This window comes from Pseudomonas sp. BGA-UO-ETr-WB11 (assembly GCF_059567785.1).
The window spans coordinates 1-56,326 of record NZ_JCAQOS010000001.1 but is presented as its reverse complement, the minus strand read 5'-3'; the positions used below and the strand labels follow the sequence as shown (position 1 = coordinate 56,326).

The 56,326-nt window shown below is 61.0% G+C and carries 54 protein-coding genes; 20 read left to right on the top strand and 34 right to left on the bottom strand.

Annotation, left to right across the window (positions count from 1 at the left end):
- Positions 1-230: 230 nt before the first annotated feature.
- From AC56DI_RS00270 to AC56DI_RS00225, 10 genes are all read left to right on the top strand, one after another.
- Positions 231-893, top strand: a complete 663-nt coding sequence (locus tag AC56DI_RS00270) for a transglutaminase-like cysteine peptidase (protein ID WP_496344409.1) — start codon at positions 231-233, stop codon at positions 891-893.
- A gap of 105 nt (positions 894-998) precedes the next feature.
- A complete protein-coding gene (locus AC56DI_RS00265) occupies positions 999-1,910 on the top strand; it encodes a LysR family transcriptional regulator (protein ID WP_324518072.1) in 912 nt (303 codons plus the stop codon).
- 134 nt (positions 1,911-2,044) lie between these two features.
- Positions 2,045-3,508, top strand: coding sequence for a gamma-aminobutyraldehyde dehydrogenase (locus AC56DI_RS00260; protein ID WP_496344408.1), 1,464 nt, complete (start codon positions 2,045-2,047; stop codon positions 3,506-3,508).
- Positions 3,509-3,590: 82 nt separating this feature from the next.
- Positions 3,591-4,742 (top strand): putative ABC transporter substrate-binding protein YdcS, encoded by a 1,152-nt coding sequence (gene ydcS, locus AC56DI_RS00255; RefSeq protein WP_496344407.1) that lies wholly within the window; start codon positions 3,591-3,593, stop codon positions 4,740-4,742.
- A gap of 230 nt (positions 4,743-4,972) precedes the next feature.
- Positions 4,973-6,004, top strand: coding sequence for an ABC transporter ATP-binding protein (locus AC56DI_RS00250; protein WP_324518076.1), 1,032 nt, complete (start codon positions 4,973-4,975; stop codon positions 6,002-6,004).
- A 1-nt stretch (position 6,005) separates the two neighbouring features.
- Entirely contained in the window at positions 6,006-6,950 is a 945-nt protein-coding gene (locus tag AC56DI_RS00245; RefSeq protein WP_324518078.1) for an ABC transporter permease, read from the top strand.
- Positions 6,940-7,767: an ABC transporter permease gene (locus AC56DI_RS00240; protein WP_496344406.1), complete on the top strand. Its 828-nt coding sequence runs from the start codon at positions 6,940-6,942 to the stop codon at positions 7,765-7,767. Before AC56DI_RS00245 ends, AC56DI_RS00240 begins: the two co-directional genes overlap by 11 nt.
- 98 nt (positions 7,768-7,865) lie before the next feature.
- The gene (locus AC56DI_RS00235) at positions 7,866-9,290 is read left to right on the top strand and encodes a gamma-aminobutyraldehyde dehydrogenase (RefSeq protein ID WP_496344405.1); all 1,425 of its coding nucleotides are present in this window, start codon (positions 7,866-7,868) and stop codon (positions 9,288-9,290) included.
- Between the two features lie 185 nt (positions 9,291-9,475).
- Entirely contained in the window at positions 9,476-9,952 is a 477-nt protein-coding gene (locus AC56DI_RS00230) for an ester cyclase (protein ID WP_496344404.1), read from the top strand.
- A 155-nt stretch (positions 9,953-10,107) separates the two neighbouring features.
- Positions 10,108-11,739 (top strand): ABC transporter substrate-binding protein, encoded by a 1,632-nt coding sequence (locus tag AC56DI_RS00225; RefSeq protein WP_496344403.1) that lies wholly within the window; start codon positions 10,108-10,110, stop codon positions 11,737-11,739.
- Positions 11,740-11,889: 150 nt separating this feature from the next.
- Here the strand turns inward: AC56DI_RS00225 and recJ are convergent, their stop codons facing one another.
- Both recJ and AC56DI_RS00215 read right to left on the bottom strand, forming a co-directional pair.
- Positions 11,890-13,605, bottom strand: a complete 1,716-nt coding sequence (gene recJ, locus AC56DI_RS00220; RefSeq protein ID WP_496344402.1) for a single-stranded-DNA-specific exonuclease RecJ — start codon at positions 13,603-13,605, stop codon at positions 11,890-11,892.
- 111 nt (positions 13,606-13,716) lie between these two features.
- Positions 13,717-14,256, bottom strand: a complete 540-nt coding sequence (locus tag AC56DI_RS00215) for a YaeQ family protein (protein WP_496344401.1) — start codon at positions 14,254-14,256, stop codon at positions 13,717-13,719.
- 111 nt (positions 14,257-14,367) lie between these two features.
- Between AC56DI_RS00215 and AC56DI_RS00210 the strand changes: the two genes are divergently transcribed.
- Entirely contained in the window at positions 14,368-15,567 is a 1,200-nt protein-coding gene (locus tag AC56DI_RS00210; protein WP_496344400.1) for a CaiB/BaiF CoA transferase family protein, read from the top strand.
- 72 nt (positions 15,568-15,639) lie between these two features.
- Here the strand turns inward: AC56DI_RS00210 and thrC are convergent, their stop codons facing one another.
- The 4 genes from thrC to xerD all read right to left on the bottom strand — a co-directional run bounded on the left by thrC (position 15,640) and on the right by xerD (position 20,264).
- Positions 15,640-17,049, bottom strand: a complete 1,410-nt coding sequence (gene thrC, locus AC56DI_RS00205; protein ID WP_496344399.1) for a threonine synthase — start codon at positions 17,047-17,049, stop codon at positions 15,640-15,642.
- 45 nt (positions 17,050-17,094) lie between these two features.
- Positions 17,095-18,399, bottom strand: coding sequence for a homoserine dehydrogenase (locus tag AC56DI_RS00200; RefSeq protein WP_324518092.1), 1,305 nt, complete (start codon positions 18,397-18,399; stop codon positions 17,095-17,097).
- 133 nt (positions 18,400-18,532) lie between these two features.
- Entirely contained in the window at positions 18,533-19,258 is a 726-nt protein-coding gene (locus AC56DI_RS00195) for a DsbC family protein (RefSeq protein ID WP_496344398.1), read from the bottom strand.
- 109 nt (positions 19,259-19,367) lie between these two features.
- Positions 19,368-20,264, bottom strand: coding sequence for a site-specific tyrosine recombinase XerD (gene xerD, locus AC56DI_RS00190; RefSeq protein WP_496344397.1), 897 nt, complete (start codon positions 20,262-20,264; stop codon positions 19,368-19,370).
- A 216-nt stretch (positions 20,265-20,480) separates the two neighbouring features.
- Here xerD and AC56DI_RS00185 point away from each other — a divergent pair, with 216 nt between their 5' ends.
- Positions 20,481-21,158, top strand: a complete 678-nt coding sequence (locus tag AC56DI_RS00185) for a cyclic di-GMP-binding domain-containing protein, MshE-related (protein WP_496344396.1) — start codon at positions 20,481-20,483, stop codon at positions 21,156-21,158.
- Between the two features lie 139 nt (positions 21,159-21,297).
- Here the strand turns inward: AC56DI_RS00185 and rplS are convergent, their stop codons facing one another.
- From rplS to ffh, 5 genes are all read right to left on the bottom strand, one after another.
- Positions 21,298-21,648, bottom strand: a complete 351-nt coding sequence (rplS, locus tag AC56DI_RS00180; protein ID WP_496344395.1) for a 50S ribosomal protein L19 — start codon at positions 21,646-21,648, stop codon at positions 21,298-21,300.
- 41 nt (positions 21,649-21,689) lie between these two features.
- Complete coding sequence (trmD, locus tag AC56DI_RS00175; protein WP_496344394.1) at positions 21,690-22,442, bottom strand: tRNA (guanosine(37)-N1)-methyltransferase TrmD; 753 nt, start codon at positions 22,440-22,442, stop codon at positions 21,690-21,692.
- Between the two features lie 21 nt (positions 22,443-22,463).
- Complete coding sequence (rimM, locus tag AC56DI_RS00170; RefSeq protein WP_496344393.1) at positions 22,464-23,000, bottom strand: ribosome maturation factor RimM; 537 nt, start codon at positions 22,998-23,000, stop codon at positions 22,464-22,466.
- A 5-nt stretch (positions 23,001-23,005) separates the two neighbouring features.
- Positions 23,006-23,257: a 30S ribosomal protein S16 gene (gene rpsP, locus AC56DI_RS00165; protein ID WP_496344392.1), complete on the bottom strand. Its 252-nt coding sequence runs from the start codon at positions 23,255-23,257 to the stop codon at positions 23,006-23,008.
- Between the two features lie 185 nt (positions 23,258-23,442).
- Complete coding sequence (gene ffh / locus AC56DI_RS00160) at positions 23,443-24,819, bottom strand: signal recognition particle protein (protein ID WP_496344391.1); 1,377 nt, start codon at positions 24,817-24,819, stop codon at positions 23,443-23,445.
- Between the two features lie 158 nt (positions 24,820-24,977).
- Here ffh and AC56DI_RS00155 point away from each other — a divergent pair, with 158 nt between their 5' ends.
- Together AC56DI_RS00155 and AC56DI_RS00150 are read left to right on the top strand one after the other, a co-directional pair.
- Positions 24,978-25,778, top strand: coding sequence for a cytochrome C assembly family protein (locus tag AC56DI_RS00155; protein ID WP_496344390.1), 801 nt, complete (start codon positions 24,978-24,980; stop codon positions 25,776-25,778).
- A 10-nt stretch (positions 25,779-25,788) separates the two neighbouring features.
- Positions 25,789-27,072: an HlyC/CorC family transporter gene (locus tag AC56DI_RS00150; RefSeq protein ID WP_496344389.1), complete on the top strand. Its 1,284-nt coding sequence runs from the start codon at positions 25,789-25,791 to the stop codon at positions 27,070-27,072.
- On the opposite strand, the gene AC56DI_RS00145 is transcribed toward AC56DI_RS00150, so the two are convergent.
- Genes AC56DI_RS00145 through AC56DI_RS00125 form a run of 5 tightly spaced genes read right to left on the bottom strand, consistent with a single transcriptional unit; the run spans position 27,044 to position 30,353 of the window.
- On the bottom strand, positions 27,044-27,781 hold the full coding sequence (locus tag AC56DI_RS00145; RefSeq protein ID WP_496344388.1) for an SGNH/GDSL hydrolase family protein: 738 nt from the start codon (positions 27,779-27,781) through the stop codon (positions 27,044-27,046). The two genes, AC56DI_RS00150 and AC56DI_RS00145, sit on opposite strands and share 29 nt — an antisense overlap.
- Entirely contained in the window at positions 27,781-28,962 is a 1,182-nt protein-coding gene (purT, locus tag AC56DI_RS00140; protein WP_496344387.1) for a formate-dependent phosphoribosylglycinamide formyltransferase, read from the bottom strand. The genes AC56DI_RS00145 and purT overlap by 1 nt, the downstream gene beginning before the upstream one ends.
- 24 nt (positions 28,963-28,986) lie before the next feature.
- Positions 28,987-29,187 carry a DUF1289 domain-containing protein gene (locus AC56DI_RS00135; RefSeq protein ID WP_496344386.1) on the bottom strand — a complete coding sequence of 67 codons (201 nt, stop codon included), beginning with the start codon at positions 29,185-29,187 and terminating at the stop codon, positions 28,987-28,989.
- Positions 29,187-29,711, bottom strand: coding sequence for a gamma carbonic anhydrase family protein (locus tag AC56DI_RS00130; protein ID WP_496344385.1), 525 nt, complete (start codon positions 29,709-29,711; stop codon positions 29,187-29,189). The genes AC56DI_RS00135 and AC56DI_RS00130 overlap by 1 nt, the downstream gene beginning before the upstream one ends.
- Positions 29,712-29,750: 39 nt before the next feature.
- Entirely contained in the window at positions 29,751-30,353 is a 603-nt protein-coding gene (locus AC56DI_RS00125; RefSeq protein ID WP_496344384.1) for a CoA pyrophosphatase, read from the bottom strand.
- Positions 30,354-30,495: 142 nt separating this feature from the next.
- On the opposite strand from AC56DI_RS00125, the gene AC56DI_RS00120 reads away from it, so the two are divergent.
- A complete protein-coding gene (locus AC56DI_RS00120) occupies positions 30,496-31,050 on the top strand; it encodes an NUDIX hydrolase (RefSeq protein ID WP_496344383.1) in 555 nt (184 codons plus the stop codon).
- Between the two features lie 36 nt (positions 31,051-31,086).
- A complete protein-coding gene (locus tag AC56DI_RS00115) occupies positions 31,087-31,590 on the top strand; it encodes a L,D-transpeptidase family protein (RefSeq protein ID WP_324518120.1) in 504 nt (167 codons plus the stop codon).
- Positions 31,591-31,791: 201 nt separating this feature from the next.
- Here the strand turns inward: AC56DI_RS00115 and AC56DI_RS00110 are convergent, their stop codons facing one another.
- Complete coding sequence (locus tag AC56DI_RS00110) at positions 31,792-32,109, bottom strand: NGG1p interacting factor NIF3 (protein WP_496344382.1); 318 nt, start codon at positions 32,107-32,109, stop codon at positions 31,792-31,794.
- A 311-nt stretch (positions 32,110-32,420) separates the two neighbouring features.
- Here AC56DI_RS00110 and AC56DI_RS00105 point away from each other — a divergent pair, with 311 nt between their 5' ends.
- A complete protein-coding gene (locus AC56DI_RS00105; protein WP_496344381.1) occupies positions 32,421-32,906 on the top strand; it encodes a hypothetical protein in 486 nt (161 codons plus the stop codon).
- A 29-nt stretch (positions 32,907-32,935) separates the two neighbouring features.
- Here the strand turns inward: AC56DI_RS00105 and AC56DI_RS00100 are convergent, their stop codons facing one another.
- The 14 genes from AC56DI_RS00100 to AC56DI_RS00035 form a co-directional block, all read right to left on the bottom strand.
- The gene (locus tag AC56DI_RS00100; RefSeq protein WP_496344380.1) at positions 32,936-33,163 is read right to left on the bottom strand and encodes a hypothetical protein; all 228 of its coding nucleotides are present in this window, start codon (positions 33,161-33,163) and stop codon (positions 32,936-32,938) included.
- A gap of 39 nt (positions 33,164-33,202) precedes the next feature.
- Positions 33,203-34,201, bottom strand: coding sequence for an isocitrate/isopropylmalate dehydrogenase family protein (locus AC56DI_RS00095; protein ID WP_496344379.1), 999 nt, complete (start codon positions 34,199-34,201; stop codon positions 33,203-33,205).
- Complete coding sequence (locus AC56DI_RS00090) at positions 34,198-35,103, bottom strand: DMT family transporter (RefSeq protein WP_496344378.1); 906 nt, start codon at positions 35,101-35,103, stop codon at positions 34,198-34,200. The genes AC56DI_RS00095 and AC56DI_RS00090 overlap by 4 nt, the downstream gene beginning before the upstream one ends.
- Positions 35,103-35,747, bottom strand: coding sequence for a carbonate dehydratase (gene can / locus AC56DI_RS00085; protein WP_422589540.1), 645 nt, complete (start codon positions 35,745-35,747; stop codon positions 35,103-35,105). Before can ends, AC56DI_RS00090 begins: the two co-directional genes overlap by 1 nt.
- A 93-nt stretch (positions 35,748-35,840) precedes the next feature.
- Complete coding sequence (locus AC56DI_RS00080; RefSeq protein ID WP_496344377.1) at positions 35,841-36,674, bottom strand: alpha/beta fold hydrolase; 834 nt, start codon at positions 36,672-36,674, stop codon at positions 35,841-35,843.
- Between the two features lie 26 nt (positions 36,675-36,700).
- Positions 36,701-37,153: a ribosomal protein S18-alanine N-acetyltransferase gene (gene rimI / locus AC56DI_RS00075; RefSeq protein WP_324521657.1), complete on the bottom strand. Its 453-nt coding sequence runs from the start codon at positions 37,151-37,153 to the stop codon at positions 36,701-36,703.
- Entirely contained in the window at positions 37,150-37,959 is an 810-nt protein-coding gene (locus tag AC56DI_RS00070; protein ID WP_496344376.1) for an energy transducer TonB, read from the bottom strand. The genes rimI and AC56DI_RS00070 overlap by 4 nt, the downstream gene beginning before the upstream one ends.
- The gene (locus AC56DI_RS00065) at positions 37,956-39,506 is read right to left on the bottom strand and encodes a 2-isopropylmalate synthase (protein WP_496344375.1); all 1,551 of its coding nucleotides are present in this window, start codon (positions 39,504-39,506) and stop codon (positions 37,956-37,958) included. The genes AC56DI_RS00070 and AC56DI_RS00065 overlap by 4 nt, the downstream gene beginning before the upstream one ends.
- Positions 39,507-39,704: 198 nt before the next feature.
- Entirely contained in the window at positions 39,705-40,949 is a 1,245-nt protein-coding gene (locus AC56DI_RS00060) for a saccharopine dehydrogenase family protein (protein ID WP_496344374.1), read from the bottom strand.
- A gap of 135 nt (positions 40,950-41,084) precedes the next feature.
- A complete protein-coding gene (locus AC56DI_RS00055; RefSeq protein ID WP_496344448.1) occupies positions 41,085-42,182 on the bottom strand; it encodes a carboxynorspermidine decarboxylase in 1,098 nt (365 codons plus the stop codon).
- A 236-nt stretch (positions 42,183-42,418) separates the two neighbouring features.
- The gene (locus tag AC56DI_RS00050; protein WP_496344373.1) at positions 42,419-44,761 is read right to left on the bottom strand and encodes a DUF6160 family protein; all 2,343 of its coding nucleotides are present in this window, start codon (positions 44,759-44,761) and stop codon (positions 42,419-42,421) included.
- A gap of 11 nt (positions 44,762-44,772) precedes the next feature.
- The gene (locus tag AC56DI_RS00045; protein ID WP_496344372.1) at positions 44,773-45,378 is read right to left on the bottom strand and encodes a DUF6160 family protein; all 606 of its coding nucleotides are present in this window, start codon (positions 45,376-45,378) and stop codon (positions 44,773-44,775) included.
- The gene (locus tag AC56DI_RS00040) at positions 45,368-46,408 is read right to left on the bottom strand and encodes a hypothetical protein (protein WP_496344371.1); all 1,041 of its coding nucleotides are present in this window, start codon (positions 46,406-46,408) and stop codon (positions 45,368-45,370) included. The genes AC56DI_RS00045 and AC56DI_RS00040 overlap by 11 nt, the downstream gene beginning before the upstream one ends.
- A 2-nt stretch (positions 46,409-46,410) precedes the next feature.
- A complete protein-coding gene (locus AC56DI_RS00035; RefSeq protein ID WP_496344370.1) occupies positions 46,411-47,460 on the bottom strand; it encodes a hypothetical protein in 1,050 nt (349 codons plus the stop codon).
- A gap of 295 nt (positions 47,461-47,755) precedes the next feature.
- On the opposite strand from AC56DI_RS00035, the gene mksB reads away from it, so the two are divergent.
- From mksB to mksF, 3 genes are read left to right on the top strand one after another with little or no spacing between them, the layout of a single operon-like run.
- Positions 47,756-49,003, top strand: a complete 1,248-nt coding sequence (gene mksB / locus AC56DI_RS00030) for an Mks condensin complex protein MksB (protein WP_422589546.1) — start codon at positions 47,756-47,758, stop codon at positions 49,001-49,003.
- Complete coding sequence (gene mksE / locus AC56DI_RS00025; RefSeq protein ID WP_496344369.1) at positions 49,000-49,683, top strand: Mks condensin complex protein MksE; 684 nt, start codon at positions 49,000-49,002, stop codon at positions 49,681-49,683. The genes mksB and mksE overlap by 4 nt, the downstream gene beginning before the upstream one ends.
- Positions 49,680-52,502 (top strand): Mks condensin complex protein MksF, encoded by a 2,823-nt coding sequence (gene mksF / locus AC56DI_RS00020; RefSeq protein ID WP_496344368.1) that lies wholly within the window; start codon positions 49,680-49,682, stop codon positions 52,500-52,502. The genes mksE and mksF overlap by 4 nt, the downstream gene beginning before the upstream one ends.
- Before the next feature lie 57 nt (positions 52,503-52,559).
- Here mksF and AC56DI_RS00015 read toward each other — a convergent pair whose 3' ends face one another.
- Genes AC56DI_RS00015 through AC56DI_RS00005 form a run of 3 tightly spaced genes read right to left on the bottom strand, consistent with a single transcriptional unit; the run spans position 52,560 to position 56,131 of the window.
- Positions 52,560-54,863, bottom strand: coding sequence for a PqiB family protein (locus AC56DI_RS00015; RefSeq protein ID WP_496344367.1), 2,304 nt, complete (start codon positions 54,861-54,863; stop codon positions 52,560-52,562).
- Positions 54,856-55,479, bottom strand: coding sequence for a paraquat-inducible protein A (locus AC56DI_RS00010; RefSeq protein ID WP_496344366.1), 624 nt, complete (start codon positions 55,477-55,479; stop codon positions 54,856-54,858). The genes AC56DI_RS00015 and AC56DI_RS00010 overlap by 8 nt, the downstream gene beginning before the upstream one ends.
- Positions 55,466-56,131 (bottom strand): paraquat-inducible protein A, encoded by a 666-nt coding sequence (locus AC56DI_RS00005; RefSeq protein ID WP_496344365.1) that lies wholly within the window; start codon positions 56,129-56,131, stop codon positions 55,466-55,468. Before AC56DI_RS00005 ends, AC56DI_RS00010 begins: the two co-directional genes overlap by 14 nt.
- Positions 56,132-56,326 lie beyond the last annotated feature (195 nt).

The window sequence follows — 56,326 nt, the reverse complement described above, 5'->3', positions numbered from 1 at the left end:
GAGCGACGAATGGCCGACAAATACCACGACCAGTTCTCCACCCTGGCGCGCTGCCGCCGTTAGTGTGGCGCCATAAAAACAACAACTAAGCGCCTAGAAATGCACTAACGCCCCCAACACATCTTAAAAACTCTATATTTTTCAAATATCTAATAAATAGGGTGCACTAATTGCTAGTGCAAACCCGCCGTTATGACAACGCCAAAAAATTGAAACGGTCGGAGCAGTTAATGGACCATTCATCGACACCCAAAACCACCTGGGTGCACCGCCTACTCCAGAGCGCATTGCTCTGCCTGTTTGCCACCGCCAACCCGGCACTGGCCGAACCTGCGGGCCTGGCCGCCAGCGCCGGTCAGATACGCCTGAGCAACTGGCAACAACTGCTGAAAAACAGCACTCATTTAGATGAGCCCGGCAAACTGGAAGCCGTCAATCGCCTGGTCAATCTGTCCGTGGCCTACGTCAGCGACCAGCAAGCTTGGGGCCAGAACGACTACTGGGCCACTCCGGAAGAGACCCTGACGCTGGGCCAAGGTGATTGCGAGGACTTCGCCATCGCCAAATACTTCGGCCTGCTCAAGCTCGGTGTCGCCGTCGAACGTCTGCGCCTCACCTACGTCAAGGCCCTGGGCCGCAACAGCGCACACATGGTGCTGGCCTATTACCCCAGCCCGAATGTCCAGCCGCTGATTCTCGACAACCTCAACAGCCAGGTGCTGCCCGCCGCCGCCCGCAGCGACCTGCTGCCAGTGTACTCATTCAACGGTCAGGGCATTTACCTGGCCAAAGCCCCGAACCAGAAACTGCGCCACCCCACCACCTTGCTGGCACGCTGGGATGAGCTGAGCGCCCGCCTAAACAGCGCCAGCAACCCGCAACCCCTGCTGTAACGCCCGCAAACAGGCCATCCTGCTTTCGAAAAATACGATATACACTTCGGCCTATCGATAAAAGTCGCACACCACGCGACCCGCTCACCCGCCGAGTGCTCCCCCATGATGACCCTGCGCCAGATCCGCCACTTTATTGCGGTCGCCGAAACCGGCTCGATTTCTGCCGCGGCCCAGGCCGTGTTCATCTCCCAGTCGACCCTGACCTTGGCCATCCAGCAACTGGAAGAAGAGATCGGCGTCAGCCTGTTCAACCGCCACGCCAAAGGCATGAGCCTGACCCATCAGGGCCACCAGTTCCTGCGCCAGGCCCACCTGATCCTGGCCTCGGTCGACAATGCCAAACGCAGCCTGCAACAGAGCACCGACCAGGTGGCCGGCCAACTGACCATCGGTGTAACCAGCCTGGTGGCGGGCTACTACCTGGCCGACCTGATCACCCGTTTCCAGCGCGCTTACCCGAACGTGCAGACCCGAGTAATCGAGGACGAACGGCCGTATATCGAGCACCTGTTGATCAGCGGCGAAATTGATGTCGGCGTACTGATCCTCTCCAACCTGGAAGACCGCCACGCTCTGCAGACCGAAGTCCTCACCCACTCGCCGCACCGTCTCTGGCTGCCGGCCCAACACCCGCTACTGGAACTGGACAGCATCAGCCTGGCAGACGTGGCCAGCCAGCCGCTAATCCAGCTCAACGTCGATGAAATGGGCCTTAACGCCCAGCGCTTCTGGGCCCAGGCCGGTCTGCAACCGCACATCACCCTGCGCACCGGCTCCACCGAGGCAGTACGTAGCCTGGTGGCGGCCGGCCTGGGCCTGTCGATCCAGGCCGACATGACTTATCGACCCTGGTCCCTGGAGGGCGACATCATCGAGGCTCGCGCCCTGGTCGACCTGACCCAAACCCTTGATGTCGGCCTGGCCTGGCGCCGCGGCGCTGCCCGCCCGGCACTGGTGGCACCGTTCCTGACCGTGGCCCGCGAGCAACAAGGCGGCCGCCGGCTATCTATTTAATCGAACGCTGCTTTCAGTATTTAGCATTTGTAGGGGGCAAGCCTGCACTCTAGTCTCAGACCACCCCAAGCGCGGGGAAGGTCGCGACCGCGGTCAACCCCGGGCCGCCCAATGCTGACGCAAGAGTGCTACAGATGGTTGAAGCCAGCGCGACACCCTTTTACAGCGAACTGCTGATTGATGGCCAACTGCTGGCAGGCGAAGGCGCCGCCGAAGCGATCATCAATCCGGCCACTGGCGAAACCCTCACCCAGATCCGCGAAGCCTCGGCCGAGCAGGTCGAAGCTGCGATCCTGGCTGCCCACCGCGCCTTCACTGACTGGTCACGCACCACCCCAGCCCAACGCGCCGCAGTATTGCTGGCAATTGCCGACGCCATCGAGCAGCGCGCCGAACCCCTGGCGCGCATGGAAGCCCTTAACTGTGGCAAGCCCCTGCACCTGGCCCGCCAGGATGACCTGGTGGCGTGCGTCGACGTATTCCGTTTCTTTGCCGGCGCCGTGCGCTGTCAGCAAGGCCAACTGGCCGGTGAATACCTGCCCGGCTACACCAGCATGGTGCGCCGCGACCCACTGGGGGTGATTGCCTCCATCGCGCCGTGGAACTATCCACTGATGATGGCGGCCTGGAAGATCGCTCCAGCCCTGGCCGCCGGTAACACCCTGGTATTCAAACCCTCGGAGCACACGCCACTGTCGATCCTGGCCCTGGCTCCGGCGCTGAATGAAATCCTCCCGCGCGGCGTGATCAACATTCTCTGTGGCGGCGGCGAAGGCGTCGGCAGCCATCTGGTCAGTCACCCCAAGGTACGCATGGTGTCGCTAACCGGCGATATCGTCACCGGGCAGAAAATCCTCCAGGCCGCGGCCAAGACCCTCAAGCGCACCCACCTGGAACTGGGCGGAAAGGCGCCGGTAATCGTCTGCAATGACGCCGACCTCGACGCCGTGGTTCAGGGCGTGCGCAGCTACGGCTATTACAACGCCGGGCAAGACTGCACCGCCGCCTGCCGCATCTACGCCCAGGCCGGCATCCATGATCGACTGGTCAGCGAGCTGGGCGACGCGGTGGCCAGCCTGCGCTTTGCACGCAAAAAGGACGCCGACAACGAACTAGGCCCGCTGATCAGCGCCCGCCAGCGCGACCGGGTGGCCAGCTTTGTCGAGCGCGCCCTCGGCCAACCGCATATCGAACGGGTCACCGGTGCCGCCGCCCATCCAGGCCCTGGCTTCTTCTATCAACCGACCCTGCTGGCCGGCTGCAAACAAAGCGACGAGATCGTCCAGCGTGAAGTGTTCGGCCCGGTGGTCACCGTGACCCGCTTCGACGAACTGGCTCAGGCCGTCGATTGGGCCAACGACTCCGAGTACGGCCTGGCCTCCTCGGTATGGACACAAAATCTGGACAAAGCCATGCAGGTAGCGGCACGCCTGCAATACGGCTGCACCTGGATCAACAGCCATTTCATGCTGGTCAGCGAAATGCCCCATGGCGGCCTGAAGCGCTCGGGCTACGGCAAGGACCTGTCCAGCGACTCGTTGCAGGATTACAGCGTGGTGCGCCACATCATGGCGCGCCACGGCGCTGCGCAATTCTAAGAAAAAAGCCCGCTAACGGGCCAAACACCCCGTAACACGCCGTTCAACTGCCCCGACCACAAATAAAGAAGAGGGAATACCGATGATCGTGCATAAAACCGCGCTGCTGAGCGCACTCACCACCGCCCTGCTGGCCAGTGCCGGCGTCCAGGCGGGCGAACCGCTCAAAGCGCTTGGCGCCGGCGAAGGTCAACTCGACATCATTGCCTGGCCGGGCTACATCGAACGCGGCGAAAGCGACAAGGCCTATGACTGGGTCACCGGTTTCGAGAAGCAAACCGGCTGTAAGGTCAACGTCAAAAGCGCTGCCACCTCCGACGAAATGGTCAGCCTGATGGCCAAGGGCGGTTACGACCTGGTGACCGCCTCCGGCGACGCCTCGCTGCGCCTGATTGCTGGCAAGCGCGTGCAGCCGATCAACCTCGACCTGATCCCGAACTGGAAGAACGTCGACGAGCGCCTCAAAAATGGCGCCTGGCACGTGGTCAACAACCAGCACTTCGGTACGCCCTACCAGTGGGGCCCCAACGTGCTGATGTACAACACCAACCTGTTCAAGACGGCGCCGACCAGTTGGTCGGTGGTGTTCGAGGAGCAAACCCTGGCAGACGGCAAGTCCAACAAGGGCCGTGTGCAGGCCTATGACGGCCCGATCTACATCGCCGATGCTGCCCTGTACCTGAAGGCTACCCAGCCGGCCCTGGACATCCAGGACCCCTACCAGCTGACGGAAACCCAGTACGCCGCCACCCTCGACCTGCTGCGCAAGCAGCACACCCTGACCCACCGCTACTGGCATGACGCCACGGTGCAGATGAGCGACTTCAAGAACGAAGGCGTGGTCGCTTCCGGCTCGTGGAAATACCAGGTCAACACCCTGCAGGGCGAGAAACAGCCCATCGCCTCTACCGTACCAACCGAAGGCGCCACCGGCTGGGCCGACACCACCATGCTGCACGCCGACGCCAAGCACCCCACCTGTGCCTATCAGTGGATGGACTGGTCGCTGCAGCCCAAGGTCCAGGGTGACGTAGCGGCCTGGTTCGGCTCCGTCCCAGCCGTACCGGCAGCCTGCAAAGGCGGCGCCCTGCTGGGCGACGAAGGCTGCAGCACCAACGGCTTCGACAACTTCGACAAGATCGCCTTCTGGAAAACCCCACAGGCCGAGGGTGGCAAGTACGTGCCCTACAGCCGCTGGACCCAGGACTACATCGCGATCATGGGCGGCCGCTAAAACCGCAAGTTTCGTAGACATCGCGTCTTGTAGGAGCGGCTTTAGCCGCGATCAATCGCGAAATGCCAATTTCGCGGCTGAAGCCGCTCCTACCAATGCTACGCACCAAGCCGGCACGCCCCGGCGACAGATTTAACCGTTGCACATCCACCTGCAACTCGCCCGTTTTGTGTCGGCACACCCAACTTGGGCGAGTCGCGGGTGGATGACTTATATCCTGGAGTTTGAAGATGACCCTTGCAGTGCAATTTACCGATGTATCCCGCGTATTTGGCGAGGTCAAAGCCGTCGACCGGGTGTCCATCGATATCCAGGATGGCGAATTTTTCTCCATGCTCGGCCCGTCCGGTTCCGGCAAGACCACCTGTCTGCGCCTGATCGCTGGCTTTGAGCAACCGAGCGCAGGCTCGATCCGCATTCATGGCGAAGAGGCTGTAGGCCTCGCGCCCTATCAGCGTGACGTCAATACGGTGTTTCAGGACTACGCCCTGTTCCCCCATATGGACGTGCGCAACAACGTCGCTTACGGCCTCAAGGTCAAGGGTGTGGGCAAGGCCGAGCGCATGGCGCGAGCTGACGAAGCCCTGGCCATGGTCGCCCTGGCTGACTACGGCGATCGCAAGCCCGCTGCTATGTCCGGCGGTCAGCGCCAGCGCGTGGCCCTGGCCCGCGCCTTGGTCAATCGCCCACGAGTATTGCTGCTTGATGAACCCCTCGGCGCGCTGGATTTAAAGCTGCGCGAACAGATGCAGAGCGAGCTGAAAAAACTTCAGCGCCAGCTCGGCATCACCTTCATCTTCGTCACCCACGACCAGACCGAAGCGCTGTCGATGTCCGATCGTGTGGCGGTGTTCAACAAGGGCCGCATCGAGCAGGTCGACACCCCGCGCAACCTTTACATGCGCCCGGCCACCGCGTTTGTCGCCGAATTTGTCGGCACCTCCAACGTCCTGCGCGGCGAGTTGGCGGCCAAGCTGAGCAACAGCAGCCAGCCCTTCTCGATTCGCCCGGAACACATCCACTTGGTCGCGGCCGACAGCGCCATCGCCAGCCATGAAGTAGAGACCAGCGGTCTGCTGTATGACGTGCAGTACCAAGGCAGCACCACCCGCTTCGAGTTGCAACTGGATAACGGCCAGACCCTGAGCATCAGCCAGGCCAACAGCCAATGGCTGGACAGCACCCCGGCGTATCAGCCTGGCCAGCGCCTGACCGCACGTTGGCCGCGCGACGCCATGGTGCAGTTGCGCGAGGAGGTTTGAGATGAACCAGCCTGCCTATGCGTCGATGGCACCCAACGGTGCCCTGCGGCGTTTCTCCAGCCTGCTGTACCGGCGCCCCAACCTGTACCTGGCCTTGCTGTTGCTGCCACCCTTGCTGTGGTTCGGCGCCATCTACCTGGGCTCCCTGCTCAGCCTGATGTGGCAGGGGTTCTACACCTTCGACGACTTCACCATGGCGGTGACGCCGGACCTGACCCTGGGCAACTTTGCCGCTCTGTTTCAGCCGGCCAACTACGACATCATCCTGCGCACCCTGTACATGGCCATCGCCGTGACCCTCGGCAGCGCGCTGCTGGCCTTCCCGATTGCCTATTACATGGCGCGCTACACCAGCGGTAAAACCAAGGCGTTCTTCTATATCGCCGTGATGATGCCGATGTGGGCCAGCTATATCGTCAAGGCCTACGCCTGGACCTTGTTGCTGGCCAAAGGCGGCGTCGCCCAGTGGTTTGTCGAGCAGTTGGGGCTGACCCCACTGCTGCAGTTCATCCTCGGCATGCCCGGCGTCGGCGGCAGCACCCTGTCGACCTCGCACCTGGGCCGCTGGATGGTGTTCGTCTATATCTGGCTGCCATTCATGATCCTGCCGATCCAGGCCTCCATCGAACGCCTGCCGCCTTCCTTGCTGCAGGCCTCCGCCGACCTTGGCGCCAAGCCACGGCAGACCTTTATGCAGGTGATTCTGCCGCTGTGCGTACCGGGGATTGCCGCCGGTTCGATCTTCACCTTCAGCCTGACCCTCGGCGACTTTATCGTGCCGCAGCTGATCGGCCCGCCCGGCTACTTCATCGGCAGCATGGTCTACGCCCAGCAAGGCGCGATCGGCAACATGCCGATGGCTGCGGCCTTCACCTTGGTACCCATTGTGTTGATCACTATTTACCTCGCCATCGTCAAACGTCTGGGGGCCTTCGATGCGCTCTAATTCAGCCAAACAAGGGGATCAAGCATCCTGGGGCCTGAAACTCGCGGCCTGGGGCGGTCTGGTGTTTTTGCACTTCCCCATCGTCATCATCTGCCTGTACGCCTTCAACACCGAAGACGCCGCCTTCAGCTTCCCGCCGCAGGGTTTCACCCTGGACTGGTTCAGCGTCGCCTTTGCCCGCGAAGACGTGCTGGAGTCGATCAAGCTGTCGCTGCAGATCGCCTGTGTCGCCACCCTGATCGCCATGGTCCTCGGCACCCTGGCCGCCGCCGCGTTGTACCGCCGCGACTTCTTCGGCAAGGAAGGCATCTCCTTGCTGCTGATCCTGCCCATCGCCCTGCCCGGCATCATCACCGGCTTGGCGCTGCTGTCGGCGTTCAAGAGCTTAGGGATTGAGCCGGGCATGCTGACCATCATCATTGGTCACGCGACCTTCTGCGTGGTGATCGTCTACAACAACGTCATCGCCCGCTTTCGCCGCACCAGCCACAGCCTGATCGAAGCCAGCATGGACCTCGGCGCAGACGGCTGGCAGACCTTCCGCTACATCATCCTGCCCAACCTGGGTTCGGCCCTGTTGGCCGGCGGCATGCTGGCGTTTGCCCTGTCGTTCGACGAGATCATCGTCACCACCTTCACTGCCGGCCACGAACGCACCCTGCCGATCTGGCTGCTCAACCAACTCGGCCGCCCGCGCGACGTACCCGTGACCAACGTGGTGGCCATGCTGGTGATGCTGGTGACCATGCTGCCGATCCTCGGCGCCTACTACCTGACCAAAGGCGGCGAAGGCGTGGCCGGCAGCGGCGGGAAATAAATGTCCTGTGATAGGAGCGGCTTCAGTCGCGATGCGCTTGAAGCAAGCCGCTCCTACGTTCCATCTACCCCATTCAACCTGTACACAAGGGAAAAGCGATGCAAACCAAACTGCTGATCAATGGCCAGCTGATCGCTGGCGAAGGCGCCGCCCAGGCCGTGCTCAACCCGTCCCTCGGCACCACCCTGGTGGAGATCAATGAAGCCAGCTCGAGTCAGGTCGACGCCGCCGTGCAAGCCGCCGACGCGGCCTTCGACAGCTGGTCGCAGACCGTACCGAAAGACCGCGCCCAGTTGCTGCTGCGCCTGGCCGACGCCATCGACGCCAATGCTGAAAGCCTGGCGCGCCTGGAGTCGAACAACTGCGGCAAGCCCTACAGCGCCGCCCTGAATGACGAGCTGCCGGCAGTGGCCGACGTGTTCCGCTTCTTCGCGGGCGCCAGCCGTTGCATGAGCGGCTCGGCCGGTGGCGAATACCTGGCCGGCCACACCTCGATGATCCGCCGTGATCCGCTCGGCGTGGTGGCCTCCATCGCACCGTGGAACTACCCACTGATGATGGCCGCCTGGAAGCTCGCCCCGGCACTGGCCGCCGGCAACTGCGTGGTGCTCAAGCCATCCGAACAAACCCCACTGACCGCATTGAAGCTGGCCGAACTGGCCGCCGAAATCTTCCCGGCCGGCGTAATCAACGTGGTGTTCGGCCGCGGCCCGAGCGTTGGCCAGCCGCTGGTGACCCACAAAAAAGTACGCATGGTGTCGCTGACCGGCTCGATCCCAACCGGCAGCAACATCATCAGCAGCACCGCCGACACCGTGAAGCGCATGCACATGGAACTGGGCGGCAAAGCGCCGGTGATCATCTTCAACGACGCCGACCTGGACGCCGCCGTGGAAGGCATCCGCACCTTCGGTTTCTATAACGCTGGGCAAGACTGCACGGCGGCCTGTCGCATCTATGCGCAGAAAGGCATCTACGACAAGTTCGTGGCCAAACTCGGTGAGGCGGTGAGCAGCATCAAATACGGCCTGCAGGATGACCCAAGCACCGAGCTCGGCCCGCTGATCACCGAACAGCACCGCCAGAAAGTCGTGGGCATGGTCGACCGGGCCAAGGCGCTGCCGCATATCAGCGTGATCACCGGTGGTGATGCCGTGGCCGGGCCAGGCTTCTTCTTCGAGCCGACCGTGCTAGCCGGCGCCCTGCAAGGCGACGAGATCGTCCAGCGCGAAGTGTTCGGCCCGGTGGTGTCGGTCACCCAGTTCGATGACGAAGCCCAAGCCCTGAGCTACGCCAACGACTCCGACTACGGCCTGGCTTCCTCGGTGTGGACGGCAGATGTCGGTCGCGCCCATCGCCTGGCCGCACGCCTGCAATACGGCTGCACCTGGGTCAACACCCACTTCATGCTGGTCAGCGAAATGCCCCATGGCGGCGTGAAGCTGTCTGGCTACGGCAAGGACATGTCCATGTATGGCCTGGAAGACTACACCGCCGTGCGCCATGTGATGTTCAAGCACTAAGAGGGCTGTCGTAGGGTGGATCACGCTGTATCGATCCACCATGGCGAAATCGGCGTGCGCTGCATGGTGGATGTAAAAAGCGACATCCACCCTACGAGACGGCCTTCGCTCTCGATACTTCATGTTTTTGTCTTAACCACGACCGGCCCATCTCGGGCCGCTCACTCTGAGCAGGAGCAACAACAATGAACAATGCACTCCGTAGCGTCAGTTTCTTCGTGCTGTTTGCCGCCGCCGGTTTGGCCCAGGCCGCTGACGACGCCAAGGCCATCGTCGACGGCTATATGGCCGCCTGGAACGCCCATGACGTCGAGAAGGCTGGCACCTTCCTGGCCGCCGATGCCGAATACCTCGACATCACCGTCGGCACCCCGCAAAAAGGCCGCGAAGCCGCCCGCGACAACGTGATCAAAGTGTTCGTCACCGCCGTGCCAGACCTGAGTTGGAAAATGACCGGCACGCCAATCGTCAGCAAAGATGGCATCGCTTTCGAATGGGTTTTCAGCGGCACCAACACCGGCGCCTGGGGCCCGGAAACCCCAGCCACCAACAAACCAGTGACCTTCTCCGGGGTCAGCTTCGTGCGCATCAAGGACGGCAAGATCGCCTACCAGGGCGACTACTACGATGCTCTCGGCTTCAACAAGCAGTTGGGCTGGTAACCCCCCCATTTGGCGCCAGCAGCAGTAACGAGTCACTCCGTCGGCAGGCGCCCTGCGGGCAATTGCGCCCAAGCAGGACGGCAGGCATGATCGAGACAAGGTTTATGTATGGTAGCCGCCACACTGGCGACGCCTGACCTTCACGGATGATGCCCATGACCGGTTTCTGCACGCGCCACACCACGCGACACTCAGCAGGAACAGCCCTCATTCGCGGGCTGTGCCTGCTTGCCCTGCTGTTGCCCGGTCTGACGGTTGCGGTGCAACGCCCGCTTGAGGTCATCGACTTCCAGCTGCGCTGGAAGCACCAGTTCCAGTTTGCCGGCTACTACGCCGCCATTGCCCAGGGTTATTACCGCGAAGAAGGCCTCGACGTCCGCCTGCACGAAGGCGCGCCGGGCAAAACCCCGGTGGATGAAGTGCTGGCCGGACGCGCCCAGTACGCCGAGTCCAACAGCGAGCTTCTGTACGAGCGACTCAAGGGCAAGCCCCTGGTAGCCCTGGCCGTGATCTTCCAGCACTCACCCTCGGTACTGCTGGCCCGCACCGATGCTGGCATCGAAACCGCCCACGACCTGATCGGTAAAAGCGTGATGCTGATGAACGCGCAAACTGATGCCGACTTCCAGGCCATGTTCCGCCGCGAGGGCATCGACCCAGCACTGATCAAGCTGCAACCGAGCAGCTACGACATCGAGGACCTGGTCTCCGGCAAGGTAGCCGCGTTCAACTCTTACCTGACCAACGAACCCTTCTATCTGCAGCAACGCGGGATCGACTACCGAATCATTTCACCCAACACCTACGGCATCGACTTCTACAGCGACATTTTGTTCACCAGCGAGGCGGAGCAGCGCGAGCATCCCGAACGCGTCGAAGCCTTCCGCCGTGCCACCCTGCGCGGCTGGCGCTACGCGATGGACAACCCCGAACACATCATTGACCTGCTGCTTAAGCAATATCAGGTAAAAAAGCCGCGCGCCCATCTGCAGTTTGAGGCCAAGGCCATGCGCGCCCTGATCCTCCCTGACCTGATCGAAATCGGCCATATGAACCCTGGTCGCTGGCAACGCATGGCTGAAGCCTTTCACGAACTGGGCATGGTCAAGGACACCCACGCACTGGCCGGTTTTATCTACGACCCCAATCCGCCCTCCAAGGTCGAGCGGCTGCAAAAGATCATCGCCCTGATCAGCATCGGCGCCGGCCTGGCCTTGCTGATTACCCTGATTCTGCTGGCCAGCCAGCGCCGCCTGCGGCGCGAGATTCAACGCCGCCAGGTAGCCGAAGAAGAAGTGCGCAACCTGGCCTTCAACGACAGCCTGACCGGGCTACCCAACCGCAACAGCTTTATCCCCTACGCCAAACAGAAGCTGCTGAGCGCCAAGCGCAGCGGCGAATGCCTGGCGCTGTGCTACATCGACCTCAATCAGTTCAAGCAGATCAATGATGCGTATGGCCACCAGGCCGGCGATGCCATCCTGATCCACGCCGCTCAAGCCATCAGCGCCCACATCCGCGAGGCCGATATGGCCGCACGGATGGGCGGCGACGAATTTGTGATCCTGCTCGACGGGGTGCAAAGCGATACCGATATTCAGCGCCTGACCAGCCAGATCTGCCGCGCCATCGCCCTGCCGCTGCGCTGGGGTGGTGTCCACCTAAAAGTCAGCGCCAGCCTGGGCATCGCCCTCTACCCGCAGGATGGCGAGGAGCTGGACGAGCTGATGTCGAAAGCCGACAGCGCCATGTTTATGCAGAAAGCCGCGATGCTGATGCTGCGTTAGCAGGCCGTTGAAAAACGTAGGCGAGGCAGCCGAGACAAGGCGAAAACAGGCGAAGAAGCGGAGTTTACGGGTTGTAAATGAGCATTCTGAGCTTGTTTTTAACGCCGTATCGGCAACGCAGGTAGCTTTTCAACAGCCTGCTAGGACGACTTAGCGCGGTGCCAGGTGGGCAATCATCAACTGCACCGTCTCGTTGCCACGAAACTCGTTCACATCCAGTTTGTAGGCCACTTCCACCCAGCGCACGGTCGGGTTTGGCCACAGCTCGCGGTCGATATTGAAGGCGATGCCGTCCAGGGTCTGGCCACCGCACTCGGTCTTCAGCACCAGCTTGAGATGCTTCTCGCCGACCAGACGCTGCTGGACGATCTGGAACACACCATGAAACAGCGGCTCGGGGAAATGTTGCCCCCAGGGCCCGGCATGGCGCAGGGCCTTGGCCAGTTCCAGGTTGAACTCGGTGACACTGAGCTGACCGTCGGAGAGCAAACGGCCGGTCAGGTCATCGGCGTGTAACTGACGGCGCACCTCGGCATCAAAGGCTGCGGCAAAAGCGCCGTAATTTTCCTGCGGCAGCGACAGGCCGGCGGCCATGGCGTGACCGCCGAACTTGCTGATCAAGCCCGGATGTTTGGCCGCCACGGCGTCCAGCGCATCGCGAATGTGCAGTCCCGGCACCGAACGCGCAGAGCCCTTGAGCAGGCCGTCACCGGCATCGGCGAAGGCAATCGCCGGACGGAAGTAACGCTCCTTCAGGCGCGAAGCGAGGATGCCAATCACGCCCTGGTGCCAGTCCGGCTCGAACAGGCACAGGCCGAACGGCATGTCAGCCAGGGGCAAATCCTTGAGCTGGGCCAGGGCCTCGCGCTGCATGCCCTGCTCAATGGATTTGCGGTCTTTGTTCAGCTCATCCAGTTGCTGCGCCATGTCACGGGCCAGGGCCTCGTCTTCACACAGCAGGCACTCAATCCCTAAGCTCATGTCGTCCAGGCGACCGGCCGCGTTCAAACGCGGACCGAGGATAAAACCAAGGTCGGTGGAGTTAATCCGCTGATGATCACGCCCTGCCACTTCCAACACCGCGCGCAACCCCGGCCGCGCCCGACCGGCACGAATGCGCGCCAGGCCCTGATGAACAAGGATGCGGTTGTTGGCGTCCAGCGGCACCACGTCGGCCACGCTGCCCAGCGCGACCAAATCGAGCAGCTCAGCCAGATTGGGCTCATTCAGGCCGCGCTCGGCGAACCAGTTCAGCTCGCGCAAGCGCGCCCGCAGCGCCAGCAGCACATAGAACATCACCCCGACCCCGGCCAGCGCCTTGCTCGGAAACTCGCAGCCGGGCTGGTTGGGATTGACGATGGCATCGGCGGCCGGCAATTCAGGGCCCGGCAAGTGGTGATCGGTCACCAGCACCGTCAGCCCCGCCGCCTTGGCCGCGGCCACGCCCTCAACGCTGGAGATGCCGTTGTCCACGGTCAGCAGCAACTGCGGCTCACGCTGCAAGGCCACGGCCACGATCTCCGGGGTCAGGCCGTAGCCGTACTCAAAGCGGTTGGGCACCAGATAATCAACATGGGCGGCGCCAAGCATGCGCAACCCCAGCACGCCGACCGAACTGGCAGTGGCGCCGTCGGCATCGAAGTCGCCGACGATCAAAATGCGCTGGCGCTGCTGCAAGGCCGTGACCAACAGACTCACGGCGGCATCGATGCCCTTCAGCCGTTGATACGGAATCAACCGCGCCAGGCCCTTGTCCAGCTCCACGGCCGAGCGCACGCCACGGGCCGCATACAGCCGGGTCAGCAGCGGCGGCAGGTCGCCCAGGTCAGGCAGGTTGGCGGGTAAAGGACGGGGGTCGATGCGCATGGGGCGGGTATCTCAGTGTTCAGGGTCAGACGACCCGTAGCCCGGATGTAATCCGGGAACATCACGGCGGCGCGCTCCCGGATTGCATCCGGACTACACCTGGCGCCGGAATTAACGCTCGCCGATCAGCCATTCAACTGGCACTTCGTGCTGGCCGCGCTCGTCGGTGACGAACAGTTCACCGTCGCTGATCATCACGCTCCAGCTCAGCGAACGCGGCAGGTCCTTGGCCAGAGCCGCCAGGGCGTCTTGATCCAAGGCCACAACATTGATGTTCTTCAGGCTGCGCACCGGGTCGAGCATCTTGGTTTGCCACACGCGCAAGCTGCCGTAGGCCACCAGGCTGAACTTCTCGGTACGCCGCGAGCACCAGGTCATGCGGTCGCTGTCCGGCTGACCGACTTCGATCCAGTGCAGCACGCGGTCGTCCAGGCTCTTTTCCCACAGGGCCGGCTCATCCACATCCGACAGACCACGGCCGAACGCCAGCTGCTCGTGATAGAACAGACAGTAGGCAATCAACCGCGCGGCCAGGCGCTCTTCGGTTTCCGAGGGGTGTTTGGCCACGGTGAAACGCAGGCTTTCATAGATGCTGCGATCGATGTCGGTGAGGTTCAGGTCGATTTTGTAGGTGGTGGACGGCTGGGCCATGGACGGGCTTCTTGATAATTCAACATTGAGACAGCGGGAAGCCGGCAAGTCTACCCGATGCCGCCCGAGCGGGTTAGAGTCGCGCGCATTGTCTGTCGTCTGGAGCCTGTAATGAACCTTGCCAGCAAACCCCTCGCCGGCCTGAAAGTGATTGAACTCGGCACCCTGATCGCCGGTCCTTTCGCCGCGCGGATCTGCGCCGAATTCGGTGCTGAGGTGATCAAGGTCGAGTCGCCCAGCGGCGGCGACCCGCTGCGCAAGTGGCGCAAGCTGTATGAGGGCACGTCGCTGTGGTGGTTCGTGCAGGCGCGCAACAAGCAGTCGCTGACCCTCAACCTCAAGCACCCGGACGCCATCGTCATCCTCAAGCAACTGCTCAGCGAGGCGGACATCCTGATCGAGAACTTCCGCCCCGGCGTGCTGGAAAAGCTCGGCCTGGGCTGGGACGTTCTGCACGCGCTGAACCCCAAGCTGGTGATGGTGCGCCTGTCGGGCTTCGGTCAGAGCGGGCCGATGCAGGGGCAACCGGGCTTCGGCGCCGTGGGTGAGTCCATGGGCGGGCTGCGTTATATCACCGGCTTCGAGGACCGCCCGCCGGTGCGCACCGGGATTTCCATCGGCGACTCGATTGCCGCCCTGTGGGGCGTGATCGGCGCGCTGATGGCCCTGCGTCATCGCGAGGTGAATGGCGGCAGTGGCCAGGTGGTGGACGTGGCGCTGTACGAGGCGGTGTTTGCGATGATGGAGTCGATGGTGCCGGAGTTCGACGTGTTCGGTTTTATCCGCGAGCGCAGCGGCAACATCATGCCCGGCATCACGCCCTCGTCGATCCACACCAGCAGCGACGGCAAACACGTGCAGATCGGCGCCAACGGCGATGCGATCTTCCAGCGTTTTATGCGCGCCATCGACCGTGACGACCTGGCCGATGACCCCAGCCTGGCCGACAACGCCGGCCGCGACTTGCGCCGCGATGAGCTGTACGGGGTGATCGACCGCTGGGCCAATGCCACGCCGCTGACCCAGATGCTGGAGACCCTGAACGGCGCAGAGGTGCCGGCCAGTCGCATCTACTCGGCCGAAGACATGCTCAGCGACCCGCAGTTTCTCGCCCGTGAAATGTTTCTCTCAGCCAAGTTGCCAGACGGCAAGACCTTCAAAATGCCCGGCATCGTGCCCAAGCTGTCGGCCACCCCAGGCGGCGTCGACGCCATCGGCCCGGCGCTGGGTGAGCACAACCAGCACGTGCTCAGTGCACTGGGCTACAGCCAGGAACAGATCAGCGCCCTGCACCGCGACGGCGCGATCTAACCGGGGTTAAAAAGCGCCCACAAAAAAGGCCAGTTCCCGCGGGAGACTGGCCTTTTTTATTACGCGTGACGCTTACAACGGCTTGCCGCGATTGCCGTGGGCAGCGACGAAGGCCTGTACGGTCTTCAGGTCGTTGGCCAGCACGGTGCAACGCTCATCGCGCTGGAACAGATCGGCCAGGTGCGGCGGCAGTGCCGGCGCAGCGCCAATACCGGCTTTCTCCACGGCTTCCGGGAACTTGACCGGGTGCGCGGTGCCGAGGATCACCATCGGTGTCGCCAGGCTACGACGGCAATCACGCGCGGCTTTGACGCCGATGGCGGTGTGCGGGTCGAGCAACTCGCCGCACTCGGCGTACACCTCGGCGATGGTGGCGCAGGTTTCTTCGTCGTTGACGGCCAGGGAGTCGAACAGCTTGCGCGCTTCGGTCCAGCGGTCATCGGCAACACTGAAGGCACCGGTCTGCTTGAAGCTGGCCATCAACTCGGCCACGGCCGCGCCGTTGCGACCGTGCAGGTCGAACAGCAGGCGCTCGAAGTTGGACGAAACCATGATGTCCATGGACGGCGACAACGTCGGGTGCAAGGTGTCCTTGGCGTACTGATTGCCGCTCATAAAACGGTGCAGGATGTCATTACGGTTGGTGGCGACGATCAGCTGGCTGATCGGCAGGCCCATGTTGCGCGCCAGGTAGCCGGCGAAGATGTCACCGAAGTTGCCGGTTGGCACCGAGAACGCGATGGAACGCGCCGGGCCGCCAAGCTGCAGGGCTGCGTGGAAGTAGTAGACGATCTGGGCCATGATCCGCGCCCAGTTGATCGAGTTGACCGCCACCAAACGGGTGCCTTTGAGGAAGCCCTGGTCAGCGAAGCTGTCCTTGACCATCTCCTGGCAGTCATCGAAGTTGCCTTCGATGGCGATGTTATGGATGTTGTCACCGAAGATGGTGGTCATCTGCCGACGCTGCACTTCGGACACGCGGTTGTGCGGGTGCATGATGAAGATGTCGACGTTGTCGCAAGCCTTGCAGCCTTCGATGGCCGCCGAGCCGGTATCACCGGAAGTGGCGCCCATGATCACCACGCGCTCGTTGCGCTTGGCCAATACGTAATCGAGCAGACGGCCGAGCAGTTGCAGGGCGAAATCCTTGAACGCCAGGGTCGGGCCGTGGAACAGCTCCAACACCCACTCGTTGCTGCCCAGTTGGCGCAGCGGCGCGACGGAACTGTGGGCGAATACACCGTAGGTTTCTTCGAGAATTTTCTTGAAGTCGGCATCCGGGATGCTGCCGGTGACGAACGGACGCATGACCTTGAAGGCCAGCTCGTGGTACGGCAGACCGGCCCAGGAAGCGATCTCTTCCTGGGTGAAACGCGGCAGGTTTTCCGGCACATAGAGGCCGCCATCGCTGGCCAGACCTGCCAGCAATACATCTTCAAAATTCAGGGCCGGAGCCTGACCACGGGTGCTGATATAGCGCATGGGTAAAAACCTTTGGGCGACTCGCCAGCCGGGGCTGGCGACTAATTAATTAAGCTGTTCGACGCGGATGCGCACGACATTGCCAACCACGTCGGCGAGGGCTTCCAGGGCGGTGATGGCGTCGTTCATACGCTGTTCGGTGACGCGATGGGTGACCAGAATCATCGGCACCAGGCCGTCCTGCTCCTCCGCTTCCTTCTGCATGATCGACTCGATGTTGATCCCGCGCTCGGAGAGGATGGTCGCCACCTGGGCCAGCACGCCGGGATGATCCTTGCCCTGAATGCGCAGGTAATACGCGCTTTCGCAGGCCTCGATCGGCAGGATCGGGTGGGCCGACAACGCATCCGGCTGGAAGGCCAGGTGCGGTACACGGTTCTCCGGGTCGGCGGTCATGGCGCGCACCACGTCCACCAGGTCAGCCACCACAGACGATGCGGTTGGCTCCATGCCGGCACCGGCGCCGTAGTAGAGGGTGGACCCGGCGGCGTCGCCGTTGACCATGACCGCGTTCATCACACCGTTGACGTTGGCAATCAGGCGGTCAGCCGGAATCAGGGTCGGATGCACGCGCAGCTCAATACCGGCCTCGGTACGGCGGGCTACGCCGAGGTGCTTGATGCGGTAACCCAGGGCTTCGGCGTAGTTGACGTCCGCCGTGGTCAGCTGGGTGATGCCTTCGGTGTAGGCCTTGTCGAACTGCAGCGGAATACCAAAGGCAATCGAAGCCAGGATGGTCAGCTTGTGCGCCGCATCGATGCCTTCAACGTCGAAGGTCGGATCGGCCTCGGCGTAACCCAGGGCCTGGGCTTCCTTCAGTACGTCATCGAAAGCCCGGCCTTTCTCGCGCATTTCGGTGAGGATGAAGTTGCCGGTGCCGTTGATGATGCCGGCCAGCCAGTTGATGCGGTTGGCCGCAAGGCCTTCACGGATCGCCTTGATCACCGGGATACCACCGGCTACGGCGGCTTCGAAGGCGACGATCACGCCTTTCTCGCGGGCGCGGGCGAAGATCTCGTTGCCGTGCACGGCGATCAGCGCCTTGTTGGCAGTGACCACATGCTTGCCGTTGTCGATGGCCTTGAGCACCAGTTCATGGGCCAGGGTGTAGCCACCGATCAGCTCGATAACGATGTCGATTTCCGGGTTATTCACCACATCGAAGACATCGTTGGTCAGCGTGATACCGGTCGTGTCGTATTGGGGCTTGGGCGAGCGAATAGCAATCTGGGCAACTTCAATACCGCGACCGGCACGACGGGTAATCTCCTCAGCATTACGCTTGAGTACATTCAAGGTGCCGCCACCGACGGTGCCCAGCCCACAGATGCCTACTTTCACCGGTTTCACGCTGCTATACCCCATCTTCACAGTAAGCGGCCGGAGCATGCCCCGGCCGCATAAAAGAGCCGCACATTACGAAGCGCGACCTTATTAGTCAATTCATCGCTGGCGCCATTGGGCAAACCAGCGAACGGCCAGCTTACTTGGCCTCTAGAGCCAGCTTGGCCAGATCCGGCGCCGGCTGGTAACCGGGAATCAGCTCGCCGTTGGCCAGGACGATGGCCGGCGTGCCATTTATGCCGATTAGCTGGCCAATTTCATACTGTTTGGCCACCGGGTTTTCGCACTTGCCTGGCGGCAATTCTTCACGGGACTTGGCCTTGTTCATTGCATCCTGGCGGTCTTTCGCACACCAGACGCTGACCAGACCGTTGTAACCGTGAGAACCCACACCTTGCCGTGGAAAGGCTACGTAGCGCACTTCTACGCCACGACGATTGAGCTCCGGAACTTCACGATGGAGCTTCTGGCAATAACCACAATCGGTGTCGGTAAACACGGTGATATGGGTCTTCGGCTCTTTGGGGGCAAATACCACCATATCGCTGACCGGTATTTTTGCCATCTCCTTGGCAACTGCCTTGCTTTTAACCTGCTCAGTCAGATTGACGGCCTGGCCATTCTTGAACTGATACAGATAGCCTTGCAGCATGTACTGACCGTCAGCGCTGGAGTACAACACGCGGCCACCAGGCAGGTGCACCTCAAAAACCCCTGTCAAAGGGCTCTCGGCAATCGCCTCAATCTTCATCTCAGGATCGATGGCTTTCAAAGAACTGCGGATGGCCTGATCGGGGTCGGCAGCCAGGGCTAAATTACCGGCAAGGCCAAGGGCTACAGCAGCGAAAATCCGGGTCACGCGCATGGGTACTCCTGTTGAGCGGCGGGCAGTCATAGATGGCGCAAAGCCTATCACAGAAGCCCTGCCGCACCGACCGCTGCGGATCACCCAGAACCTCCCGCTTATCGCCTCGCTAGCCACGCGGGTGATGGGCCGCGTGCAGCGCCTGCAAGCGTGCGCGGGCCACATGGGTGTAGATCTGGGTGGTCGACAAATCGCTATGCCCCAGCAGCATCTGCACCACCCGCAGGTTGGCGCCGTGGTTGAGTAAATGAGTGGCAAAGGCGTGTCGCAGGGTATGCGGCGACAGCGACTTGCTGACCCCCGCCACACGAGCCTGATGCTTGATGCGGTACCAGAAGGTTTGCCGAGTCATTTGCTCACCGCGCAGACTCGGAAACAGCACGTCGCTAGGCTTACCATCCAGCAACAATGGCCGGCTGTCGCGCACATAACGCGCCACCCAGACCATCGCCTCCTCGCCCAACGGCACCAGACGTTCCTTGCTGCCCTTGCCGAACACCCTCAGTACACCCTGGCGGAGATTGACTTGCTCCAGGGTCAAGCTGATCAACTCGGTCACCCGCAGCCCGCAGGCATACAAGACTTCCAGCATGGCGCGATCGCGCAGGCCGATCGGCTCGCCGATGTCCGGCGCGGCCAGCAGTGCCTCCACGTCGGCCTCAGACAGACTTTTGGGTAACGGACGACCCAACTGCGGCAACTCCACCTGCAGGGTCGGGTCCTGCTCAATCAACCCTTCACGCAACAGAAAGCGGTAGAACCCGCGCAGCCCAGACAGAAAGCGGGCGGTTGAGCGCGCCTGATAACCCGCACTCAAACGCCAGGCCAGGTGATCGAGAATCGCCTCACGGCCACTGCCGTGCAACTCAACCCCGCGCTCCTGCAACCAGCCTTGATACTGAGCCAGATCGCTGCGATAAGCGGCGACGGTGTGCGGCGACAAGCCCTTCTCCATCCACAGCGACTCAAGGAAACGCTCGACCAACGGATGTTCGATAGCAGGCATGACGTGGCAACGATAAGTAGAGGGCGTGACAACAGTCTTCCACAGCAGCGACCACCAAGGCCAGAAATGCACCCAGCTACACGGCAATTAAAAACACATTTGCTAGGCCCAATAAGACTTGAAAACCAAACTCGCACCTATCTTTGGATGGGTGACAATTTGCCAACCGCCACCCATGCTTGCAATTAGCCATCATTGACCGCCGGATTCATAACAATGTCTAACAATCAGAAATCGCGTCTTGGCCAGTTGCTGATCGACAAAGGCCTAATCTCCTCCGCCCAGCTCGACAGCGCAATCAAATTGCAGCTCACCAGCAACAAGCGACTGGGCGAAATTCTTATCGAGCAAGGCCTGGTCAGTGAACGCCAACTGACCAAGGCCCTGAAAAAACAAACCAGCCTGCGCGTGACCGCCACCCTGGTCGCCGCCCTGCTCAGCCCGTTCCAGATGGCCAGCGCCGACATCCAGCGCCAACAGACACCAAACATCGTCAGCGAGCAATACATGCCCCGCGGCATGCAAGCACTGAGCGACGCGGAGATGAGCAGCGTTAGCGCTCAAGGTTTGAATGAAGCCCTGCAAGGTATTTTTGCCCAAGCCAGCGCCGGTGATGGTGTCGGCACTGTTGGACAGCTGGCCAAATTGGTCATGCCCGTGCTCAGCAGCCTGGAAGCCGAAACCTCAATGCACGATGTGCAATATGACACCAGCAAGCTGACCTCAATCATCAATGCTGATGGCTCAGTCAACGTACGCCTGCCCAGCTCAATCGGCGAACTGCGCTTCGACAATGTCCGCGTGGCTGGCGCCAATCCCGGACAAAGTTTTGGCAGCGTGGTGCTGCAAGATATCGACCTGTCGCAAGCTTCACTGAAAATCCGCTTGCACTGAAACGGCCACACCCCGCACGGCGGCATCACCATCAATCACACCGCCAACCGCCAACACCTTCAGCGCAGATGGCCCTGCTAAAAATCGCAGGCAATAAAAAAGCAGCCCGCAGGCTGCTTTTTTTGGGAACGACTGGAAGTTAAACCAGTTTTTCCTTGATGCGCGCTGCCTTACCAGACAGATCGCGGAGGTAGTAAAGCTTGGCTTTACGCACGTCACCGCGACGCTTAACAGCCAGGCTTTCAACCAGCGGGCTGTAGGTCTGGAAGGTACGCTCAACGCCAACACCGTTGGAGATCTTACGCACAGTGAAAGCACTGTTCAGACCACGGTTACGCTTGGCAATTACAACGCCTTCGAATGCCTGCAGACGCTGACGGTCGCCTTCCTTCACTTTCACTTGAACGACAACGGTGTCGCCCGGTGCGAAAGGAGGAATTACTTTGCCCATCTGCTCAGCTTCGATCTGCTGAATAATCTTGTTAGTCATGCTTTGCTCCTAAGGCTGGCCTAAGGCCGACCATCGATACGTTAACTATCGTCCCGCTGGCGAAGGTATTCCGCCAACAGCTTTTTCTCTTCTCCAGAAAGCGAGCGGCTTTCCAGAAGATCAGCGCGCCGTTCGTAGGTCCGACCAAGGGACTGCTGCAAACGCCAACGCCGGATGTGTTCGTGGTTGCCACTCAGCAACACTGATGGAACACGCTTGTCCGCATACACCTCCGGACGGGTGTAATGAGGGCAATCGAGCAGGCCGTCGGTAAACGAATCCTCCTCGGCGGAGTCCGCATGACCCAATGCCCCAGGCAAGAGTCGCGTCACCGCATCGATCAGCACCATTGCCGGCAGCTCACCGCCGGAAAGGACGTAATCACCAATCGACCATTCCTCATCGACATGCGCTTCAATAAAGCGCTCATCGATCCCCTCGTAGCGGCCGGCAATGAGGATTAAAGCGTCCTCTTTCACCAACGCGCGTACCGCCGACTGATTCAGTTGGCGACCTTGCGGCGAGAGGTAAATCACTTTGGCATTACCGCCGGCAGCCTGCTTGGCCTCAGCCAGAGCATCTTGCAGCGGCTTGATTTTCATCACCATGCCCGGACCGCCGCCAAAAGGCCGATCATCCACTGTTTGGTGGCGATCTTCGGTATAGGCACGAGGATTCCAGCAGGTCAGTTGCAACAACCCCTGCTTCACCGCACGACTGGTAATGCCGTATTCGCTGATGGCGGAAAACATCTCCGGGAACAGGGTAATGACCTCAACTCGCAAGCTAGCCATGTTTCTTACTAACCCGCGCGTTTAGAAATCAGCATCCCAATCCACCCGCATCTCACCCGCCGTCAGATCAATCGTCAGCACGCATTGCTCCGTATAGGGCAGCAGGCGCTCACGATCATCCAGGCTGTCAGCGCAGGATTTCACCACCATCACATCGTTCGAACCGGTTTCCAGTAGATGATCGATGCGTCCGAGCAATTGCCCGTGCTGATCGATAACCTTCAGACCTTCCAACTGGTACCAGTAGTACTCGCCGTCGGTCAGATCAGGAAACAAGCTGCGGGGTACACAAATTTCAAAGCCCGAGAGAGTACGTGCCTCATCCCGGTCATCGAGCCCCTTCAGCTTTGCCACGAGCACCTTGTTTTGCGTGCGCCCGCTGGCCAGCTCAACCTGTCGTACCACGCCGTCGCGCCGAAGCGTCCAGTGCGTGTAATCAAGCAGGTTGTCAATCGGATCAGTGAAGGAGTAAACCTTCACTTCGCCGCGAACGCCGTGCACCGAGAAAATCTTGCCAATAACGATGAGGTCATCGGCGTGGGCTGGCGTCGCAGTCATGCTGATCAGGCCGAAGCCTTAGCAGCTTCCTTCAGCAGCTGAGCGGCGCGCTCAGACGGCTGTGCACCCTGGCTGATCCAGTAGGTAGCACGCTCTTGGTCAACCGAGAGACGCACTTCACCACCAGCAGCGATCGGATTGAAGAAGCCGATACGCTCAACAAAACGACCATCGCGCGCATTGCGGCTGTTGGTCACGGTCAGGTGATAAAACGGGCGCTTCTTGGAGCCGCCACGAGCAAGACGAATAGATACCATGTGAACATCGTTCCTGTAGTCGGTGCTGCAAAACTAAAATTGCACACTGGGCACGGGGCCCGAAAGGCCGCACATTCTAAAGATTGTGCGAGGTTAATTCAACAGATAAGTGCGAAGTGCGCATCTGTCTGTATTCAGCCAGCCGAACCGGGTTCGGCCTTATGAAACTGTCGTGCCGGGCGCTGTCAAAGACGCGGCATACCGCCGCCAGGCAGCATGCCGCCCATCCCGCGCATCATCTTGGCCATGCCGCCTTTGGCGGTGAATTTCTTCATCATCTTCTGCATTTGTTTGTGCTGTTTGATCAGTCGCCCGATGTCCTGCACCTGAGTACCGGAGCCCATGGCGATGCGGCGCTTGCGCGAACCGCTGATAATTTCCGGGTCGCGGCGCTCGCCCGGCGTCATCGAGTTGATGATCGCCTCCATCTGTTTGAACTGCTTCTCGGCGGCCACTTGTGCGCCGCCCATTTGCGCCAGATTGACGCCACCCATGGTCGGCAACTTGTCCATCAAGCCGCCGAGGCCACCCATATTCTTCATTTGCTGCAGCTGATCGCGGAAGTCTTCGAGATCGAAGCCCTTACCTTTCTTCAGCTTCTTCGCCAGCTTGTCGGCTTTTTCCTTGTCCAGGGTCTGCTCGGCCTGCTCGATCAGGCTGAGCACGTCACCCATGCCGAGAATCCGCGAGGCAATCCGGTCTGGATGGAAGGGTTCGAGCGCATCGCTCTTCTCACCCATACCAAGGAACTTGATCGGCTTGCCGGTGATCGCGCGCACGGACAGCGCCGCACCACCACGGGCATCACCATCGACCTTGGTCAGCACCACGCCTGTCAGCGGCAGCGCATCGGCAAAGGCCTTGGCGGTATTGGCGGCATCCTGACCGGTCATGGCATCGACCACGAACAGGGTTTCGACCGGCTTGATCGCTGCATGCACGGCCTGGATCTCGGCCATCATCTCGGCATCGATGGCCAAACGACCGGCGGTATCGACAATCACCACGTCGATGAACTTCAGCTTGGCTTCGCGGATCGCCGCTTCGGCAATTGCCACCGGCTTCTGGCTGAGGTCCGACGGGAAGAAGGTCACACCCACTTCGGCAGCCAGGGTTTCCAACTGTTTAATAGCAGCAGGACGATAAACGTCCGCCGACACCACCAGCACGGTCTTTTTCTTGCGCTCTTTAAGGAAGCGCGCCAGCTTGCCCACCGTCGTGGTCTTGCCCGCGCCCTGCAGGCCAGCCATCAACACCACGGCGGGCGGAGCGGCATGCAGATCGAGATCTTCGTTAGCCGCGCCCATCAGCTCTTCGAGCTCGGCGCGCACAATCTTCACAAAAGCCTGGCCCGGGGTCAGGCTCTTCGAGACTTCGGTGCCGACCGCGCGATCCTTGACCTTATTGACGAAGTCTTTGACCACCGGCAAAGCCACGTCAGCTTCGAGCAGCGCCATGCGCACTTCGCGCAGGGTGTCTTTGATATTGTCCTCAGTCAGCTTGGCCTTGCCGGTAACGTGGCGCAGGGTCTGCGAGAGGCGATCTGTTAGATTTTCAAACATGCGCGTTCCTTTCAGGTTCTTCGCGAACCGAGGCTGGGCTTGCTGCAGGTCGCGGATTATAGCGAAGAGTCGCCCGCACCGACACCGCCTGCGGTCTTTCGAGGCAAGGCGGATGTATGCCACACTCACGACCTTTCAGGCTCGCCTTGCCAGGACTTATGCACCCTCTGCTTCCCAGCCTCATTGCCGCCGGCCTGTATGCCGGCACTAGCGCCTACCAGGGCCTGCGCCTGGCCCAACGGGCTGTGCCAGACAAACGCCTGCTGGGGCTACTCGGCATCGTCGCCCTGCTGGCCCACGGGACGGCCCTGTATCTGCAGCTGATCACCGCCAGCGGTCTGAATTTGGATTTTTTCAACGCCGCCAGCCTGATCGCGGCCGCCGTGATCCTGCTGACCCTGCTGGCCTGCCGGCAGATCCCGGTGGAAAACCTGCTGCTATTACTGTTGCCACTGGGCACCCTGACCGTACTGATGGCGCAATTTGCTCCTAGCGGTACAGCGCAAGCGATTAATGAACAACCCGGCATTCTGGCCCATATCCTGTTGTCGATTCTGGCCTACGGCATGCTCACTATCGCCGTGTTCCAGTCGCTGCTCCTGCTGCTGCAGGACTACCAACTCAAACACAAACACCCGTCCGGGCTGATCAAAAATTTCCCCCCCCTGCAAACCATGGAAAGCCTGCTATTCGGGTTTCTTTGGGCCGGCTGGGGCCTGCTGTCCCTGTCACTGCTGTCCGGCTGGTTGTTTCTCGACGACCTGTTCGGCCAGCACGTGGCGCACAAAACCATCCTCGCCTGCGTGGCGTGGGTAGTTTTTGCCGTGCTCCTCTGGGGCCGCCAGCAACTGGGCTGGCGCGGGCACAAAGCCATTCGCTGGACCCTGGCCGGCTTCTGCCTGCTGATGCTGGCTTACTTTGGCAGCAAGCTGGTCCGCGAATTCATTCTGCATATCTAGGCACTTACTCGTGGACAATGCTCACCCAGGCTTTCTTATAGGCCTGCTGATTTTTCTGCTGGCTTGCTCGGCGTTCTTCTCCAGCGCGGAAACCGGCATCCTTAGCCTCAACCGCTACCGCCTACGCCACCTAGCCAAGGAAGGACACCGCGGCGCCAAACGCGTCACAGCCCTGCTTAGCCGCCCAGACCGCCTACTCGGCGCTATCCTGATCGGCAACAACTTCGTCAATATTCTCGCCTCGGCCATCGCCACCGTGCTGGCTATTCAGCTGTGGGGCGATGCTGGTATCGCCGTCGCTACCGTCGGCCTGACGCTAATACTGCTGATCTTCGGGGAAATCACCCCTAAGACCCTGGCCGCCCTGCGCCCGGAGGCTGTCGCCTACCCGCTCAGCCTACCGCTGAGCGTAGTGCTCAAGCTGTTCTACCCATTAGTCCTGCTGCTGGGCTGGATCAGCAACGGCCTGCTGCGCCTGCTGGGTATCGACCCCACCAGCAAGCGCAACGATAGCCTGACCACCGAGGAGCTGCGCAGCGTGGTGCGCGAGTCTGAGCATGCCCTGCCCCTCAATCGGCAGAGCATGCTGCTGGGCATCCTTGACCTGGACAACATTACGGTCAACGACATCATGATCCCCCGCAACGAGGTGATCGGCATCGACCTCGACGACAGCCTGGAACAGATCACCGCTCAGTTGCGCACCACCAATCACACGCGTTTACCGGTGTTTCGCAACGACATCAACCAGATTGAAGGCGTGGTGCACATGCGCCAGATCGCCAGCCTGCTGACCCATGACCAGCTGACGTACGAGTCGCTGCTGGGCGCCTGCCTGGAACCCTATTTCATCCCGGAAAGCACGCCACTCTCCACCCAACTGATCAACTTCCAGAAGCAGAAACGGCGCATCGGCATCGTCGTCGACGAATACGGCGAAGCCCTGGGCATCGTTACCTTGGAAGATATTCTGGAAGAGATCGTCGGCGACTTTAACCATCAGGACCTGGCCCAAAGCCCGGAAATTCATCCCCAAGCCGACGGCACACAGATCATTGACGGCACCGCCAACATCCGCGAGATCAACAAGGCCCTGGATTGGCACTTGCCCTGCGACGGCCCTAAAACCCTCAATGGCCTGATCACCGAAGCTCTGGAAAACCTGCCCGACAGCAGCGTATGCCTGAAGATCGGCCCCTACCGCCTGGAAGTTCTGCAACTGGCGGAGAATCGGGTGAAGAGCGTGCGCATCTGGCCCGCCAGCCTCAAGCCTGCGGCCGCAGCAGAGGTTTGAGCTGCGCGGCCAGCCCCTTGGCCCACACCTGATAACCCAGTGCCGACGGGTGATAGCCATCAACGGCCAGGTATTCGCGGGCAAACTCCAGCTCGACTGCACAATGCTGCGCACCTAACTGCTCGGCCAGACGGCGCAGGTGCCGATCCAGCAGTGCCCCGCGCAGCCCCAACACCTGACGCAGTAGCCACGGCAAGGCGGCAAAGTGCTGCAACGGCGGCACACTGGTAAACGCCACCTGCGCGCCATGGGCCTGCAATGCCCGAGTCATCTGCACCAACGCCTGGCGCCAGGCACGCAAAGAGCTGAGGTGAGTGGTGTCATTCACCCCAAAGACCAGCACCACCAGATCCACGGGCGCGGCCAAGCCTTGCGGCAACAACCGCTGCTGCGCCTGGGCCACGGTAATGCCGTTCTCGCCACAGGCCTGCCAGGCCACGGCACATTGCTGCTGCTCAACCAGAGCCTGCGCCAACTGGCCGGCCAGCGCCTGCGCCTGAGAGTCGACACCGACCCCGGCCACCGACGACTCCCCCAATAGCAGCAGTCGCAATGGCGTACCGGCCAGCACCGCACCACTCAAGCCGTGTTGCGGGCCTTCAGCTTCAGGCAAGCGCAGGGCCGTGCGCCGGGTATACAGGGCCATCGGTAGCAAGACCGGCAACAGTGGCAGCGCCAGCAGCCACCAGCCCCACAGCCGAACGCGCATCACAGGTTGACGCTGACCGCCTGGGCCGCGCGCAACGCTTTGGCCCGCGCCGCCTCGATCGACTCATCGCGCGCCAGGGCCACCCCCATGCGCCGCTGACCAGACACTTGCGGCTTGCCAAACAGGCGCAAGGCCGTGTCCGCTTCACTCAGGGCCGCGGCCAGATTGCCAAAGCTGACCTGCCGCGACTCACCGTCCACCAGAATCACCGCTGAGGCCGACGGCCCGAGCTGGCGAATGGCCGGGATTGGCAGGCCAAGAATCGCCCGCGCATGCAGGGCGAACTCCGACAGCTCCTGGGAGATCAAGGTCACCAGACCGGTGTCATGGGGGCGCGGCGACACTTCGCTGAACCACACCTGATCGCCCTTGACGAACAACTCAACGCCAAACAGGCCGCGACCACCCAATGCCTCGGTGACCGCCCGCGCTACCCGCTCGGATTCGGCCAGGGCCGTCGGATTCATGGCCTGGGGCTGCCAGGACTCGTGATAGTCGCCCTTGACCTGACGGTGGCCGACCGGCGCGCAGAAAGTGGTGCCGCCGGCATGGCGCACGGTCAGCAAGGTGATTTCGTAGTCGAAGTCGATAAAGCCCTCAACGATCACCCGGCCCTTGCCGGCGCGTCCGCCTTCCTGGGCGTAATCCCAGGCGGCTTGCAGATCGTCAGTGCTTTTCAGCAGCGACTGGCCCTTGCCGGACGAACTCATGATCGGCTTGACCACGCAGGGATAGCCAATGCGCCCCACTGCCGCGGTGTAGGCCTCCAGGGTGTCGGCAAACTCATAAGGCGAGGTCGGCAGGCCCAGCTCTTCAGCCGCCAGGCGACGAATACCCTCGCGATTCATGGTCAGCTGCGCGGCGCGAGCGCTGGGGATCACGGTAAAACCTTCGGCCTCCAGCTCCACCAGGGTCGCAGTGGCAATCGCCTCGATCTCGGGAACGATGTAATGGGGCTGTTCCAACTCGATCACCGCGCGCAAGGCGGCGCCGTCGAGCATATTGATCACGTGATGACGGTGCGCCACCTGCATGGCCGGCGCATCGGCGTAGCGGTCCACGGCAATCACCTCAACGCCCAGGCGCTGCAACTCGATCACCACTTCCTTGCCCAGCTCACCCGAGCCACAGAGCAATACACGGGTGGCGCTGGACGACAGCGGCGTGCCAATACGGGGCATGGTCATTCCTCAGAAAATTAAGATTTACGGTGCGACGGTCAGAAACTGCCCCTGCGCCCGCGCTCGCTCGGCGCAACGCAGCAGCACCTGACGGCGCTCGGCATTGTCCATACGCCCCCAGCGGGTGATTTCCGCGGCGCTGCGCTGGCAGCCGATACAGATGTCAGCCTCATCCAGCGCACAGACATGCACGCAGGGCGAGGCCACGGGTGTTCCTGTGCTCATCAGTCAGTCTGTTCCTGCAGGTCACGGGCATAGCGCTTGGCGTTATGCACATAGTGGGCGGCGCTGGCTTCGAGCATCTTTTTCTGTGGTTCGGTCAGCTCGCGCACCACCTTGCCGGGCGAACCCACCACCAGACAGCCGTCAGGGATTTCCTTACCCTCGGGAATCAGCGCATTGGCGCCGATGATGCAGTTCTTGCCGATCTTGGCGCCATTAAGCACCACCGCATTGATGCCGATCAGGCTGTAATCGCCCACCGTGCAGCCGTGCAGCATGACGTTGTGGCCGATGGTCACGCCCTTGCCCAGGGTCAGCGGAAAGCCCATGTCGGTGTGCATCACCGTACCGTCCTGGACGTTGCTGTTCTCACCGATATGAATCAGCTCGTTGTCACCGCGCAGCACGGCGTTGAACCACACGCTGGCGCCAGCCTCCAACTTGACCTTGCCCACCAGCGTGGCATTCGGCGCCACCCAGCTGTCAGGATGGGTTTCAACGCGGGCGTCGCCCAAACGGTATTTCATGCCATTGCCCTCAATGCAGGTTAAGACCAGCAGCGCCGGTCAGCGCAGATGGATAAAAGAAGCCGGCGGCGTATGCAGCTCGATGCCAGCGTCGTAGAGCAGATTGATCAACTCGACCACCATAATCGCCGTCAGCCCCCAGATCTTGTACTCGCCATAGCGGTAACTGGGTACGTACCAACTTTTGCCCAGGTAATCGATGCGGTGCGTGGTCTCGCGCGGATCGTCGAGGAAGAACGCCAATGGCACGGAAAACACCGCGGCAATTTCGCCATCGTTGGGTTGGTACTCAACAAAGTCCGGAACGAAACCGACATAGGGCGTGACCTGAATCCCGTGCCGCGACACCAGAGTGCTCAACGGCCCCAACACCTCCACCAAGCCAGGCGGCAAGCCGATTTCCTCGTGCGCCTCGCGCAGCGCCGTGCTGATCAGGTCCGGGTCTTCCGGGTCGCGTCGACCACCGGGAAACGCCACCTCGCCGCCGTGGGTGGACAAGCCATCGGCGCGCAAGGTCAGGACTAATTCAGGCTCAGCACTGCGGGTGATCGGCACCAGCACGGCCGCCTCCGGCAAGCCAGCGCCAACCCCCAGCATCAGGGGTGTGTAGGCCTGCACGCGACGAAGCAGGTCATCCAGCATCAGACGTTCTCGGTGGTTAATTATCTCTGGCATCATGGCACGAAGATGCACGCTGCCCAAGCCCCGGCCCAGCAGCGCGCAGTCACTTCGTTATTAAGCGGGCCAGCGCTTGCTGGCCCACCTGACACGGCCTGGAGCCACCATGAAATTCTGCAGCCAGTGCGCCAGCCCCGTCGAGCAGCGCATCCCCGAAGGCGACAATCGCCTGCGCTTTGTTTGCCCACAGTGCCAGACCATCCACTACCAGAACCCGCGCATCATCGCTGGCTGCCTGCCGGTGTGGGGCGAGCAGGTGCTGCTGTGCCGCCGCGCCATCGAGCCGCGCCGCGGTTTCTGGACCCTGCCCGCCGGCTTTATGGAGAACGGCGAAACCCTGGAACAGGCCGCCGCCCGCGAAACCCTGGAGGAAGCCTGCGCCCGTGTGCACGGCATGCACCTCTACACCCTGTTCGATCTACCCCATATCAATCAGGTGTACATGCTGTTTCGCGCCGAGCTGGCGGACCTGGACTTTGCCGCCGGCGAAGAGAGCCTGGAGGTGCGTCTGTTCGACGAGCAGCAGATCCCCTGGTCAGAGCTGGCTTTCCCGACCATCGGCCGTACTTTAGAATGCTACTTCGCTGACCGGGCCACTCAACACTTTCCGGTACGCAACGAGCCGCTGGCGGCCTTGCGCGCGCACCACAAGAAAGCCTGACCGCCTGACGGTCCCAAGATCCGGGAAATTGCTCTAATGCGTTGGTTGTTCGCCGTACTCTGCCTGTCCATAGCCACTCTCTCCCACGCTAACGCCACGCCAGCTCTAAGCGGTAAAACCATCGACAAGGTGCTAGTGGTCAAGGCCACCCGCCAACTGCACCTGATCAGCCACGGGCAAACCCTAAAAAGCTATCGCATCTCCCTGGGCAAGCAGCCCAAGGGCGCAAAAATGCGTGAAGGCGACAAACGCACGCCGGAAGGTTTCTATTGGCTCGATTGGCGCAAGACCAGCGAGAACTACAACCTGGCCATGCACATTTCCTACCCCAACAGCCGCGACAAAGCCCAGGCCGCCAAGCAGGGCGTTTCCGCCGGGAGCATGATCATGATTCACGGCACGCCGGTCGACGAGGAATACCCGGAGTGGTACTTCAAGACCCTGGACTGGACCAACGGCTGCATCGCCATGAGCAACACCGACATGCGCGAAGTTTGGAATCTGGTGAAAGACGGCACGCTGATCGAGATCCGCCCCTAACAGGCCGCTGAAAAACTACCTGCGTTGGCAATACTGCGTTAAGAACGGCCTCAAAATGCTCATTTACAACTCGTAAACTCCGCTTTTTCGGCCGTTCTTGCCTTGTCTTGCCTGCCTCGCCTACATTTTTCAACGGCCTACTAAGCCATTGCCACAGACAGCAAAAAGGCGCCCACGGGCGCCTTTCTTATTTGGGCAGAGTTACAGCAACAAATCCGACAAACGCCATACCTCAAACGCCGGGGTTTCATACGGATGGCTCTGACGCAGGGCCTTGACCGCCGCATGGATCAGCTCATCCGCCACCACCATTTCAACCTTCCACTCCGCTACGACTTCCAGCACACCCTGGCTGCCGAGAAATGGCTGACTACCGGCCAACGGACGAAACTGACCCTGCCCCAACACCTGCCAGGCGCAGCTGTCATATCCGCCAACCCGCCCGCCACCGGCAGCAAACACCGCCTGCTTGACCGCTTCCACATGACTGTCAGGTACATAAAAGCACAGCTTGTACATCAAGACTCCGAAGCAGCCACGCAGCCGCAAACAATCCAGGCGTCCGAGCATTAACGGTGAAACAACCTTGTTGTGCGCATACTGCCATAGCTAGTGGCACTTTGCCTTGATCGCCACGGGATAGCCGTCGCAAAAGCGGCAGGTACTGCACGAGCGAGCATTGTTAACGCCAACCAGAACACAGATTCAGCGGTGACTGACGCGTCGAAGCAGTCGGCCGGCAAGGCATTGCCCTTTTCTGGTAAGCGCCTGCCGCACGCATATCCCAATACCGCCCTGCAGGCCGCCACTGGCGGGCCCGAGCGGCTGGCGTGAAACCTGCAGTAAGCCAGGCATTGACGGATCAGGACGCTACCCCCATGACCAGTATTGCCGCGCGCTTTCTACCTTCCAGCTACATGACGCCGAGCAGCAAGCCTGCGGAAAGCACCACAAGCCAGCAGAACAGCCAGGCCACCAAAGCCCCGCAGGACCCCATCGGCGAGCTGAAAAAGTACGCCGCCTCGCTGACTAACCAGCACCGCGCTGGCCTGTTCAGCGCCATGGCCAAAACCGATGGCAGCCAGGCGACTAGCACCCCGAGCCAGAACACCAGCAACGCCATGCAACTGCCGGATGTGGCCAATCTCGATCGCGATGAGGCGGCCCGCTTGCTAACCCAGGTCGACAAGATGCTCGACAAAGACCTGGATGCGCGCCTGACGTTCAGCGGCAGCAACGGCAAAGAGCAAACCGACTCGCTGAGCACTTACCGTGACTGGCTGCAGGCCAAGGGCGGGATCAACACCTACGCCTGAGCGCATCGCAGCACGCAAGCCACGCCGGGTCAGGCGCTCAGGCGTTGCAACTCGCGGCGAACCATCTGCGCGTAGCTCGACGGCGTCAGGGCATACAGCTCGCTCGCCACCCAGGCCAACCAGCGCCCACCCAATTGCGTTTTGGCCGCCAGCAGGCGCTGGGCTTCGGCCTCGGCGCGGGCCTGGTGCTGCTGATGAAAGGCCGCGCGACTGGGCTTGGCGTCTAGCGGCTCGGCGGATGCGGAGGGTTCACGCATAGGGGTTCTCTTCACGGGATTAAGCCTGCGGTCGCCAGGCTAGAGCAGCGCCAGCACACCCTGTGTCACCACACGGGTGGTTTCAGTACCAAAGTCGCAATGACCTTCGTGGACCAAAAATGTGTGCACGGCGTCTTCGATGCGCGTTGCCAGCGCGCCCTCATGCCATTGGTAACGCAGCAGCAAGGCGGCGCTGAGGATCGCCGCCAGCGGGTTAGCGCGACCGCTGCCGACGATGTCCGGGGCACTGCCATGGACAGGCTCGGCCAGGGCCAGGCCCGAGCCCCAGTTCAGCGACGGCGCAAGGCCGAGGCCGCCACTCCAGTGGCAGGCCAGATCGGAGAGGATGTCGCCAAACAGGTTGCTGGTGACGATCAGGTCGAAGGCCTCCGGGCTCTGCACCAGTTGCAGGGCAGCGACGTCCACCAGCCGTTCATCCAGCTGGGCACCAAAACCTTCTGCCTCCAGCACCTCACGGCAGCTGTCGCGAAACAGCCCGCACGTCAGTGGCAAGACATTGGCCTTGTGCACCAAGGTAATCCGCCGCGCGCCACGGGCCTGGGCCACTTCCACGGCGCAGTGAGCCAAACGCTGGCTGACCGCGCGGCTGATGACCCGCTCGGCAATCGCCACCTCGGGGCTCTCCCAGTGTTCGCGACCGCTGTACAGGCCTTCGCTGTTCTCGCGCAAAATCAGCAAATCCACCCCGGCCTTGGGTGATACCGCCGGCCAACTGCGCACCGGGCGCAGGTTGACGTTGAGTCCCAAACGCTGACGCAAGGTCAGGATGGCACTGCGATAGCCTTCAACTCGCCTGCTGGGCGACGACACCGCGCCAAACAGGCCAGCACCGCAGGCGCTCATGCACGCCAGCGTGGCGTCCGGCACCGCCGTGCCGTGGCGGACGAAACAGTCCCAGCCGGCCTCGGCTTCCTGCACGCGCAAATCCGGCAGCAGTTTCTCCAGCACCGCCACGGCAGCCGGCAGCACTTCCGGGCCGATGCCATCACCGGCGATGACACAGAGTTGATGACTCATGATTGAGGCTCCTGCACGCGGCCAGCCAACAGCAGGCCGCTAAGAATCAAGGCTCCGCCGGCCCAGTGATAGGCCTGCAAGCCTTCGCCGAGCAGCCACCAACCGAGCAAGGCGGTAAACACCGGCATCAGGTAATTGCTCATGGCTGCTCGCGAAGCGCCCAGCTCACGCACGCCAAGGTTCCACAGGTGATAAGCCAGCACCGAGGCACAGAGCGCGGTATAGAGGATCGCCAGCAGGTTGGCTGGGCTGGCGGCAAAACGCGCACCGCGCCACAGGTCATAGGCATACAACGGCGTCAGCATCAGGGTGCCCAGCAGCACCAGCGCGCCCAGCAGGGTCAGGGGCGGCAACTGAAAGTACGCCTGCCAGCGCCGCAACAACAGCGAGTACAGCGCCCAGTCGAGGGTCGCCAACAGCATCAACAGATCGCCCTGGGCGAATGACAGGCCGCCGAGCACCGCCCAGTCGCCCCGCCCAATCAGCCAAAGCAACCCAGCCATGGCCAGCAGCAAGCCGAGCCAGGCGCGGCGGCTGGGCCATTGGCCGAGTAACAGGCCAGCGCCGATAAAAGTCGCCAGCGGCAGGCAGGTGCTGACCAGGCTGATATTGATTGCAGCGGTGGTTTGCGCAGCACTGTAGAGCAGGCAGTTGTATAGGCTGATCGCCAGCAACGCGGCCAGCCACAAGCGCCAGCCGGCACGGCGCAGGGTCTCACGCTCGCGCCACAGCGACGGCCCGACCAGCGGCAGAAGAATCAACAAGGCCACGCTCCAGCGCCAGAACGCCAGGCTGAAGGGCGGAATTTCCGCCACAAAGGCCCGCGCCACCAGCGAGTTGCCGGCCCAGAACAGGCTGGCCAGCGCCAGCCCCGCCCACGCCAGCAGGGCGGCACGCGACATCAGGACAGCCCGAGCGGACGCAGGCGGTAATGGGCCGGCAATTGCTCCAGGCCGCTGACGGTAACGTTGAGGTTCTTCCAACGACCGTCCTTGATGCCATAGATGCAGCCATGCACCGACAGCGACTGCCCACGGTGCCAGGCGTTCTGCACGATGGTGGTGTGGCTGACGTTGGCCACCTGATGGATGACGTTCAGCTCGCAGAGGCGATCGACCCGCTCTTCCTCGCTGGCGAACTGGGCGATGTGTTCGCGCTGCTCGTAGTAGAGGTCACGGATGGTTCGCAGCCAGCCGTCGATCAGGCCGAATTGGGTGTCCTGCATGGCCGCGCGCACACCGCCGCATCCGTAGTGGCCGGTAACCAGGATGTGTTTGACCTTGAGCACATCAACCGCGTACTGAATCACCGACAGGCAGTTGAGGTCAGTGTGCAGCACCACGTTGGCGACGTTGCGATGGACGAACAAGTCGCCAGGCAACAGACCGACAATCTCGTTAGCCGGCACCCGCGCATCGGAGCAACCAATCCACAGATACTCGGGAGCCTGCTGCTGGGCCAGTTTCTCGAAAAATGCCGGATCTTCTTCCTTGATGGCTTCAGCCCAGCGCTCATTGTTCTCGAACAGGTGCTCCAGATCTTTCATACCGCATGCTCCCCTAAAACCGATGGGCACCCTAAGGCCCGCGCGTGTGCTTTGACAAGCCTGATGTGGCTGGCGTCACAGCCTGTTACAGAGTCAGCGGCGCGCCTCAGCGCGCGCCAAACTGGCCGCCACTTGGGCGCATAACGGCGCGCTGGCCGCCAGCAGACAACTGTAATGGGACAAGCCCGGTAGCCCGTGCAACTCGCTCGTCGCCAGCGCTGCCAACAAACTGCGCGGCATGCCGGGCGGGGCCCAGTTATCCAGTTCGCCATGCCAAAGCTGCACAGGCGCGCGTACCTCGGCCAGGCACGCGGCCCAGGGCTGCACGTAAGCCTGCACATCTCGCACATAGGCCGCAGCACCGCGGGCAAAGCCCTGCCGCTGGATACGCAGCAACTGCGCCTTGTGCGCCGTATCACCCAGCAACCTGGCATCCGCACCCTGGGCGCCTTGAAACAGCATGCCCAGCAACGCCGCGGGAAAATGCCGGCCGAGCCAGCCCTGATACGCTGCCAACCCGGCAAATAGACGCGGGAATTGGCGCGCCAGGGCAAAGGTGTAACGACCCGCGCCCATGCCATCCAGACTGCCCGGCAGCTCAAGTGGCGCAGCGGCAGACACCAACCACACGCCGGCGGCAGGGGTTGGCAAACGCGCGGCGATGCGCAGGGCCAGGCTGGCACCAATGGAAAAGCCAATCAGGTGCAGCGGCCGCTCACCCACCAACTGCACAACCTCGGCGGTCAGCTGGCGCAGATAGGCTTCGCTGCTGCCCCCCGTCACCTGCTCACGGGCCAGGGCCAGAATGCACAGCCCATTGGCCTTGGCCTCAGCAGCGAGAAACTCGGCCTCACAGGTGGCACCGGGCGTGCCATGCAGGTACACCAGCGGATGCCCATGGGGGTCACCGTACACGTCATGGGCCACGGTAAAACCTCAGTCTTGGATCAGGCTCAATCCAGCAGGGTACAGGCCATCACCAGGGCGTCTTCACGGCCACCGACGGCGGGGTAGTAATCGCGGCGACGGCCGACTTCATTGAAGCCATAGCGCTCGTACAGGCGATAAGCCGACTGGTTGCTGGCGCGCACTTCGAGGAAGCACTCGCCGGCTTTCAGCTCCAGAGCACGTTGCATCAGGCGCTCCAGCAGCAGCAGGCCGAGACCGCGGCCCTGGCTCTCGGCCTTGACGGTGATATTGAGCAAGTGCGCCTCGTCGATGATCACGTTGATCACCCCGTGGCCGACCTGTTGCTCGCCTTCGAACATCACCCAGCAGTCGTAGGAATTCAGGCTGTCCTGAAAAATTCCGCGGGTCCAGGGATGGCTGAAGGCGGCATATTCAATTTTCAGTACGGCATCGAGATCGCCGGCGGTCATCCGCCGGAAGGTTACGGCATCGCTCATTCTGTGCTTTTCCAGCGCGGCATCAGGCGGCGCATGGCCTGCCACAGCTCGGCCTTGCGGTGAGGTTCATCCATCAGCAGCTCCAGCCCGGGCATAGCCCAGGCCGAACCCAGCCCGTCAATTTGCAGTTCGCGGTTATAGGCCTCGGCATCGCCCTCGCCGGCAAAACGAATGGCCGACTCGCCGAGCAGCCACAGGCAGACACAACCGCCCTGCTCTTCCAGGCGCGCGGCGACGAAGCTCTGCACGTACTCCAGCGCCGCCTGCGGCCCTTGCTCCAGGCTGCCACGGGACAACAGCGGCCAGCGCACCGGCTCACCGATCAACTGCGGACTGTCCGGCAGGCCGGCGGCGCGCAGCAGATCACGCAGCAGCAGATAGGCCGGATCACGACGGCTAAAGGCTTCGCCATTGGGCAACTCGACCAGCAGCGCACAACTGCCGGCGCGCAGCAGTTGCAGGCTGAAACGCGGCGGTGGCAGTGCTTTGACCTTGGCGGCTGGCGCCTCGTCCTCGTTCACCGCATCGGCCACCGCCGCCTGGCGGGCCTGAGCCGCGGGACGTGGCACCTCAACGCGCGGCCGCGGCGCACTCGGCGGCGCCGCAACCGGAGCGACCAAGCCCAGCGGTGGCGGCTCATCGTCATCTGGCGGCGACTCAAGCAACACCTCAGCCAGAGCAGGCTCTTCCGCCTCAGGCTGCCACAGCGGTCGCGCCGGCGCAGCAAACGGCAGGGTCACCCGTGGCAGCCAGTTGGCTACCTGCATGGCGCTGAGGTACAGACGCCGGCGAGCTTCGTCGATCAAATGTCAGCCACTTGCGGATGGGCCTTGGCGGCGCTGGCCTGCATCAGGTTAAGGGCGTTGATATAGGCCTTGGCCGACGCCACCAGAATGTCGGTGTCGGCGCCATTGCCGTTGACGATGCGCCCGGCTTTTTCCAAACGCACGGTGACCTCACCCTGGGAATCAGTGCCCTGGGTGATGGCGTTGACCGAATACAGCTGCAAGTTAGCCGTGGAGTTGGCGATCGACTCGATGGCCTTGAAGGTCGCATCCACCGGGCCAGAGCCCTGGGACTCGGCATGCTGCTCGCAGCCATCGACACTGAGAACGATCTTGGCTTCCGGCACCTCGCCGGTTTTCGACGCTACTTCCAAGCACACCAGCTTAAAGTGCTCGGGGGTTTCATCGCTCAAGGTGTCGGACACCAGGGCCTGCAGGTCTTCGTCGAAGATCTCGTGCTTCTTGTCAGCCAGCGCCTTGAAGCGGGCAAAGGCAGCGTTCAGTTCGCTCTCACCGGCCAGGGCGATGCCCAACTCGTCGAGGCGCGCACGAAAGGCGGCGCGGCCGGAGTGTTTGCCCATGACCATCTTGTTAGCGTTCCAGCCCACCGATTCGGCGGACATGATTTCGTAGGTTTCGCGGTGCTTGAGGACGCCGTCCTGGTGGATACCCGACTCATGGGCGAAGGCGTTGGCACCGACGATGGCCTTGTTCGGCTGCACCGGAAAGCCGGTGATACCCGACACCAGGCGCGAGGCGCTGAGGATGTGCGGGGTGTCGATGCGAGTGTGCACGCCGAGCAGGTCTTCACGGGTTTTGATCGCCATGACGATCTCTTCCAATGCGGCGTTGCCAGCCCGCTCGCCGAGGCCGTTGATGGTGCACTCAACCTGGCGGGCGCCAGCAACCACGGCGGCCAGGGAGTTGGCCACGGCCAGGCCCAGGTCGTTGTGGCAATGCACGGAGAACACCGCTTTATCGGCATTCGGCACGCGATTGAGGAGCTGGGCAATCATCTCCGCGTACTGGTGCGGGATGGCGTAGCCCACGGTGTCGGGAATGTTGATGGTGCGCGCGCCAGCGTCGATGGCCGCCTCGATGATGCGGCAGAGGAAGTCGATCTCCGAACGACCCGCGTCCTCGCAGGAGAACTCGACATCGCTGCACAGATTACGGGCGTGCTTGACCGCGTGCACGGCCTGCGCCACCACCTGGTCCGGCTGCATGCGCAGCTTGTACTGCATATGAATCGGGCTGGTGGCGATAAAGGTGTGGATACGTCCGGAGTTGGCGCCCTTAAGGGCTTCGGCGGCGCGTTCGATATCCGCATCCAGGGCCCGCGACAGGCTGCACACGGTGCTGTCTTTGATGTTATCGGCAATCGCCTTGACCGCCGCAAAGTCGCCAGGGCTGGCGATGGCAAAGCCCGCCTCGATCACGTCGACACGCATACGCTCCAGGGCCTTGGCGATGCGCAGCTTTTCTTCGCCGGTCATGGACGCACCGGGGCTCTGCTCGCCATCGCGCAAAGTGGTATCGAAAATAATGACGCGGTCGTTGCTGCTCATGCTGGGTTCCTCACGGATGCGCAGAAGCACAGGCCCGGCATTGGAGCCTGTGTCGATAAAGGTTGATTGTCGCGTGAAATGCCGCGGGCGGGAAGCGCGGCGCGCCGTCGCGGCCAAAGCCCCGCCCACACCCCAGAAAGCACAACGCCCACCAAGATGGCGGGCGTTGTGCTGATTGAGCGAGCTAGGTGCTGCCGATCAGAGCGCCTGATCCCAGGGACGGTCGCCGTGAGCGTCCTTGATCCGGGTCGGCAAGCCCATGACGTCGAGCAACTTGAGGAACGGCTCGGCCGGCAGCTCTTCGACGTTGACCATGCGCTGGGCATCCCATTCGCCACGGGCAACCAGCAGCGCCGCCGCGACTGGCGGCACACCAGCGGTGTAGGAAATACCCTGGCTATCGGTCTCGGCATAGGCTTCGGCGTGGTCGGCGACGTTGTAGATAAACAACTCAGCCGGCTTGCCATCCTTGCTGCCTATGACCAGATCGCCGATGCAGGTCTTGCCGCTGTAACCCGGCGCCAGCGAGGACGGATCGGGCAGCACGGCCTTGACCACTTTCAACGGCACCACTTGCAGCCCTTCGGCGGTGGTGACCGGCTGCTCGGAGAGCAAACCAAGGCTCTTCAGCACGGTGAAGACGTTGATGTAGTGAGCGCCGAAGCTCATCCAGAAGCGCACGTTGGGCACATTCAGGTTCTTCGACAACGAATGCACTTCGTCGTGGCCGGTCAGGTACAGGTCCTGCTCGCCAACCACGGGCAAATCGTCGGTGCGCTTGACTTCGAACATGGTGTTGCTGGTCCACTGGCTGTTCTGCCAGCTCCACACCTGCCCGGTGAATTCGCGGAAGTTGATTTCCGGGTCAAAATTGGTGGCGAAATACTTGCCATGGGACCCAGCATTGACGTCGAGAATGTCGATCGAGTCGATCTGATCGAAATACTGTTGCTGGGCGAGTGCGGCCCACGCATTGACCACGCCTGGGTCGAAACCGACGCCAAGGATCGCGGTGATGCCACGCTCCTGGCATTCGGCCAGGTGCTTCCACTCGTAGTTACCGTACCAAGGTGGCGTTTCGCAGACCTTGCCCGGCTCTTCGTGGATGGCGGTGTCCAGATAGGCCGCGCCAGTCTCGATGCAGGCACGCAGCACTGACATGTTGAGAAAGGACGAGCCGACGTTGATCACGATCTGCGATTCGGTCGCACGGATCAGCGCTTTGGTTGCTTCGATATCCAGCGCATTCAGGGCAAACGCCTGAATCTCGGCCGGCTGCTTCAAGCTGCCTTTAGCCTTTACGCTGTCGATGATGGCCTGGCATTTGGAGATGTTGCGCGACGCGATAGCAATACGACCGAGTTCGTCGTTGTGCTGCGCGCACTTGTGGGCCACCACCTTGGCGACACCTCCTGCACCAATGATCAGAACATTCTTCTTCAATTGTTTCACCTCCTGGGTACTGCGCTTAAGAGACAGGTGTTGCGGTTTTACAAATACACAGGGTGGATGGTGCTGCTTTCATCCACCTGCGCGATTGCCTAGTGGTGGACGGAAAAGCGCCGTCCACCCTACGGATCAGCTGAGGCTCGACAAGTAATCATCAAAGCCAAACTCACGAACCAGCTCGACGCTGCCGTCGAGTTGTCGTACTGCAATGGCCGGCATTTTCAGGCCGTTAAACCAGTTCTTTTTGACCATGGTGTAACCCGCTGCGTCGATAAACGACAGGCGATCGCCGATGGTCAGCGGACGATCGAATTGGTACTCACCAAAGATGTCGCCGGCCAGGCAGGATTTACCGCACACCATGTAGGTGTGTTCGCCGTCGCAGGGTTCCATCTTGGCGTTGAGGCGGTAGATCAACAGATCGAGCATGTGCGCTTCGATGGAGCTGTCGACTACAGCCAGGTGCTTGCCGTTATAAAGGGTGTCGAGCACCGTGACTTCCAGCGAGGAACTCAGGGTGATCGCAGCCTCGCCCGGCTCCAGGTAAACCTGCACGCCGTAGGTCTGGGAGAACGCCTTGAGGCGCGCACAGAACTGATCGAGTGGATAGCCTTCGCCGGTGAAGTGAATACCGCCCCCCAGGCTGACCCACTGCACCTGGTGCAGCAGGTGACCGAAGCGCTCTTCGATGGTGGTAAGCATCTGGTCGAACAGCTCGAAGCTGCCGTTCTCACAGTTGTTGTGGAACATAAAGCCGCTGATCTTATCCATCACACCGGCAATCTTTTCCGCGTCCCACTCGCCAAGGCGGCTGAACGGACGGGCCGGGTCGGCCAGCAGGTAATCGGAGCTGCTCACCTGAGGATTGACCCGCAGACCACGAATAGTGCCTTCGGTGTCGGCGGAGAAACGCTCAAGCTGGCCAATGGAGTTGAAGATGATCTTGTCGCAGTTGGCGACCATTTCTTCGATTTCATCATCGGCCCACGCCACGCTGTAGGCATGGGTCTCGCCACTAAACTTCTGCCGACCCAGCTTGAGCTCATACAGCGACGACGAGGTGGTGCCGTCCATGTATTGCTCCATCAGGTCGAACACCGACCAGGTGGCAAAGCACTTGAGCGCCAGCAGCGCCTTGGCACCGGACTGCTCACGTACGTAGGCGATCTTCTGCAAATTGACCAGCAGCTTCTGCTTATCGATAAGGTAGTACGGCGTCTTGATCATCTGGATGCCCATGCAAAGTCAGCCGGCAGGAAACCGGCAATGCCGGTCCCCGTAAAAAAGTGGAGGCGAATTGTGCCGGCAACCGCCCCATACCGAAAGAGCAACGGGGATATTTCGTAGGCCAGGTGACCGCAGGTGACGCCAGCTCACAGGACTAAATACAAGTTTGCAGAGCGGCGTAATCGATCCGTTAACGCCGGGCAGGATGCCCGGCACGGATGACAGAGGGATGACGATCAGTTGATCGGCGTGGCCGTGAGGTTGGCGCGAATGTCGGCGTTCTGTGCCTTGATGCCATAAATGGCCGTAACGGCACCGCCAACCGGATGGACGTTCTGCAGACGATCGACGTTAACTTCCTTGAAGTGCACTCGGCCGTTTACGGCAAAGCCCAGCGGATCGGGAGATACATCAGTGCCGGCGTTTGGCCCACTTTTGATTTTGACCTTGGTCGGAGCTACGTCCAAATTGAGGTCGGCATTAAAGCCGTAGGTGTTGGCGTTCGGGTCATTGGGATTGCCATCGGATGTGGAGAAGTTGTCCAGCACCAGTTGACTGCCCGTGCCGTTGATCGATTTACCGTTACCGTCGACCGTGCGGTTGGTTTCCCAGATCAGCTGATTACGCTTCTCATCGGTGGCAACACCATTGCTGGCGCTTTCGATGCTGCCATCGCGCACAAATACATTCTTCAGCTTGACCGATACGCCTTCGTTGCCGCGGTCTTCCCAGCGCCCGCCCGCAGCAGAGCATGCACTGGCGGTGGCGCCACTGCCGCCCACGCACAAGGCGCCAGCACCACCGGAGCTAAGAGCCAGGGTCGAGCCTTGCTCATAGCGCTTGAGCACCAGGCGCCCGAGGCTAGTGCCGGTATTGCGATCGCCCCAACGCACATCGGCCACATCCAGCTTCGACCAGTAGGTGCCCTTGCGCAGCTCAACCCCGCCGTTGCTGATGTCCAGCGAGCCATCGCGATAATGCATGTCGTAAGTTGTACCCGACAACCACAACCCCTTGCCGGTCTCATCAACAGTGATCGCAGCCTTGGCCTCGGTGATATAGAAGTCGCCGTTGTAGCGCACGCCATCGCCAACGCTGCCGCCCGGTTGCAGTGTCAGCTGGCCATTGAGGGTGAAATCATAAGCAGGGAAAATCTCCATCAACACCAGCAGCTCGGTGCCGCCCTGCAACGGCGCGGTGGCGCTGCCTACCCGTAAGCCATCGAAGCTGTAACTGCCCTTGACGTTGTTCAGGCCCAAGCGCAGACCGTCAAAATGGCCGTTGTAATTACCCTTACTCATATCACTTTGGGTGCCGGCATAGCAGCTGGCACTGATACCGGCGGCGCAGCTCTTGGTCAGGTCCAGAGTGAACAGGCCCGTGCCATGGGTGCGCAAGCCGCTAAACCACATGCTGTTGCCATTGTCGGTCAGGGACACGGAGCTGTTAGCCATGTTCCAACTCAGGTCGGCGCTGAGCCCCTTCAAGCCGGAATTGACGTCGCCACCGGGGCGCAATTTCAGCCAGTTTTGCTTGAGACCGTCATCAATAAAATTAAGATCGAAGGCCAGGCTGCCCAGCTTCTGATTGGAGGGATTCCCCATGATCAAGCCACCCAGCGTGGCGTTTAGCTTGAGGTCCTGGAACGCCACCTTGGCATAGCTGCCCAGGCCATCCTGCTCAAGATCAACGGTCAGGCCCGAGGTGCTGCTTAACGTGCCGGCAAAGTTCTCCGCACGCAGCACACCCTCATCCTGATACTGGAACAGGCTGTTGCTGATGGTCACATTGGGCTTGATCCGCAGACCTTCGCCGCTGGCACCCCCGCTGGCGATGCTGATACTGCCACCCAGGCGCAGGTCCATGTTGAGCTTGCCGAAGCTGCGACTGGCCGAAGGATCACGAGTGTCCGGAGTACTGGGCGTCACTGCCACACCAGCGACCGGGTCACCATGCGCCAAGTCCAGACCGATGGCGCCGATGTTAGCCACCAAACGCGAATTGCCGAGATCCAGTTTGATCTCCTGGCCGCTGCCGCCGCCGACGATATCAAGATAAACATCGTTCAAGTAGGCATCAAAGGAAGCACCTTTGACGATCAAGTCGAAACCATTATCGCGGTAATAGAAGGTCACATCCGACAGCGACAAGGTACTGTCATCGACCGCAAAACCGCTTACCCCACTGGCTCCGCCGCCTTTGAGTTTGAGGCTGGCGCCAAGGGTATAAAAAGCGCGAAAGTTACCAAAACTATTGCTGCTGCCGGCCATTTCAATGTTGCCGACACTCAGCACCGAAGGTGCAGCATGGTGCTCGATTTGCAACTGATCGCCGACCGCATCAATGGTTGTAGTCGAGGCCACCGCAGCAGTTTGCGGACCACTGCTTACATCCTTGAGGCTGAGGGTTTGACCGTCCTGGCTGTAATTCACACTGCTGGCCGTCAAGCCACCACCGACGATTTCCAGGCTGATGCCATCCTGACCGCTGACGCCAGACAATGAGGCGTCATCCAAGGCTTGCATGGCCTGCGCCACGGGGCTAAGAACAAAGGGCAACAGCAGCAGATAGCGACGCATCGACAGCCCCTTCAATTTTTAGGAAACACCAGGACATTGCCCTGCATGCGAATGCTGCCGTCTATCTTGGCCGAGAAGATATTGGTCTGTTGAAAGCTGGCATCGCCACCATTGGCGACGGTGCCTGCGCTATTGCGCCAACCGCCTTGGTTGGCCACGGCAAAAGCAAAACTGCTGCCTTTGAACTTGACCTCGTTGGGCAAGCCGAACTCCAGCACGTCCTGATTGAAACCCGCGCCATCCCCGGCAAAACCACTGTTAATTACCCGCGTGCGCAGGGTTAGCCCCTCGAAACTGAAGATACCCTTGATGTTATCGAGCACATACCAACCACCAGCGGCCTCAGAGCGCACTGCTAGGCGCATGCCACAGTTCTCCGGCGTAGTTGAGCCCTTGGTGGCGCAACTACGTTCGCCAACCGTCCAGGTGGCCGCATTGGTAGATGCAGGCTTGCTCCAGAGCGGCCCACCATCTTTGTTGATACTGAACTCGCCGGACAGATAAACCCCGCCTTGACCGCTGACATCGCTGAGCGAATCATCCGCCAGGGGGCGTAATTCCGCCTGAGCGGCAACCGCCAGCCATGAACACAACAGCACACCCGACCTAGAGATCATGACTGGTCGCCTTCAGGTAGTTAAAACTCAGCCCGCGAATTTCATTGCTGCCGAAGTTATAACCTCCAGTGGGCGCCACTCCAGCACCAGGGCGAGTCCCGCCAAAGTTGAGGTTATCCAACACCACATTGGTGCGCGGCGCGTTGGCATAAAAGTCAGCAGCCCGGCTGTTGCGCTCGGCCGCCGTGGTAGCCCCAGCCAGAGGATTGGGCAGTTCCAAGACAAACTGGCCATTGCTGGTGACATCGAATAACAGTGGCTGAGTCTTGCCGTAGCCGAGCGCCACATTGGCATAGGAGTTGGTCAGGTAAATGGTGCGCGCGGCCAGCTCGGCAGCGGAGGTGCAATTGGTCGTACCGCTTGCGCAGGAGGTAATTTCCAGGGTTTTGGCAAAGATATTCAGGCGCGCTTCGCCCACCATCTGAGCGCGCGCACTGTCGCCCCACAGACGTAGGTACGAGCCATCCATTGCCAACTCGCCAATATCGATATTGATGACATCGGTGCGACCCGCTGCGACCTGAAAATCAAACCGCACACCCATGTCTATTTTCTCTGATGCCCGGCTGGAGCAATTGTTGCCAGCACCAGCAAAACCGGCGATACAGGCATTGCCGCCAGTGCTGAGGCGCTCAGGAAAGGTCAGTTCCAGAACAGCAACATTACTCGGAGTGGTCTGCACCCACTGGCCATCATCGCGCAGACTGCGCAGGTCTTCGCCCTTGGCCAAGTTGAGCGTAAAGGGATGAGCCAGCCGACCGGTCGTAACCGGATTGAGATTGGCGCCTTTATTACTGCCCGTAGCCCCCAGGTAGAATTCCTTGACCGAGATCGGCACGTTCTGCCCGCTGGCATTGGTAATGTCATTGATGGTGATGGTGGCCTGATTAGCATCTAGGAGAATGTTCTCCAGCACAAAACCAAAACCAGCACCCTGAACTCCAGACAGTTCGTTGTCTTCCAGGGCAACCATCTCCGCCTGGGCACCGACAGCGCTCAGGGCCAGCAGAATCAACAACGCACGCCCCATATTCAACAACCCTTGTTCGCGGCGCCAAAGCAGGTATCCGCGCGCGGGATACCTCCAAAGGCCTGGTCAAAGTTGATATTGATCGGCGCAACCAAATTGCCGTTGGCATCGCGATACTTGGGAATATTTAGGTAAGCGCCTGCGACCGCCTCTTTGAAGGTATTGCTATCCAAGTCCTTCCAAGATACAGCTTGAGACTGCATGGCAATGAAGAAGCCACGGGCAGCACCCTCAATTGCCTGCGTAGAGGCATTGTCCGCAATGGCCGCATTACCGATCGGCAGCGACTGAAACTGGGTCAGCGGAAAACAGGTCGTGGTTCCCGATACGGCGCACCCCTGGGAGGCGAACAAGCTCAGCAACGCACTGCTTAACCCACCGAGGCCACAATTACTGGTGCAGGTAAGCACATCTCCATTCTTCATCCCCGACAGCACACCCCTTATAGCATCAGGATTGCCTGCCGAATTCACCAGCTCTGCATCGGCCTCGATCACCGAATTATCAGAGATACCGGCCAAAGTGAGCAGACCACGTGTAAAGAAATTTGAAGCATCACGAACTGGCTTGGCTGTGCCCTTAATATGCACCGGCACACTGCCAGAGAGCGTCTGAATATCGCCAGACAGCGTGCCTTTGGACTCAGCAAAGCCAACCCGCAGACCAACAATCTTGTTGCCGGAATAGGCCAGCTCAATGAACGGATCATTGATCATAAATGGATTGATCGTGCCCGCCGCATCGTTCACCGAACCCAGTGCAAAGTTGTTGATCAGGATGTCCGACGTCCCGGCCGCCTCCCCGGCGCGACCGTAGAGCCCAAGCTGCAACTTATTCATATTCATCTGGGTTTCGACTTTCAGGCCCAGATTGATCCGGGTGTAATCAATCCCGGCATTGCTATCGGTAGTCAGATTGATAAAGCCCTGCCCGGCCACCTCCGATAGCTCATTGTCGGCCATGGGTTCCAGCTGCGCCTGCGCCGTGCTCGCCAAAACACTGGCAGCCAGCACGGTAAAAGCGCGAAGAACAGGTCGCAAGGTCGCACGCATGGGGCATTCCTTATCAGTCGGACAAACCAGGCCGAAAGGCTCGGCACCGTGATAGCACTATAAGTGCGAGCCGCACAGATACGCCCAACCCATAGTCGAGTAAACCGCTTCCCATCCGCGCCACTGCCGCTGACAACTGTTACCCATTACCACAGCCACGTAACACCACGGACAGCACGGCCAACGCGCCATTGAGCCGAAGGCAGTTGCGACTGCTTTAACACGCCGCGCATGCAGTACAATCGGCGCTTTTCTGGCTTTTGCGCCCCCTTTGTTGCGAGAACCTTCCCGCGTGATGATCGACCCCAAGCGCGTACTGCGCGCCCTTGCCGAACACTGGACGTTGCTGGAGCCGCTGTGCGAACGCTTTGACCAGGGCACCCTGAGCCTGGTGGAACTGCGTAACCAGTTGGCAGCTCAGCTGCCGGCGGGCACGCCGACCGATATCACCGCGCTGCTCGACCAGTGGATTCGCCTGGACATCCTGATTCCAGTGGCGAAAAGCCCTAACCGCTTCGAGCTGAATGCACAGATTCACGACTTTCTCGCCTACCTACGGCGTGAACACCGCCTGGGTTTGTGCCTGGAAATCGAGGCCTACTTGCGCCACTTGGAGCGCCTAGCCAAGTACATTCAGGAAGCCTTCGACAACCGCGACAGCCAGGACCTGGCCCGCCAACTGCGCCTGCTCGACATGCGCGTGCGTGATGTGTTGAAGAAGCTGGCCAACGACGAACAGGCCCTGGTTGGCGTGGCCGAACGAGCCAAGACCAGCGACCGGCAGATCCCGCTGCGCCAGCGCTATGCCGAAGTGCTGGCGACCTGGGACGAATACGTCGAGCCGATGATCCAGCTGGTCGCCGCAGACGGTGCCTTCGAGCAAGGCGTTTATCGCGTCGAACAGGTGCTGTTACGCCTGCTCGGTGAGCAACAGCGTCTCGGTCACCTGGTGGACGACGACCTACTGCTGCGTACCCACGCGCGTATCCTCGACATGCAGACCACCGCCCAGCTGACCCTGCGTCGCGCCCGCGAACTGCTGCTGCCCCTGCGCGAAGAAGCGCGCCGGCACAACGCCGTGACCCGCGGCGCGGCGTTGGCCCTGGCCGCCATCCGCAAGAAAGGTCTGGATGCCGTACCACAAGCCGCCCTGCCATTGTTTACTCGGCCGCAGAGCAACTTTCTCGGCACCGCAGCGCAAGTCGAGGCCTATGTCTACGCCCTGGCGCGCTTCGAACCGAAACCGGCGCAGTTCCCTAAGGCCAGCGGCCCACGTGGCAGCAAACCAACCCAGGCGCCGCGCACCGCTCGGGAAATGCTCGAGCGCTGCGAAAACGCCCTGCCGCTGCCGGACCTGATGACCTGGCTACTGGAACAAGAGCCCGAAGGCGCCACCGACGAGTTGCTCTACTGGTTCTCGCGCCTGTCGCGCGACAGCCGTTTCCAACGCGAGCGCCTAGAGCGCCGCGATTACCTCACCACCGAACATCAGGTCAGCCTGAGTTCCTTCGCCTTGCTCAAGAGCGGAATGCCCACAGCATGACTATCGACCTTAACGAACTGAGCCAACTGGCGCCGATCTTCCGCGAACTGTTCAAGGGCTACCACGTCAGCCGCCGCGACGCCGAGCTGTACAGCCAGCTATCCAACCAGCAGGACCAGTACCGCGCGCTGTTCAAGGCCCTCGGCTTCGAGCTGGTGTGCGATACCCGCGGCTTCTATTACTTCGTGCCCGAGCAGATGGGCGCCCAGGTCAACAAGACCGCCCAGCGCCTGGCGCTGTTCACCTTTATCATCGTCGAGCATCTCGCTGACCAGGGCCGCGACCCACTGGCCGTGCTCGACGGCGGCAGCCTCGGCCGCGATGAGCTGCCGCCGCTGCTGGAGAAATACCGCGACCTGTTCCTCCAGGCCGAAGTGCAGACCCAGGACGAGCTGGAAGAAAAGGTCATGCGCCGCCTGACTCAGCTGGGCTTTGCCAGCGAAGACAACGGCATCTACCGCTTCCTGCCGCCGATGCACCGTTTCCTCGATGTCTGCCTGTCGGTGCAGCAGGACCGCGACCTGGCCGCCAGCCTGCACAGCGCCCTGCCGCTGCCCACCCCGCAGTTGCTAGATGACGACAGCGGCGAAGAAATCATCGCCATCGACAACACAGAAGAAGAAACCGAAGAGCAAGCCATGGCCCGCGCCATCGCCGAAGAGCAGGAGCTTGACGCATGACCCAGGAACGTTACGGTATTCGCCGCTTTGCCTTGCTCAACACCGCCGGCTACAGCCTCGGCCTGTTCCCGCTGGAACAACCGCTGTCGGTCTACGGCGCCAACAACCTGGGTAAGTCGGCGTCAATCAACGCCCTGCAATTCCCGATTTTGGCGCGCATGTCGGACATGAGCTTCGGCAAGTACAACCTGGAACAGTCGCGCAAGTTCTACTTCGCCACTGACACCAGCTACATCCTCGTCGAAGTCGCCCTGCCGCACGGCCCCCATGTGATCGGCGTGGCCGGACGTGGACCGGGCGGCGGTTTCGGCCACCAATTCTTCGTCTATGCCGGCGAGCTGGACCTGGGCCACTACCAAAAAAACGGCACCTGCCTGCGCCAACGCGAGCTGTTTGCCAACCTTGAGCGCGAAGGCATCAAGGCCTATGAAGCCAAGCCGGAAGAGCTGCGCCGCCTGCTGGTGGGCGGGCACACCTCGATCCCGCTGGACCTGACCCTGATTCCGCTGCGTTCCACCAGCGAACAGAGCCTGAAGACCTTCCGCGCGCTGTTTATCAACCTGCTGCACATGCGCGAGATCACCGCAGCCAAACTCAAGCAGCTGTTCCTCGACGCCTTCGAACACAGCCTGCGCTCGGGCAGTGTCGACTACATTGCCGCCTGCGAAGAGGCGTTCCGCGATGTGCGGCGCATGGAGCAGGACTACCAGGCCCTGATCGCCGCCGGCCCGCTGGTGGAAGCCCTGGCCGCCGGCGTCAGCCAGCGTGAACTCCTGCGCGGCAAGCTGCATCGCCTGTCGCCGCTGCTGGATAACCTGCTCGGAGCCTGGCAGGACTACAGCGGCGCGCGCCGCGAAGAACTGCTGATCCAGCACGAACACTACCGCGCCCAGCAAGATGGCCTGCAACACGAACAACGTGGCGGCACCCAGGAGCTGATGCGTCTGGAGCGCGAGATCAGCGAACTACAGCGCTGGCTCGGCGAACTGGCGGTGCTGAAGAATCGCTTCGCCTTGGTCAACGATGTGCAGCAGCTCGAACAACAGTTGCTGGCCGCCAAGGATGCCCATGACGAACTGGCCGGTGCCCTGGCGCAGTCGCGGCAGTTCAGCGCCGAAGACCTCGACGAGCGCCTGCGTGACCTGGAAAAACGCCTCAAGTCGGTCAAGCAGCAGCTCGAACACGCCGACAACAACAGCTACGCACGGCTGCGCGAGGAGTTTACCCAACAGGATGTCGAGCGCCTGATGCGCCTATTCAATGGCGCGCTGTTCAGCCTGCCGCTGGGGGAGAAGGGTATTCAACTGGACGACAGCGGCGCTTGGGTCAAATCCCTCGAAGCGCTACTGGATCGTTTCAAAGGTGAGCACTTCGAGGCGCCGGGGCTGAGCATCGACCTTAGTCATATCGAACCGCCGGCCCTGCAGGCCCTCGCCGACCGTGCTGCCCTGCGCGACCAGAAAGAGCGCCTGGAAAAAGAACTCAAGCAACTGAAAACCCAGCAATCGGTGGCCGCCGACCGCGCCGCCAGCAAGGCCCAGGCCGAACAGTTCTACCGCGAGGTGCTGGAAGCACAGAAGGCCCTGGAGGACTTCCGCCGCAGCCAGACCCTGAGCGTCGAAGAGCCGGACAAACTGACGCAATTGGCCCAGCTTGAAGCCACTCAGGACGAACACAAACGCGCCAGCGACGCTTTTGCCGAGCGCGTGCAACAGCTGTCCGCCAAGCTGCAACTGGTCGGTCGCCAACTCGCCGATCTGGAAGCCAAGGAACGCACCCTCGAAGACGCTCTGCGTCGTCGCCAGCTGCTGCCTGCCGACCTGCCGTTCGGCACGCCATTTATGGACCCGCTGGACGACTCGCTGGATAACCTGCTGCCCCTGCTCAACGACTATCAGGACAGCTGGCAGGGCCTGCAACGCATCGACGGCCAAATTGATGCGCTGTATGCCCAAGTGCGCCTGAAAGGTGTGGCCAAGTTCGACAGCGAAGACGACGTCGAGCGCCGCCTGCACTTGCTGATCAACGCCTATGCGCACCGTCAGGACGAAGCCCTGACCCTGGCCAAGGCCCGCCGCGCCGCGGTCACCGATATCGCCCGGACCCTGCGCAACATTCGCAGCGACTATGACAACCTCGAGCACCAACTGGCGCTGTTCAACCGCGAGATCAACAAGCGTCAGGTGTCCAACCTGGAAAGCTTCCGTATCGTCCTGGCCCCGAACAAGGACGCGCTCAAGCACATCGACCAGATCATCCACAGTGCCGGGCAGTACGAAGAGGGTGAAACCCTGTCGGTGTTCGACCTGACCCAATCGGTGGAGCAGGATTCGCGCAACGAGGAAGCTAAGGAATACCTGGCCCGCCTGGTCGCGGCCAATCACAACCAGTTGGGTTTGAAGGATCTGTTCGAGTTGGCCTTCGAGATCACCAAGGTTGGTGGCCAGCCAGTGGTGCATACCGACATCGACGGTGCGGCGTCCAACGGTACGACCATGACCATCAAGGCGCTGACCAACATGTACCTGTTGCTGCACCTGATGGACCGCGAACAGGCCGGCAAGATCCGCCTGCCCTACTACCTGGATGAGGCGGCCGACATCGACGAGCGCAACCAGCAGGCACTGATCGAAACCAGCCTGCAACTGGGCTTCGTACCGATCCTGGCGTCGGTGAAACCACAAGTGTCGGCCCATGTGGCCATCGACCTGGAGGCTGGCAGCGGCCCTCAGGGCATCTACATCGACGAAGCTGACTGGAAGTACATTCGCCGCCGCGAAAGCAACGCAGAAAAAATCAGCGCGGCCGAACCGGCCTGATTACAACCCGCCACAAACGCCAAGGGCCGCATCTGCGGCCCTTGGCGTTTGTGGATATTACTTGCCGAGAGCGATCTTCGGCGCCCACTGCAACCATTCGTCTTTCGGCTCGCTGTTGAGCACGAAGGTTTGCCCCGCCCGAGCCGGGCCGCCCATTTGCGGATTGTCCGGGGTGGCGAAGGAAATACCGCCCTCCAGCATCGACTCCAGCGAGTCGGTACGCAGCTTCACGCCTTTGAACAACCCGGCATCGACGGTCACCCCGCTGGTGTTCCAGAACTTGGTGGCACTGCGCACCAAGGGTGCATAACGCGGCTCGATCAACACATGCAGCAAGACCCGATCCGCAGTCGCCGACAGCTCGTAATCGACAACCTTACCCACCGGAACTTCACGGTAACTGATGGCTACACCAGGCTTGATTGAGCCTCGCGCCGCGGTACTGAGCACCAGTTTCAAGCCTTTTTGTGAAGGCGACTCGGTTGGCGCCTGCATCTGCGCAACGAAGCGTGTCTGCACCGCACCGCCGGCACTGACGGCCGGCTGTACGTCCAGATACAGGCCCGTTACCAGGGTATCCAGATTGGCCGCTCGGACTAGACTGACCTCGGGCCGAACCACCCAGAACTTGCTGCCGGCGCGGGCTATATGCTCGCTGGCCTTGAGTATGCGTGCATAGAGGATCACCGCCTTGAGGTCGGCGGTAAGCTCAAGCCGATCGACCTTACCGACCTCAAGCCCCTTGTAGCGAATCGGCGTGCCAACATTCAGGCCATCGCCGGTGTCCACCTGAATTTGCACCTCAACACCGGTCTCCAAGGCCTTGTCGCGGTCGGAGTACAGATTGAACTCGGGCAAACGTCCCTTGAGAACCGCCTTGGGATCTGGAGTTTCAAAGGCAATGCCGCCGACCAGCAAGCTCTGCAGCGACTCGCTCTTGACCTCGATACCCGACAAGCCGCCGGTCAGGGTTACGCCGCTGGCATTCCAGAAGCGCGTCGAGCTGTTCACCAGGCTGGCGTACTCCGGCTCGATATGGACGCCCAGCAAGACTTCTTTATGGTCGGCAGACAGCTGATAGCTCTGCACGGCACCAACCTTGACCTGACGAAACAAAATCGGACTGCCCACCGACAACGAGGCCAGCTTGCTGCTGCGCAGCACCAAGTGCCGCCCCGGCACATTGATATCCATGGGTGGGGCTTTGGCTAACGCCTGGAAGCTGCGCTTGGTGGGGGCGCCCTTTTCACCTGGGCGAATGGCAATGTGATTGCCCTTAACCAGCGCCTCGATACCGGAGATACCGCCAAGGGAAATAGACGGCTTAACGATCCAGAAATCCGTACCTTCAACCAGATAGTCCTCAGTGCGAGGATCCAATAGCAACTCAGCACTAGCGCCGATCAGGTTCTCATTGACCTTGATCTTCTTCAGCACCCCGGCCTGGATGCCTTTGTACATCACGGGCGTGCTGCCCGCAGTCAGCCCTTCAAAATCAGGGAGATCGACCAGCACCTTGATCCCGGCCTGGGCGTCGTCAAAGTTGCTATACAGCTTGAACGGCAGGGCGGGATCAGTCGGCGGGCTGTCCGCACGATTCTCCGGTGTCGCGAAAGCAATACCACCGGCCACGATGCTCGCCAGCGATTCGGTACGCACCGTCAGACCACTCAGACTGGCATCAACAGTTACCCCACTGGCGTTCCAGAAACGCGTGTGCTTGCGCACCAGGTTGGCGTATTGAGGCTCGATGAAGACTTTGATATCGACCGTGGACTGATCGTCGCCCAAGGCATAACTGCGCACCCGGCCAACCTGAATCTGCTTGTAGAACACCGGACTGTCGCGATTAAGCGAGCCCAGCCGCTCGGCCTTTAGCGTGATATGCAAGCCAGGGGTGCTTTCCGCCAGAGGCGGCGCCTCGGCCAGCGCAACAAATTCGTGGGTGGGCGTACCGAGGCCGGGGCTGGCAGTGATGTAGTTGCCTGACACCAAGGTGTCCAGGCCGGTAATACCCGCCAGGGTGACGCTCGGCTTAACCAGCCAGAAGCGCGTTTCACTGCGCAAGAAGGGTTCTACATTCTTGTCGACCTCAAGGGTCGCGATGACCCCGCGGTCCTTACCGTCCAGAGGAAACCCCAGGGTCAGCACCTTGCCGATCGGCATCCCTTTGTAAATGAACTGGGTTTTTCCGGCCTCGATACCCTCACCCGAGGCGAACAGAATCTGAACCTCGATACCGGCCTTCTGGTAAGCCTGCCAACCAAGCCAACCGCCAATGAGTAACGCGATAATGGGCAACACCCAGATGGCTGACCAATTGGATGCCGGACGAGTCTTGGCTATAGGTAAATCAGTCATGGTCGTTATCCGACTCCGTGTTATCCCAGATCAAGCGGGGGTCAAAAGTGACAGCGGCAAGCATGGTCAGAACGACCACACTGCAAAATGCGACGGCACCGAAGCCGGCCTCAATCCTGGCAAGGCTGCCAAAATTGACCAACGCCACCAACACCGTGATGACAAAAATATCCAGCATCGACCAGCGGCCGATCCACTCAATGAAGCGATACATCCAGCCCCGCTGACGCGCCGACAAGGGTTGGTGGCGTTGCACCGAGTACAGCAGCAAAGCCAACCCGACCAACTTGAACGTCGGCACCAGAATACTGGCGACAAATACGACGATGGCAATTGGCACCATATCGTAGTGAATGAGTTCAATGACCCCGGACATGATGGTATCCGCCTGGCCCTTGCCCAGCGAATACACCGTCATGATGGGCAGCACATTGGCAGGGATATACATCAAAGCCGCTGTCAGCAGTAATGCCCACGTGCGCTTAAGGCTGTCAGGGCGACGGGCATGAACCTTGGCGCCACAACGGGTGCAGCGCTGATCATCATTGTCTGTTTCCTGCCGATTGAGTTCATGGCACTCAACGCAAATCAAAATACCGGCATCAATGGCTCGCATGGACATCCCCGCCAGCCAAGGCTTCCCAGATCTGGTGCGGTGACATGGTCACTTCCAACCATACCTGGGCAAGCAACAACGCGATAAAACAGCCCAGCCCCACGTCCATCGTCGGCGAGGCAATGTCGACCAACTTGACGATAGAGACCAAGATCCCCATCAAATAGACCTCAAGCATGCCCCACTCGCGTAGGTGGTGGTAAATCCGGTAAAGCAGCAGCCCATAACTACGTCCAATGTCCCAACGAATGCTGAGCAACACTGCCAACTGCATTAAGAGTTTGAGCAGCGGAATGACCATGCTGCAGAGAAACACCACAAGGGCGATGGTCTTGAGCAATCCGCCAGCGGCGTACAGGCTGAGAACCCCGCTCCAGACCGTGTCTTCAGACGTCTGCCCAAGCACGTTGATCTGCATAATCGGCAAGAAATTAGCAGGAATGTACAGCAGCAAAGCAGCAATAACCAAAGCCAGGCTGCGCCGCACCACCTGATGGTTATGGCTGTACAACTCAAAACCACAACGCGGGCACTCCGCGCGCTCACCGTCGGCCAACGGCGGCTTGCGCATCAATAGGTCGCACTCATGGCAACCGACCAGAGCCTCGAGGGGAAGCTCTGATAATTGCTCAGAGCCAGCAGACTCGCTCATCAACAGAAATCCATACGAAAACAACACTTAAAAGAAACGCTACTGTACTTGCAGATTGTGTCGCCGACTTTAAATTTTCTTCGCGCAAAGACAAACCCCCGACCATCTTACGATGATCAGGGGTTTGGTGTAGAAGCTTGACGATGACCTACTCTCACATGGGGAAACCCCACACTACCATCGGCGATGAATCGT

What these genes read in the sequence shown, in the direction of transcription:
- AC56DI_RS00270 (WP_496344409.1), top strand. Translation starts at nt 231, where the DNA reads ATGGACCATTCATCGACACCCAAAACCACCTGGGTGCACCGCCTACTC.
- AC56DI_RS00265 (WP_324518072.1), top strand. Translation starts at nt 999, where the DNA reads ATGATGACCCTGCGCCAGATCCGCCACTTTATTGCGGTCGCCGAAACC.
- AC56DI_RS00260 (WP_496344408.1), top strand. Translation starts at nt 2,045, where the DNA reads ATGGTTGAAGCCAGCGCGACACCCTTTTACAGCGAACTGCTGATTGAT.
- ydcS (WP_496344407.1), top strand. Translation starts at nt 3,591, where the DNA reads ATGATCGTGCATAAAACCGCGCTGCTGAGCGCACTCACCACCGCCCTG.
- AC56DI_RS00250 (WP_324518076.1), top strand. Translation starts at nt 4,973, where the DNA reads ATGACCCTTGCAGTGCAATTTACCGATGTATCCCGCGTATTTGGCGAG.
- AC56DI_RS00245 (WP_324518078.1), top strand. Translation starts at nt 6,006, where the DNA reads ATGAACCAGCCTGCCTATGCGTCGATGGCACCCAACGGTGCCCTGCGG.
- AC56DI_RS00240 (WP_496344406.1), top strand. Translation starts at nt 6,940, where the DNA reads ATGCGCTCTAATTCAGCCAAACAAGGGGATCAAGCATCCTGGGGCCTG.
- AC56DI_RS00235 (WP_496344405.1), top strand. Translation starts at nt 7,866, where the DNA reads ATGCAAACCAAACTGCTGATCAATGGCCAGCTGATCGCTGGCGAAGGC.
- AC56DI_RS00230 (WP_496344404.1), top strand. Translation starts at nt 9,476, where the DNA reads ATGAACAATGCACTCCGTAGCGTCAGTTTCTTCGTGCTGTTTGCCGCC.
- AC56DI_RS00225 (WP_496344403.1), top strand. Translation starts at nt 10,108, where the DNA reads ATGACCGGTTTCTGCACGCGCCACACCACGCGACACTCAGCAGGAACA.
- recJ (WP_496344402.1), bottom strand. Translation starts at nt 13,605, where the DNA reads ATGCGCATCGACCCCCGTCCTTTACCCGCCAACCTGCCTGACCTGGGC.
- AC56DI_RS00215 (WP_496344401.1), bottom strand. Translation starts at nt 14,256, where the DNA reads ATGGCCCAGCCGTCCACCACCTACAAAATCGACCTGAACCTCACCGAC.
- AC56DI_RS00210 (WP_496344400.1), top strand. Translation starts at nt 14,368, where the DNA reads ATGAACCTTGCCAGCAAACCCCTCGCCGGCCTGAAAGTGATTGAACTC.
- thrC (WP_496344399.1), bottom strand. Translation starts at nt 17,049, where the DNA reads ATGCGCTATATCAGCACCCGTGGTCAGGCTCCGGCCCTGAATTTTGAA.
- AC56DI_RS00195 (WP_496344398.1), bottom strand. Translation starts at nt 19,258, where the DNA reads ATGCGCGTGACCCGGATTTTCGCTGCTGTAGCCCTTGGCCTTGCCGGT.
- xerD (WP_496344397.1), bottom strand. Translation starts at nt 20,264, where the DNA reads ATGCCTGCTATCGAACATCCGTTGGTCGAGCGTTTCCTTGAGTCGCTG.
- AC56DI_RS00185 (WP_496344396.1), top strand. Translation starts at nt 20,481, where the DNA reads ATGTCTAACAATCAGAAATCGCGTCTTGGCCAGTTGCTGATCGACAAA.
- rplS (WP_496344395.1), bottom strand. Translation starts at nt 21,648, where the DNA reads ATGACTAACAAGATTATTCAGCAGATCGAAGCTGAGCAGATGGGCAAA.
- trmD (WP_496344394.1), bottom strand. Translation starts at nt 22,442, where the DNA reads ATGGCTAGCTTGCGAGTTGAGGTCATTACCCTGTTCCCGGAGATGTTT.
- rimM (WP_496344393.1), bottom strand. Translation starts at nt 23,000, where the DNA reads ATGACTGCGACGCCAGCCCACGCCGATGACCTCATCGTTATTGGCAAG.
- rpsP (WP_496344392.1), bottom strand. Translation starts at nt 23,257, where the DNA reads ATGGTATCTATTCGTCTTGCTCGTGGCGGCTCCAAGAAGCGCCCGTTT.
- ffh (WP_496344391.1), bottom strand. Translation starts at nt 24,819, where the DNA reads ATGTTTGAAAATCTAACAGATCGCCTCTCGCAGACCCTGCGCCACGTT.
- AC56DI_RS00155 (WP_496344390.1), top strand. Translation starts at nt 24,978, where the DNA reads ATGCACCCTCTGCTTCCCAGCCTCATTGCCGCCGGCCTGTATGCCGGC.
- AC56DI_RS00145 (WP_496344388.1), bottom strand. Translation starts at nt 27,781, where the DNA reads ATGCGCGTTCGGCTGTGGGGCTGGTGGCTGCTGGCGCTGCCACTGTTG.
- purT (WP_496344387.1), bottom strand. Translation starts at nt 28,962, where the DNA reads ATGCCCCGTATTGGCACGCCGCTGTCGTCCAGCGCCACCCGTGTATTG.
- AC56DI_RS00135 (WP_496344386.1), bottom strand. Translation starts at nt 29,187, where the DNA reads ATGAGCACAGGAACACCCGTGGCCTCGCCCTGCGTGCATGTCTGTGCG.
- AC56DI_RS00130 (WP_496344385.1), bottom strand. Translation starts at nt 29,711, where the DNA reads ATGAAATACCGTTTGGGCGACGCCCGCGTTGAAACCCATCCTGACAGC.
- AC56DI_RS00125 (WP_496344384.1), bottom strand. Translation starts at nt 30,353, where the DNA reads ATGCTGGATGACCTGCTTCGTCGCGTGCAGGCCTACACACCCCTGATG.
- AC56DI_RS00120 (WP_496344383.1), top strand. Translation starts at nt 30,496, where the DNA reads ATGAAATTCTGCAGCCAGTGCGCCAGCCCCGTCGAGCAGCGCATCCCC.
- AC56DI_RS00115 (WP_324518120.1), top strand. Translation starts at nt 31,087, where the DNA reads ATGCGTTGGTTGTTCGCCGTACTCTGCCTGTCCATAGCCACTCTCTCC.
- AC56DI_RS00110 (WP_496344382.1), bottom strand. Translation starts at nt 32,109, where the DNA reads ATGTACAAGCTGTGCTTTTATGTACCTGACAGTCATGTGGAAGCGGTC.
- AC56DI_RS00100 (WP_496344380.1), bottom strand. Translation starts at nt 33,163, where the DNA reads ATGCGTGAACCCTCCGCATCCGCCGAGCCGCTAGACGCCAAGCCCAGT.
- AC56DI_RS00095 (WP_496344379.1), bottom strand. Translation starts at nt 34,201, where the DNA reads ATGAGTCATCAACTCTGTGTCATCGCCGGTGATGGCATCGGCCCGGAA.
- AC56DI_RS00090 (WP_496344378.1), bottom strand. Translation starts at nt 35,103, where the DNA reads ATGTCGCGTGCCGCCCTGCTGGCGTGGGCGGGGCTGGCGCTGGCCAGC.
- can (WP_422589540.1), bottom strand. Translation starts at nt 35,747, where the DNA reads ATGAAAGATCTGGAGCACCTGTTCGAGAACAATGAGCGCTGGGCTGAA.
- rimI (WP_324521657.1), bottom strand. Translation starts at nt 37,153, where the DNA reads ATGAGCGATGCCGTAACCTTCCGGCGGATGACCGCCGGCGATCTCGAT.
- AC56DI_RS00065 (WP_496344375.1), bottom strand. Translation starts at nt 39,506, where the DNA reads ATGAGCAGCAACGACCGCGTCATTATTTTCGATACCACTTTGCGCGAT.
- AC56DI_RS00055 (WP_496344448.1), bottom strand. Translation starts at nt 42,182, where the DNA reads ATGATCAAGACGCCGTACTACCTTATCGATAAGCAGAAGCTGCTGGTC.
- AC56DI_RS00050 (WP_496344373.1), bottom strand. Translation starts at nt 44,761, where the DNA reads ATGCGTCGCTATCTGCTGCTGTTGCCCTTTGTTCTTAGCCCCGTGGCG.
- AC56DI_RS00045 (WP_496344372.1), bottom strand. Translation starts at nt 45,378, where the DNA reads ATGATCTCTAGGTCGGGTGTGCTGTTGTGTTCATGGCTGGCGGTTGCC.
- AC56DI_RS00040 (WP_496344371.1), bottom strand. Translation starts at nt 46,408, where the DNA reads ATGGGGCGTGCGTTGTTGATTCTGCTGGCCCTGAGCGCTGTCGGTGCC.
- AC56DI_RS00035 (WP_496344370.1), bottom strand. Translation starts at nt 47,460, where the DNA reads ATGCGTGCGACCTTGCGACCTGTTCTTCGCGCTTTTACCGTGCTGGCT.
- mksB (WP_422589546.1), top strand. Translation starts at nt 47,756, where the DNA reads ATGATCGACCCCAAGCGCGTACTGCGCGCCCTTGCCGAACACTGGACG.
- mksE (WP_496344369.1), top strand. Translation starts at nt 49,000, where the DNA reads ATGACTATCGACCTTAACGAACTGAGCCAACTGGCGCCGATCTTCCGC.
- mksF (WP_496344368.1), top strand. Translation starts at nt 49,680, where the DNA reads ATGACCCAGGAACGTTACGGTATTCGCCGCTTTGCCTTGCTCAACACC.
- AC56DI_RS00015 (WP_496344367.1), bottom strand. Translation starts at nt 54,863, where the DNA reads ATGACTGATTTACCTATAGCCAAGACTCGTCCGGCATCCAATTGGTCA.
- AC56DI_RS00010 (WP_496344366.1), bottom strand. Translation starts at nt 55,479, where the DNA reads ATGCGAGCCATTGATGCCGGTATTTTGATTTGCGTTGAGTGCCATGAA.
- AC56DI_RS00005 (WP_496344365.1), bottom strand. Translation starts at nt 56,131, where the DNA reads ATGAGCGAGTCTGCTGGCTCTGAGCAATTATCAGAGCTTCCCCTCGAG.